41 protein-coding genes (1 of these 41 only partly in view) are annotated in these 45,815 nt (G+C 54.2%); 22 read left to right on the top strand and 19 right to left on the bottom strand.

Annotated elements, in window-relative coordinates:
- A partial coding sequence (locus AC6F7T_RS08920; protein WP_500717986.1) for a hypothetical protein occupies window positions 1–183 on the bottom strand: 183 nt, incomplete at its 3' end.
- 566 nt (window positions 184–749) lie between these two features.
- Here AC6F7T_RS08920 and AC6F7T_RS08915 point away from each other — a divergent pair.
- On the top strand, window positions 750–1,613 hold the full coding sequence (locus AC6F7T_RS08915) for a 4Fe-4S ferredoxin (RefSeq protein WP_500717985.1): 864 nt from the start codon (window positions 750–752) through the stop codon (window positions 1,611–1,613).
- On the opposite strand, the gene AC6F7T_RS08910 is transcribed toward AC6F7T_RS08915, so the two are convergent.
- The gene (locus AC6F7T_RS08910) at window positions 1,559–2,827 is read right to left on the bottom strand and encodes a nucleotidyltransferase (protein ID WP_500717984.1); all 1,269 of its coding nucleotides are present in this window, start codon (window positions 2,825–2,827) and stop codon (window positions 1,559–1,561) included. The genes AC6F7T_RS08915 and AC6F7T_RS08910 overlap by 55 nt on opposite strands.
- A gap of 349 nt (window positions 2,828–3,176) precedes the next feature.
- A complete protein-coding gene (gene sfsA / locus AC6F7T_RS08905) occupies window positions 3,177–3,869 on the bottom strand; it encodes a DNA/RNA nuclease SfsA (protein WP_500717982.1) in 693 nt (230 codons plus the stop codon).
- Between the two features lie 320 nt (window positions 3,870–4,189).
- Between sfsA and AC6F7T_RS08900 the strand changes: the two genes are divergently transcribed.
- Window positions 4,190–5,830, top strand: a complete 1,641-nt coding sequence (locus AC6F7T_RS08900) for a long-chain-fatty-acid--CoA ligase (protein ID WP_500717980.1) — start codon at window positions 4,190–4,192, stop codon at window positions 5,828–5,830.
- 195 nt (window positions 5,831–6,025) lie between these two features.
- Here the strand turns inward: AC6F7T_RS08900 and ald are convergent, their stop codons facing one another.
- Window positions 6,026–7,144 (bottom strand): alanine dehydrogenase, encoded by a 1,119-nt coding sequence (gene ald / locus AC6F7T_RS08895; protein WP_500717979.1) that lies wholly within the window; start codon window positions 7,142–7,144, stop codon window positions 6,026–6,028.
- Window positions 7,145–7,458: 314 nt separating this feature from the next.
- Between ald and AC6F7T_RS08890 the strand changes: the two genes are divergently transcribed.
- Together AC6F7T_RS08890 and AC6F7T_RS08885 are read left to right on the top strand one after the other, a co-directional pair.
- The gene (locus tag AC6F7T_RS08890) at window positions 7,459–8,658 is read left to right on the top strand and encodes an efflux RND transporter periplasmic adaptor subunit (RefSeq protein WP_500717977.1); all 1,200 of its coding nucleotides are present in this window, start codon (window positions 7,459–7,461) and stop codon (window positions 8,656–8,658) included.
- The gene (locus AC6F7T_RS08885; RefSeq protein WP_500717974.1) at window positions 8,655–11,786 is read left to right on the top strand and encodes an efflux RND transporter permease subunit; all 3,132 of its coding nucleotides are present in this window, start codon (window positions 8,655–8,657) and stop codon (window positions 11,784–11,786) included. The genes AC6F7T_RS08890 and AC6F7T_RS08885 overlap by 4 nt, the downstream gene beginning before the upstream one ends.
- 59 nt (window positions 11,787–11,845) lie before the next feature.
- On the opposite strand, the gene AC6F7T_RS08880 is transcribed toward AC6F7T_RS08885, so the two are convergent.
- Window positions 11,846–12,493 (bottom strand): deoxynucleotide monophosphate kinase family protein, encoded by a 648-nt coding sequence (locus AC6F7T_RS08880; protein WP_500717973.1) that lies wholly within the window; start codon window positions 12,491–12,493, stop codon window positions 11,846–11,848.
- A gap of 264 nt (window positions 12,494–12,757) precedes the next feature.
- Here AC6F7T_RS08880 and AC6F7T_RS08875 point away from each other — a divergent pair, with 264 nt between their 5' ends.
- Entirely contained in the window at window positions 12,758–13,177 is a 420-nt protein-coding gene (locus tag AC6F7T_RS08875) for a thioesterase, FlK family (protein ID WP_500717971.1), read from the top strand.
- Window positions 13,178–13,372: 195 nt separating this feature from the next.
- Here the strand turns inward: AC6F7T_RS08875 and AC6F7T_RS08870 are convergent, their stop codons facing one another.
- Both AC6F7T_RS08870 and AC6F7T_RS08865 read right to left on the bottom strand, forming a co-directional pair.
- Window positions 13,373–13,834: a methyltransferase gene (locus tag AC6F7T_RS08870; RefSeq protein WP_500717970.1), complete on the bottom strand. Its 462-nt coding sequence runs from the start codon at window positions 13,832–13,834 to the stop codon at window positions 13,373–13,375.
- 1 nt (window position 13,835) lies between these two features.
- Window positions 13,836–13,979, bottom strand: coding sequence for a hypothetical protein (locus AC6F7T_RS08865; RefSeq protein WP_500717968.1), 144 nt, complete (start codon window positions 13,977–13,979; stop codon window positions 13,836–13,838).
- Between the two features lie 217 nt (window positions 13,980–14,196).
- On the opposite strand from AC6F7T_RS08865, the gene AC6F7T_RS08860 reads away from it, so the two are divergent.
- Window positions 14,197–14,376 carry a hypothetical protein gene (locus tag AC6F7T_RS08860; RefSeq protein WP_500717966.1) on the top strand — a complete coding sequence of 60 codons (180 nt, stop codon included), beginning with the start codon at window positions 14,197–14,199 and terminating at the stop codon, window positions 14,374–14,376.
- Between the two features lie 55 nt (window positions 14,377–14,431).
- Here AC6F7T_RS08860 and AC6F7T_RS08855 read toward each other — a convergent pair whose 3' ends face one another.
- The 8 genes from AC6F7T_RS08855 to AC6F7T_RS08820 all read right to left on the bottom strand — a co-directional run bounded on the left by AC6F7T_RS08855 (window position 14,432) and on the right by AC6F7T_RS08820 (window position 26,067).
- Window positions 14,432–15,214: a transglutaminase domain-containing protein gene (locus AC6F7T_RS08855; protein ID WP_500717965.1), complete on the bottom strand. Its 783-nt coding sequence runs from the start codon at window positions 15,212–15,214 to the stop codon at window positions 14,432–14,434.
- Between the two features lie 77 nt (window positions 15,215–15,291).
- The gene (locus AC6F7T_RS08850; RefSeq protein ID WP_500717962.1) at window positions 15,292–16,242 is read right to left on the bottom strand and encodes an alpha-E domain-containing protein; all 951 of its coding nucleotides are present in this window, start codon (window positions 16,240–16,242) and stop codon (window positions 15,292–15,294) included.
- Complete coding sequence (locus tag AC6F7T_RS08845; RefSeq protein ID WP_500717960.1) at window positions 16,236–17,756, bottom strand: circularly permuted type 2 ATP-grasp protein; 1,521 nt, start codon at window positions 17,754–17,756, stop codon at window positions 16,236–16,238. The genes AC6F7T_RS08850 and AC6F7T_RS08845 overlap by 7 nt, the downstream gene beginning before the upstream one ends.
- Window positions 17,757–17,834: 78 nt before the next feature.
- The gene (locus AC6F7T_RS08840; RefSeq protein ID WP_500717957.1) at window positions 17,835–18,752 is read right to left on the bottom strand and encodes a transglutaminase N-terminal domain-containing protein; all 918 of its coding nucleotides are present in this window, start codon (window positions 18,750–18,752) and stop codon (window positions 17,835–17,837) included.
- Window positions 18,749–21,304 (bottom strand): circularly permuted type 2 ATP-grasp protein, encoded by a 2,556-nt coding sequence (locus AC6F7T_RS08835; protein ID WP_500717955.1) that lies wholly within the window; start codon window positions 21,302–21,304, stop codon window positions 18,749–18,751. The genes AC6F7T_RS08840 and AC6F7T_RS08835 overlap by 4 nt, the downstream gene beginning before the upstream one ends.
- Before the next feature lie 122 nt (window positions 21,305–21,426).
- Window positions 21,427–24,768, bottom strand: coding sequence for a transglutaminase family protein (locus AC6F7T_RS08830; protein WP_500717953.1), 3,342 nt, complete (start codon window positions 24,766–24,768; stop codon window positions 21,427–21,429).
- A 112-nt stretch (window positions 24,769–24,880) separates the two neighbouring features.
- Window positions 24,881–25,630, bottom strand: a complete 750-nt coding sequence (gene ppgK, locus AC6F7T_RS08825) for a polyphosphate--glucose phosphotransferase (RefSeq protein ID WP_500717950.1) — start codon at window positions 25,628–25,630, stop codon at window positions 24,881–24,883.
- Complete coding sequence (locus tag AC6F7T_RS08820) at window positions 25,630–26,067, bottom strand: DCC1-like thiol-disulfide oxidoreductase family protein (RefSeq protein WP_500717948.1); 438 nt, start codon at window positions 26,065–26,067, stop codon at window positions 25,630–25,632. Before AC6F7T_RS08820 ends, ppgK begins: the two co-directional genes overlap by 1 nt.
- A 160-nt stretch (window positions 26,068–26,227) precedes the next feature.
- Here AC6F7T_RS08820 and AC6F7T_RS08815 point away from each other — a divergent pair, with 160 nt between their 5' ends.
- The 16 genes from AC6F7T_RS08815 (at window position 26,228) to AC6F7T_RS08740 (ending at window position 42,775) form a co-directional block, all read left to right on the top strand.
- On the top strand, window positions 26,228–26,716 hold the full coding sequence (locus AC6F7T_RS08815; RefSeq protein WP_500717947.1) for an SHOCT domain-containing protein: 489 nt from the start codon (window positions 26,228–26,230) through the stop codon (window positions 26,714–26,716).
- A gap of 236 nt (window positions 26,717–26,952) precedes the next feature.
- Window positions 26,953–27,687, top strand: a complete 735-nt coding sequence (locus tag AC6F7T_RS08810) for a tetratricopeptide repeat protein (protein WP_500717945.1) — start codon at window positions 26,953–26,955, stop codon at window positions 27,685–27,687.
- Window positions 27,684–28,700, top strand: coding sequence for a LysM peptidoglycan-binding domain-containing protein (locus AC6F7T_RS08805; protein WP_500717943.1), 1,017 nt, complete (start codon window positions 27,684–27,686; stop codon window positions 28,698–28,700). The genes AC6F7T_RS08810 and AC6F7T_RS08805 overlap by 4 nt, the downstream gene beginning before the upstream one ends.
- A 114-nt stretch (window positions 28,701–28,814) precedes the next feature.
- Window positions 28,815–29,933 carry a DNA-processing protein DprA gene (dprA, locus tag AC6F7T_RS08800; protein WP_500717941.1) on the top strand — a complete coding sequence of 373 codons (1,119 nt, stop codon included), beginning with the start codon at window positions 28,815–28,817 and terminating at the stop codon, window positions 29,931–29,933.
- 30 nt (window positions 29,934–29,963) lie between these two features.
- The gene (locus AC6F7T_RS08795; RefSeq protein ID WP_500717938.1) at window positions 29,964–30,443 is read left to right on the top strand and encodes a DUF494 family protein; all 480 of its coding nucleotides are present in this window, start codon (window positions 29,964–29,966) and stop codon (window positions 30,441–30,443) included.
- 84 nt (window positions 30,444–30,527) lie between these two features.
- Window positions 30,528–32,897, top strand: a complete 2,370-nt coding sequence (gene topA / locus AC6F7T_RS08790; RefSeq protein ID WP_500717937.1) for a type I DNA topoisomerase — start codon at window positions 30,528–30,530, stop codon at window positions 32,895–32,897.
- Between the two features lie 20 nt (window positions 32,898–32,917).
- On the top strand, window positions 32,918–34,258 hold the full coding sequence (gene trmFO, locus AC6F7T_RS08785; RefSeq protein WP_500717934.1) for a methylenetetrahydrofolate--tRNA-(uracil(54)-C(5))-methyltransferase (FADH(2)-oxidizing) TrmFO: 1,341 nt from the start codon (window positions 32,918–32,920) through the stop codon (window positions 34,256–34,258).
- Window positions 34,251–34,838 carry a Maf family nucleotide pyrophosphatase gene (locus AC6F7T_RS08780; protein WP_500717931.1) on the top strand — a complete coding sequence of 196 codons (588 nt, stop codon included), beginning with the start codon at window positions 34,251–34,253 and terminating at the stop codon, window positions 34,836–34,838. Before trmFO ends, AC6F7T_RS08780 begins: the two co-directional genes overlap by 8 nt.
- 45 nt (window positions 34,839–34,883) lie before the next feature.
- Complete coding sequence (locus AC6F7T_RS08775; protein WP_500717928.1) at window positions 34,884–35,573, top strand: YggS family pyridoxal phosphate-dependent enzyme; 690 nt, start codon at window positions 34,884–34,886, stop codon at window positions 35,571–35,573.
- Window positions 35,566–36,225, top strand: a complete 660-nt coding sequence (locus AC6F7T_RS08770) for an HAD-IA family hydrolase (protein ID WP_500717927.1) — start codon at window positions 35,566–35,568, stop codon at window positions 36,223–36,225. The genes AC6F7T_RS08775 and AC6F7T_RS08770 overlap by 8 nt, the downstream gene beginning before the upstream one ends.
- Window positions 36,222–37,523 (top strand): hypothetical protein, encoded by a 1,302-nt coding sequence (locus AC6F7T_RS08765; protein ID WP_500717926.1) that lies wholly within the window; start codon window positions 36,222–36,224, stop codon window positions 37,521–37,523. The genes AC6F7T_RS08770 and AC6F7T_RS08765 overlap by 4 nt, the downstream gene beginning before the upstream one ends.
- A gap of 318 nt (window positions 37,524–37,841) precedes the next feature.
- Complete coding sequence (efp, locus tag AC6F7T_RS08760; RefSeq protein WP_500717924.1) at window positions 37,842–38,405, top strand: elongation factor P; 564 nt, start codon at window positions 37,842–37,844, stop codon at window positions 38,403–38,405.
- A 162-nt stretch (window positions 38,406–38,567) separates the two neighbouring features.
- The gene (epmA, locus tag AC6F7T_RS08755) at window positions 38,568–39,479 is read left to right on the top strand and encodes an EF-P lysine aminoacylase EpmA (RefSeq protein WP_500717923.1); all 912 of its coding nucleotides are present in this window, start codon (window positions 38,568–38,570) and stop codon (window positions 39,477–39,479) included.
- A 399-nt stretch (window positions 39,480–39,878) separates the two neighbouring features.
- Window positions 39,879–40,145 carry a DUF485 domain-containing protein gene (locus AC6F7T_RS08750; RefSeq protein ID WP_500717920.1) on the top strand — a complete coding sequence of 89 codons (267 nt, stop codon included), beginning with the start codon at window positions 39,879–39,881 and terminating at the stop codon, window positions 40,143–40,145.
- A gap of 14 nt (window positions 40,146–40,159) precedes the next feature.
- Entirely contained in the window at window positions 40,160–42,088 is a 1,929-nt protein-coding gene (locus AC6F7T_RS08745) for a sodium:solute symporter family transporter (RefSeq protein ID WP_500717918.1), read from the top strand.
- Between the two features lie 75 nt (window positions 42,089–42,163).
- Window positions 42,164–42,775: a hypothetical protein gene (locus tag AC6F7T_RS08740; RefSeq protein ID WP_500717916.1), complete on the top strand. Its 612-nt coding sequence runs from the start codon at window positions 42,164–42,166 to the stop codon at window positions 42,773–42,775.
- Between the two features lie 6 nt (window positions 42,776–42,781).
- Here AC6F7T_RS08740 and AC6F7T_RS08735 read toward each other — a convergent pair whose 3' ends face one another.
- From AC6F7T_RS08735 to AC6F7T_RS08720, 4 genes are all read right to left on the bottom strand, one after another.
- Complete coding sequence (locus tag AC6F7T_RS08735) at window positions 42,782–43,114, bottom strand: hypothetical protein (protein WP_500717915.1); 333 nt, start codon at window positions 43,112–43,114, stop codon at window positions 42,782–42,784.
- Window positions 43,107–43,301, bottom strand: coding sequence for a hypothetical protein (locus tag AC6F7T_RS08730; protein WP_500717913.1), 195 nt, complete (start codon window positions 43,299–43,301; stop codon window positions 43,107–43,109). Before AC6F7T_RS08730 ends, AC6F7T_RS08735 begins: the two co-directional genes overlap by 8 nt.
- Window positions 43,302–44,107: 806 nt before the next feature.
- Entirely contained in the window at window positions 44,108–45,679 is a 1,572-nt protein-coding gene (gene cimA / locus AC6F7T_RS08725) for a citramalate synthase (RefSeq protein ID WP_500717911.1), read from the bottom strand.
- Between the two features lie 33 nt (window positions 45,680–45,712).
- On the bottom strand, window positions 45,713–45,815 hold the 3' portion of the coding sequence (locus AC6F7T_RS08720) for an aspartate kinase (protein ID WP_500717909.1). Its footprint extends 1,127 nt past the window's final position; the window shows 103 of its 1,230 coding nt (coding positions 1,128–1,230); its start codon lies off the right edge, out of view; it ends in the stop codon at window positions 45,713–45,715.

Here is a 45,815-nt window from a genome sequence, read left to right as displayed (position 1 = left end):
TGTGCTGAGCGGTTTGATCGTCGCAGGGATGGAAACCGGTTCTTTTTTCTGGATTTGCATTTGGTTCGCAGATGGTTTCAGCGGCGTCTCCGCATGACTGGCGCCGAGGAACAAGAAACAAAATACCACCAACCCGAGAATGCCAACGACAGCGACAGTTCTTAACTTTGCTAATGATTCCATCGACAACTCCTCACGGTTTTTTGATTGTAAGCGAGAGCAACCGGGATAGTCCCGCCACCTTTTGGGCTCCAGCGCAACGCTAACCTTCTAGCGGGGTATCAGTTCCACGCGCCGTCGGCTTTGCCAACCAAGACATCAGTAGGCATTGTACGCGAAAACGTGATGACTTCCGGGGGTGTCGAAAAAACTAGTGTTACAACTCCTGAGACCCCAAAGCAAATCAATCCAAAAACAAAGTAAAAAGCCGCTGCCGAACCAGAGTCCGCAGCGGCTTCCCATTAAACAGGTCACGAAAATGATTTCATGCCTACCTCTTAATGACTATTTATTTATTGTTCACATTTGAGTGCAACAATATGTACCAGAAGTGTAGCAAACAATCCGGAAAAATCAATTCTCGACAAAATTATCGCGAAATACCATACAGGGTAAAAGTTCTGATTAAAATTAACCAGATATTGTCCGTAGCGATTGCGTTTAATTGACCTGAACATCACTTTTTGGTAGTCAAGGACATCACCCCGTTGAGAAGCCACATCACCATATAAAAAAATTAGGAAGCAAGGATGACCCCTTCCGAACATCTCACCTTCTGCACAAAACTGATCATCTCCCTGGTTAATGAAGCGCCGCAGAACCACCTCCATGGGTTTGATGAACAAGCCTGGGGCAGTCCGCTGATCGGCGTGGCGGCAGGCAATGATCCCCTGTTTACCCAGTACAAACAGATCATCGGTTCAGTGCACTGGACACCGGCAGAAGCTATGTCCATCGCTTATCCTGATGTGGCTTTTGACCCGCGAAACTTGCGTGTTATCTGCTGGATACTGCCGCAGACCATAGAAACTGTGCTGGAACAGCGCCAACAGGATAAACTGCCGGGAAAACGCTGGGTGCTGTCACGCTATTACGGAGAGAAATTCAACGAATGGCTGCGTCTGACACTGCGTGATGAATTCAAACAACAGGGGATTCACGCCAGCGCGCCGACCCTGCTATCCGACTGGGCCTATCGTCAGACTCCCCAGGCGGGGATCTGTTCCAACTGGTCGGAGCGCCACGCCGCCTATGCCGCCGGACTTGGAACCTTTGGTCTGTCGGACGGTTTTATCAGTGAAGCCGGAAAAGCCGTCCGCATCGGCTCAATCATCGTTGCGGCCGATATTGCGATCACCCCGCGCAGCGCTACCTCCCATACCGCCAACTGCCTCTTTTATGCCCGCGGCACCTGTGGTGCCTGCATCAAACGCTGCCCGGTGGCGGCCATTTCCAAGGACGGGCACGACAAAATCGCCTGTCATAACTACATCCGCCAGGTCACTGCCCCCTACGCCAAACAACTCAGCGGTCAGGAGGTGACACCTTGTGGGCTGTGTCAGGTTTGCATCCCCTGTGAACACCGCAACCCTCTGCGCAGCGATTCAAAATAATCGCGTTGGCGATGGCCGACAAAGTTTTTTTGTAGCAAGGAGTAGATCCTACTGGCCCTTACCTGCAGATCAAGCTGGATTTGGGCGCGCGGCAACACCTCAGGTTCAGCACCATAGCGGCGCTTGAGGATGGCCTGAATTCTGGAAAAGTTCTGGATCAGGGGAATGGTTCGCCGTTTGCGCCGAGAGGCCAGAAATGCCTCACCGCGCTCACTGACCGCGAGCAGATGCAAGTAGGATGGTGGAGAGGCCAATAACGATTGCGCCGTCTCCTTCACAATAGCGAGAAGAACCGCCACCAGAGCCCGTTGTACGCGAGTGCGGGTGAGATGCCTCGCTTTGACCGCACTGATGAGCTGTTCCAGACCAGCAGCTTCGTCTGCTGCTTCAATCAGGCGATGTTCGAGTCCCGCTTCAATCCACCAGTAACGGGTCAGATCATTTGCCTGCCACAATATTTGTGCAGACAGCATCCGAAAAAAAACGTCTTCGTCCAGCCCCATGCCCCTGGAAAATGTCTCTCGCAGAAGATTAGCGACCGGATCAGGAACCAGGCGGTCAATGTCGAGGCCCTCACGCAAACGCTGTCGGATGCCGGTAGCGCTGGCAATCCCCTCTTTTGCGTCGAGATCGTGGTAACCGGCACCAAGCCGGGTCAGGGTCAGTGGCACGACAGGACTGCCAACTTCACCCAAGGCGCGCAGATAGGCAAGGCCGAGGATATTATTCGGGTTGGCAAGCATCTCTTTGGTGTCAGCATCCGGGAAAAGATCCGCCAGCGCTTGGGCCCGCGCCTGGGGAAATGTGACCCCACGACGCAAGGCAGCTGAGGTGTGTTGCTCAACGCTTTCATGTGCTCCTGCAAGTAAATCAGCACAATGCTGCAAGGCATTCAGGTCGCCGCTTTCACTACCGAAACAGACAGCATTAACCCCCAGGTCGGTGAGAGCCTGGATTGCGCCCCGGGCAAAATCCGGAGCGCTGCTGCAAGCCCAGGGCAGCGGCAATTCAACCACGACATCAACCCCGGCGGCCAGGGCCATCTCTGCCCGCACCCACTTGTCGATCAGCGCCGGTTCCCCACGCTGGAGAAAATGACCGCTCATCACCGCCACCGCCACTTCAGCATCCGCCAGTTCAAGACTGCGGCGCAGGTGGTACAGGTGGCCGTTGTGGAACGGGTTATATTCGGTGATCAGACCAACAGCACGCATAAATCTTGCTCTCACAGGCACGGAGTGCACAAAAAAATCTTTATCTAAGTATCTGCTTCACTCCAGCTTTGCCAAGCAGAGCGATCGAGATCGTGCAACCAATCTGGATCCTGCAACTTCGCGCAGGATGACACAGACGCAAGTCTCAGGAAAAGCACTAAACTGTCACTCTGCGCGGAGCGAAGCGCAGTCGCAGAATCCATTTCCTGTTTCCTGTTTATCTTGGAGAACTTGGTGCATTGGTGGCTAGAAGGGTTGTGTTTTTGGTCGGCGTTGACAGTTCAATATCAACAAGCCACCAAGACTCCAAGAGCACCAAGAGAGGCGAAAAGCCCCTCCGTCTCTGTGGTCAAAGCTTCACCGCAATCCGCTCCGCCACCCGATTCTCCTCCAGGGTGGTGCGGGTGTTGTAGGCCAGCACCTCAACCCCCGCCGCTGCCGCCTGACGCAACAGGCGTCCGTATTCGGGGTCAACCTTGTCTGCCGGGGAAAAATATCGAGCCTCGCTGCGCTGCACGAGAAAGAAAATGACACTGCGATACCCCTGGCGCAACGCATCCTCCAATTCGAGCAGATGCTTCTGCCCACGTACCGTTACCGCATCGGGAAAGCAGGCGGTTTCAGCTTCGCAGCAGAGGGTGACATTTTTCACCTCGAGCAGCACCTTTTCTGCCCCTTTGGTTAACATAAAGTCGATGCGGCTGCCGCCATAAGGAACTTCAGCACGCACCTGATAATCACGAAACTCCGGGATCCATCCCTGCACCAGCGCTTCGGCCACCAACTGGTTACTACGCTGGGTATGGGTATCGACCCAGTCGTTACCAACCTGGATCAACTCCAGCGTCCAGGGGAGTTTACGCTTGGGATTATGCGCTGCGGAAAACAGTACCGGATAACCGGGAACCGCGCACTGTTTCATGCTGCCGGTGTTGGGGGTATGGGCGGTGATCATGGTACCGTCGGGGCGCTCGATTTCGGTCAGAAAGCGCTTGTAGCGTCGCAACAGGGTGCCGGCAAACAGGGGGGAAGGTAGTTTCATGGTGACTCCGAGGTTGAATTTCCTGTCATCTTAGCGGGCTAGCTCTTTATTTCACAAGGGACAGATGTTGCGACGGGGAATTGATCATCGTATATTAGCGCCTTCGATCAGCTTGATATTGCTTCGCTGGAAAAATAGTTTAAAATCGTCATTCCCGCGCAGGCGGAAACCCAGATTGTTTTCAAGCTGGAACAGTATGGATCCCCGACAAAAACACTTGGGGATGACGGACTGTTAATTCACGGATCCAATATGTTTTTTTGTCAAACTTGTACGGGATTACTATGCCGTACTCAATCTTGCTGCCGGCGAGGTAACCCATGACAGACAACCTGATACCACGTACCGAATCCGCCTATGACTATCCGCTACTGATTAAAAACCTGTTTGCTGCCCCCGCCGTCAGCAACCCCCGGCAGACCATCGTCTACCGCGATCTGCAGCGTTTCACCTATGCTGAATTCAAACAGCGGGTGTGCCGTCTGGCTAATGCCCTGACCGCCATCGGCGTCAAACCGGGCGACACGGTAGCAGTGATGGATTGGGACAGTCATCGCTACCTCGAATGTTTCTATGCCATTCCCATGCTCGGTGCAGTGCTGCATACGGTCAACATCCGCCTGTCGCCGGAACAGATTCTCTACACCATCGACCATGCCGAGGACGATTACATCCTCGTCAACGAGGAATTTCTCCCCCTGCTTGAACAGATCAAAGGGCGGATCGACACAGTCAAGGCTTATATCCTGCTGCAGGACGAGCAGCAGCAGCTGGAAACCAGCCTCCCCATCGCCGGGGAATACGAAGCCTTGTTAAGTCAGGCTGCTACCACCTTCGAGTTTGCCGATTTCAACGAAAACACCAGAGCAACCACATTTTATACCACCGGCACCACCGGCATGCCCAAGGGGGTGTATTTCAGCCACCGCCAACTGGTACTGCACACCATTGCCGGTATGGCAGCGCTGGGCAGCGTCGCCCGCCAGGGGCGTCTGCACCAGGAAGATGTCTATATGCCGATTACCCCCATGTTCCATGTCCACGCCTGGGGCGTTCCTTATATTGCCACGGCTTTAGGAATCAAACAGGTCTACCCCGGCAAATACCTGCCGGAGATGCTGCTCAAGCTGATCGACAGCGAGAAGGTCACTTTCTCCCACTGTGTGCCGACCATCCTCCACCTGCTCATGAGTCACCCACTGTTCAAGGAAATCGACCTGAGCAACTGGAAGGTATTGATCGGCGGCGCGGCTCTACCCAAGGCCATGTGCCGCGCGGCACGGGCGCGAGGAATCGATATTTACTCCGGTTACGGCATGTCGGAAACCTGCCCGGTACTGACCCTGGCCAATATTACCGAGGAGGCGTTAAGCGCCGATGAGGATGAAGAGTTCCGCTGCAAAACCGGTCGCCCCATCCCCCTGGTTGACCTGCGCATTGTCGATGAGCAGATGCAGGAGGTTCCCGCCGATGGTCACAGCGTCGGTGAAATTGTCGTACGGGCGCCCTGGCTGACCCAGGGCTATCTGAAGGATCAACGAAACTCAGAAACCCTGTGGCGTGGTGGTTACCTGCATAGCGGTGACGTCGCCAACCGCGATCCCCACAATTACATCAAGATCACCGACCGCATCAAGGATGTCATCAAGATTGGTGGTGAGTGGATTTCATCGCTGGAGGTGGAGGATTTTCTTGCTGCCCATCCAGAAGTAACTGAAGCAGCGGTTATCGGCTTGCCTGATCCTAAATGGGGGGAAAAGCCGCTGGCTCTGGTGGTCAGAAAAGGGTCAGCCGAGATCTCTGAAAAGGAATTGCTGAATTATATCCGCGGATTTGTCGACAAAGGGATGATCTCGAAACAGATCGTGCTGCTGAAAATCGCGTTTGTCAACAGCATTGAAAAAACCAGTGTCGGCAAAACCAACAAAAAACTGCTGCGGGAGAAGTATCAACAGCAATGAAGTCACCGACCGCCTTCGCGGGTGATCAGAAACCCGCGGAGGCCTCCATCATATTTTGGTAACTATTCACCACTATCCTTGCGCAGGGCCGGGGCCCCTGTGGCAGGGGTGTTTGTCGCCATGGATGGCGACAACAAGCGGTCATGGATGACGAAAAGCGTCCCTTACCATAGGGTCGGGGGTCCTGAACAGGTACTAAATCTTCAATACTTCATCCACCGGCACATAGTCGAGACCAAAAGCTTCCGCCACCCCTTTGCAGCAGACCAGCCCATTGACCACGTTGAAACCTTCAGCAATACCGGTATCCTGGCGTGCTACAGACTTCCACCCCTGATTGGCAATTTTAAGGGCATAGGGCAAGGTGGCGTTGGTCAACGCCATGGTTGAGGTTAGAGGAACAGCGCCGGGCATATTGGCAACGCAGTAATGAAGAATACCGTCAACCTCATAAGTGGGGTTGCCGTGGGTGGTCGGGCGCGAAGTTTCAAAACACCCCCCCTGGTCGATGGCAACATCCACCAGCACCGCACCCCGCTTCATCGTCGTGATCATCTCGCGCGTCACCAGGCGCGGGGCCTTGGCGCCATGGACCAGCACGGCACCGATAACGGCGTCGGCTTTGGTCACCAGCTCGCGGATGGTCGCCGGCGAAGACATCATCACAAAACAGTTGGCCGGCATGGTTTCATCCAGATAACGCAAACGGGTCAGATCCTTGTCGAGAAGATAAACCTTGGCGCCAAGCCCACAGGCCATGCGGGCTGCCTGACTGCCGACTATACCACCACCAATCACAACAACCGTTGCCGGTTCAACCCCGGGCACACCACCCATGAGAATGCCGCGGCCGCCCTGGGCGCGTTCCAGATACTTTGCCGCCTGCTGGGCCGCCATGCGCCCGGCGACCTCACTCATGGGTGTCAGCAGGGGCAAACCACCGCCGGCAGCGGTGATGGTCTCGTAGGCAATACATACGGCTTTACGCTCCAACATGGCCCGGGTCAGGTCTTCGCTGGCAGCAAAATGGAAATAGGTGAAGATGATCTGCCCTTCACGGATATGCAGATATTCCTGCGGCTGCGGTTCCTTGACATGCATCACCATGGCAACGCGGGCATAGATCTGCTCGGCCTCAGTCACCACCTCAGCGCCGGCGCGCTGATAATCTTCATCGGCAAAACCACTGCCGAGTCCGGCAGATTGCTCTACCAGCACCTGGTGCCCGGCAGCGGTCATGACCTCGACACCTGCCGGGGTCATGCTGACACGATTTTCTTCCGCCTTGATTTCTTTTAATATGCCAATGATCATCGTTTCCTCGCCCGTTCAGTGTTAATGTCACCACCTGTTCGCTTCGCTCACGTGAGCCACAGGGGCACAGAGAACACCTGGTTTTTAAAGAATTCCGCAGTGACTCAGGGTCTCAGTGGTAAGTGCTTGTATGGACCCGAATCAATAGTTTGAGTGAAGTGAATATCCAGGTAAAGAAAAAAATTCCCGATGATTCTGTCACCATAAATTCAGATGAACTGTGCGTAACACTGATTACTTCCATAGGCTTTTCTGCTAAATTCATCGGTTAATATACTGCTTTAGTTTTCAATCTCTTTGTTACAGGACTACCGATGAAACGCATCATCCGTTTTTTCTTGCCCCTGTTGATCCTCTCAGGTGGCATCGCCATCAGCGCGGTGCTGATTGTCAGTCGCCCGGAAGCGACCCGTCAGCGCCCGCAGACCCCGCCGCCAACGGTTGAAGTCATCACCCTTGAACCGCAATCCTATCAGGTTCAGGTTGCCAGCCGTGGCACCATCTCACCACGCACTGAAAGCACTCTGGTCGCTGAGACGACAGGGCGCATCGTTAATATTTCAGACAATTTCTACAATGGCGGTTTTTTTGAAAAAGGCGATCTGTTGCTGCAAGTGGATGACCGCGATTACCAGAATGCCATCATCATTGCCCGTGCCGAGGTGGCACAGCGTCAACTGGCCCTGACCGAAGAGCAGGCGCGCAGCGATCAGGCGCGGCGCGACTGGCAACAGTTTCAGCACCAGGCCCCGCCGCCGCCCCTGGTTGTCCGCACCCCTCAGCTCGAAAATGCCGTGGCGGCTCTGGCTGCGTCCCAAGCACGCTTACGCCAGGCCGAGTTGAATCTCGAGCGCACCGACATCCGCGCTCCCTATGCCGGACGCATCCTCACCAAAGAAGTAGACCTCGGGCAGTACATCACCACCGGCACCCGTCTGGCACGGATCTATGCCAGCGATGCGCTGGAGGTGCGCTTGCCCCTCTCCGATGAGCAACTGCGCTATCTCACCCTTCCCGAAGAATTTCGTGATCGTCCTGAAGTTCCCGCGACCCGACAGGCCGCCGTCACCTTCAGTGCCCGCATCGGTAGCGAAACCTTCACCTGGTCGGGACGCCTGGTACGCACCGAAGGAAGTATTGATATCAACAGTCGTCAGCTCTTTGTCATCGCCCGCATAGATGATCCCTATCAGCAGCTGGAAAACCGTCCACAACTGAAAATCGGCCAGTTCGTCGAAGCACGTATCTTGGGCAGCCGGCTCAAGGACGTTTACAGCATTCCGCGCCAGGCCATTCACGGTGAACGCACAGTCCATATCATCACTGCGGAAAACCGGCTGGAGCGACGCGAGCTGGATATCCTCTGGCGCGACACCGACTATCTGGTGACCAGCGGGCCCCTGCGCCCCGGCGAACAGATCGCGCTGACGCGCCTCCCCTTTGCCGCAGATGGTATTAGTGTGCGGATCAGCAACAACAATCATCAGGATGGGCGCAAGGGACAGGCACAATGAACGGAGCTATTTCCTGGTTTGCCCGCAATCACGTCGCAGCCAACCTGATGATGGCTTTGATTGTCGGCCTTGGCCTGTGGGCGGTCACAGACCGGATTCCGATGGAGGTCTTTCCCGAATTTGAGCGGGATACGGTCATCATCAAAACCACCTATCGCGGCGCAACCCCGGCCGAGGTTGAAGAAGCGGTTATTGTCCGCATCGAAGAAGCGATCGCCGCTATCAGTGGTATTGATACAATTATTTCCACCGCTAACGAAGGCAGCGGCCAAGTGCGGGTCGATGTCTTAAAAGGATACAAACCACGCGAGATCATGGATGACATCCGTAACAAGGTGGATGCCATCAGCACCTTTCCGGAAGAGGTCGAACGACCAACCTACGAAATCCTGGAATTTCGTCGGGAGGTTATTTCCGTTGTTATCGGCGCCAATCTGCCGGAAAGAGATCTGCGCAAAATCGGTGAAATGGTCCGCGACGACCTGACCGCACTGCCTGACATCAGTCTCGCCGATCTGGTCGCGGTCAGACCCTATGAAGTGTCGGTAGAGGTCAATCAGGCAACCCTCGAACAATACCAGTTAAGCCTTGAAGACCTGTCCCAGGCGATCCGCAGCCACTCCCTTGACCTGCCTGCCGGCTCCATCAATACCCTTGGTGGCGAAATCCTGCTGCGCACCATGGGACAAGCGCGCAGCGCAGCAGATTACGCCCGCATCCCCCTGCGCACCACACCGGCCGGTACTCAGCTGCTGCTCGGTGATATCGCGACCATCCGCGACGGTTTTGACGAAGAACCGCTGGAGGCCGTGCTCAATGGAAAATCTGCGGTGATGATTGAGGTTTACCGCACCGGCGATCAGAACGCCCTGGACGTCGGCCGCGCAGTACGCGACTATGTGGCGGAAAAACGCGAAATTCTGCCGCCGGGGGTTTCCATCGACTACTGGCGCGATCGTTCACGCATTGTGCAGTTGCGTTTAAACACCCTGACCAGCAGTGCGCTGCAGGGCGGCATTCTGATTTTTCTGGCCCTGGCGCTATTTCTGCGATTCTCTGTCGCCATCTGGGTCTGCATCGGCATTCCGATCAGTTTTCTAGGCGCATTGGCTCTGATGCCGATCCTCGGTGTGACCCTGAATTCCATGAGTCTCTTTGCTTTTATTCTGGTGCTGGGAATTGTCGTTGATGATGCCATTATTACCGGCGAGAACGTCTACCGACGACTCAAAGAAGACGGAGAATCTATCGAAGTAATCATTGCCGGAACCCAGGAGGTTGCAGTGCCGGTCACCTTCGGCCTGCTGACGACCATTGTCGCCTTCACCCCGCTACTCTTCATGGAAGGGGTGCGGGGGCCGATCTTTGCCCAGATCCCGCTGATTGTTATTCCCGCCCTGACCTTTTCCTGGATTGAATCGAAACTGATTCTCCCCGCCCACTTAAGCAGCGTCCAGATCACCAAACCGCCACGCGGAGTTTTGCTGATGCTGCAGAAGCTGCAGCAGAAAGTTGCCGGAGGACTGGAGCTGTTTACCCTGCGGATCTACCAGCCAGTGCTCGGGGTCGCGGTCAGACGGCGCCATTTGACCCTGTCAATTTTCACTGCGGCGATCATCATCATTGTCAGTTTTGTGGCCAGCGGCCGTTACGGCTACACCTTTTTCCCGCGCATTCAGAGTGAGATCGCGCGCGCAACCCTGATCATGCCCGCCGGGACATCAGTCGACCAGACCCGAACCCACATTGAACGAATGGCACAGCATGCCTATGCCCTGCAGGCCAAACATCTGGAGCCGGATGGCAAAAGTTCGGTCATCCGCAACATCCTGGTCAGCACCGGCTGGACCGGAACCGGCAGCCCCGGCGCAAGGGGAAAACCGGAACTGGGGCAGGTCACCATGGAAATGGTACCGCCGGAGGAGCGCCACAATCAGATCAGCACCAGCGAAGTTGTGCAGGAGTGGCGGCAACTCATCGGCACCATCCCCGGCGCTAAGGAACTGGCCTACCGCGCGGAAATCGGACGGGGCGGCAACCCGGTTGATGTCCAGTTGACCGGGGCTGACTTTAAAACATTGACCGAAGTTGCCGAGCTTTTGAAAAAACGCTACGCCGAATATCCCGGACTGTTCGACATCCAGGACAGCTTTGATCAGGGCAAGCAGGAGATCCAGTTGCGGCTACTACCGGAAGCCAAACTCCTCGGATTGACTACCAATGACCTAGGACGCCAGGTCAGAGCCGCTTTCTTTGGTAACGAAGCCCAGCGCATTCAACGCGGGCGCGATGATGTCCGGGTGATGGTCCGCTATCCGCAAGAGCAACGGCAGAACCTGGCCAGCCTGGAAAGCATGAAAATCCGTACCCTAAGCGGCGTTGAAGTCCCCTTTTATCAGGTTGCCGCCATCGATATGCAGGCCGGTTATTCGAGTATCCGCCGGGTCGACCGTAACCGTGCGGTGAATGTCTCAGCGGATGCCGAAAAAGGGGAGGTTGATACCAACGCGATTGCTGCCGATTTGAAGATTTACCTCGACGAACTGCTGCTTGAGTATCCCGGTATCCGCTATAGCTTCAAAGGGGAGCTCGAGGAGCAGCGCGAATCAATGGGGAGCTTGATCTACGGGGTTGTTTTTGTCCTGTTTGCCATCTATGCCTTGCTCGCCATCCCGTTTCGCTCCTACCTGCAACCCATACCGGTGATGCTGGTCATCCCTTTTAGTATCGGTGGCGCGATTGTCGGCCACATGATCATGGGGTACAACTTAAGCTTCATGAGTCTGCTCGGTATTCTGGCGTTGTGCGGGGTGGTGGTGAACAACAGCCTGGTGCTGGTCGATTTCATCAATCGCCGCCGCCGTGAAGGGATGCCGATGTTAGACGCGGTGATGCTCTCCGGGGTCAACCGCTTCCGGCCGATCCTGCTGACCTCCCTGACCACCTTTCTCGGACTGACGCCGCTGCTGTTTGACACCAGCACCCAGGCGCAGTTTCTGATCCCGATGGCGGTATCGTTGGGCTTCGGTATCCTGTTCAGTACTTTTCTCAGTCTGCTGCTGGTACCGGCCACCTATCTGATTCTCGAAGATATCATCGGATTTTTCAGGGCAGAAAAACGCGTGTAAAAGTTAGAGCCGGGTCCATCCATCAGGATTTGATGGATGGGCTGGTGGGGAAAATCTGATCAGCCTGCCAACAGCGCCAAGACCTTGTCTTCAACCTGACCCAGAAACTGCTCCAGACTGCCGTCATTGAGCAGGATCATGTTCCAGCCGTTGAAGTCATCGAGGGAGTTTTCACTGCTGTGGTCATTGGCGCCATTGAATCCCGGACGTACCACCCGGATCAAGACCCCGCCATTATGCTGAACAGCCTCGACCTCGTTGTGAAAACGCACATCATCAACCAGAATATGCACGTTGCAATCCGCTAATCCTACCAGCGCAGCCTCCCACGCCTTGGTCCAGTAATCAGGGTCCTGGGCGCGGCGATATTCGGTTCCCCACCATTGCAGGATGCGCCTGACACTCAGGGTCGTCATCCCCGGATGCTGCTGAATATCGCGATTTTCCGCAACAAAGCCGTCCCAGGCCGGACACTGCAGCCTGGCGCTGTTCTCATCAATCTCGAAATGGGCCAGTTTGTCCTGCTGGTCGCCGTACAGCAACGGCACCCTCTCCGCCGCCCCCACCTCGCGCAGAAAAGTCTCAACTTCGCGGCGCAACATACTCGCCATGGGCAGAACCTGCACCTTGTCACCCAGAAGCTGTTGCACATGTTTGGCCGCAGTGGTTTTCCCCGAGGCGGCTTTTCCGGCAAATCCGATAATCATGAGTTGAGTCCTTGAAAAAAGTGATGAATATGGATTTGTGGAGTCTAGCCATTTCGGGCAAAAAATCAACGGCGTTTATTGCGATGGGTGCCTTGAAGAATCATCGGCTTTCGTTATGTTACACTGTCTAAACATTTACCAGTCACAGAAGCACTTAGAAATTCATAAAAACCCTGTGTTCTAAGTTTCCTCTGTGTCTCAAGTGAACGCAGAGAACGGGTGGTGAAAAAGATTTATTAAAAAACCCAAGCGGAGGTCATTGCCATGAAAAACACCCTTAGTGCAGGAATCAGTCATCTACACAGCTATCAGGTTCCCACCGACAAAACCGTCCCCTACGTTTTTAAAGAATCCGATCTATTTACTGCCATGCCGCCGGTTTTTGCGACGGCATTCATGGTCGGTCTGATGGAATGGGCCTGTATGGAAGCCTTACGGCCGCACATGGAGGAAGGGGAAATCAGTCTCGGCACCAATATCTGTGTCAACCATCAGGCTGCTACGCCGGTGGGAATGGAGGTTCAGGTTGAGGTTGTCTGTACCAAGGTAGATGGTGCAAAAACCACCTGGCAGGTGACCGCCAGAGATGAAAAAGACCTGATCGGAACCGGGACTCACGAGCGGTTCACCATCAATGCGGAGAAGTTTGCGGGAATTTTGCGGAAGAAGTCGGGGGAGGGGTAGCGAGAGGGGGTACCCTTTGCCTTGCGTGAAAAAAGGCAGCGACCGATCGACGTCATCTGCCGGCGGAAACTGCACGGCCCTATGCGCTGCAGTCGCAGGGGCGAGGCATGACTCGCCCGATTTTCCGGTGTGCGGATGAGGACAGGCAACGGGCGGAGCCGCGACCTCGCATTTCAGGGCCTGCAAGCTTTAACCTCAAACCCACCGGCGCACCTCAGTCCTGTACTTGTTGTATGACTCACCGAACTTTTCTCGCATAAAGCGTTCCTCTGGAGCGATTTGAAAGCGGTTCATGTAAATGACGAATGCGGGAACGAACAGCAAAGCAGGGGGACTGCCCAGGAACAAGCCCCACGCACACAACACCAGCAACAATCCCAAATACATCGGATTTCGACTACGTCGATAGACACCACCAACCACGAGGCTTACAGATCGGGCCGGCAGCCGCGGATCCAACGTCGTTCCGGCTAATTTGAATTCCTTGACTGCAAGAATGACAATGCAAACACCGACCATTGCGCTAACGACAGCAAGCCATCCGGCCCAGGGAACCGCAAAATACCTATTGGGTGAGATACGCGCGACGGCCCACATGCAGGCAGCAAGAAGAATTACCAACGCAACGGGGGGAATTTTAAGCTCCAGCACTTTCACGCTATTTGCCCTGAATATTCAAGATAGTGACCTGGGGAATGCGCACCACGTCATAACCCTGCAACTGATAACCGATGATCGCCACAAAACCATTATCCACCTGATCCACTTCGTGGATGATGGTAACCGGATCAACCCCCGCCATCCTAACGGCATAGCACCTATTCAGCTGCTATCCTTCGCGCAGGGTCGGGGATCCTATGGCAAGGGTGTTTGTCGCCATGTAGACAGACCTCAAATTTTACGCCACAAACCGACGTGAAGAACGGTGGAACACAAGGATTTACCACTATTGCACAAAAATTTGCTAAGATAGTCGAAACACCCCCCCCCACATGATAGCTGATGGAAGGAGAGAACTCATGACTGAATGGAGCTGTGAAAACCCCGAGGAGCATTGTGATCTGCACGCCTGTCAACTGACAGCCAGTATACGCAACCCGGAAATCGACAAAATGTTTGAAAATCCCCGCTACGCCTGCACCAACTGTGGCGCCAAGGTACATAATGCGGCCAATGTCTGTCGGCCCAAAGAAATCTGACGCACATGCAGCGAGCATGCTCCGTGGTACCACAGGAGCTTGCCCGCTGCATGTATCAGTTGCGCCAGACCGCTACATGCTGAACTACCTGATACACCGCTGGACCAAACTGATTGTAGATAGCAACATCGGCAGCGTCACGCCCATAGCCAATGGTCACATAACCACCCTTGTGCGCCGCTTGAGTAGCATCAAAGGTGTACCAGCGCCCCCCCACATAAGCTTCAAACCAGGCATGTAAATCCATCGGCTCGAGCCGATGCAGATAGCCGACGACAAAGCGCGCCGGGATACTGATGCTGCGGCACAGGGCTACCCCAAGGTGGGCCAGATCACGACAGACGCCGGACTGGCGCTGGTTGACTTCAACTGCAGATATCGGAATATCACTGCTACCGGGCAGATAGCGAATGAAGTTGCGCACCCAGTTCTCAATAGCCGCCACCTGATCATAGCCGGGCTGGGCAGTGGCGGTAATCTCCGTTGCCATCTGACCAAAGCGGTCCGACTCGCAGTAACGACTCGGCAACAGGTATTCAAGCACACCATTGGGTAGATTCTGAACCTCAACAAAGGGAGCCCCCGCCGCCTGATCGGTAAAATCTGCGGTCTTCACCTGGGCAACGGTATGAATGGCAAAGTGTCCGGGCGGCGCAATCAGGCGCTGGCAGAGATTCCCATAGCCATCAGTGAACTCGAACACGGGCACCTCAGGAACAAGCCGATACTCTTCCTTGGCTATCCATTGCTGAGCACCGCTGCGTGGCCGCAACATCAGCACAAAGGGTGTCGCCACCTCAATGTCAAACTCAAGATCACAACTGACTGTTAACCACATGCCGGTCCCTTAATGCTCACCAACCTCTGATTTCAGCCAGCGGCAAACGACTGACAGAACCTGAAGACAACAAGCGGTTAATTTTCAAGTTTTACGCGGAAAAACACCTGGTAGATCTCCTCGCCAACCTGATTGATCCGGGTCTGGGTGACGTCGAGATATTCATGCAGACCGAAATCAAAAATCTCTTCCAACGACGTATACTGAAATTCAGCCAACAGCCGTCCTAAAGCCTGTTGTGCTTTGTTGGAATAGGAATCGCTCTGACCGCCACTGATTTCGTTGAGGGACTTCATTGCCGTCGCCAGGGAATAATGGACAGCGCGCGGGAAGTTGCGGTCAAGCAGTAAAAAGTGTGCGATATTGCGCGGGGCGATACGGCCATATTGCTTGCGGTACATTTCAAAGGCACTGGCGGAACGCAACAAGGCTCCCCAGAGGATATTGTCGTACGGACTGCCGACATAATCAACCGACGGCAACAGAATGAAATACTTCACATCGAGCAGGCGGGTAGTTTTGTCGGCACGCTCCAGCATCCGCCCCAAGCGCCCGAAATGCCAGCCCTCGCCATGATTCATCGTCGCATCGGTAATACCGATAAAAGCATGACTGGCATTCATCACCTCGATGGAAAACTGATGGGGCAGATCCATCACCGTCTCTTCCGAGGCGGCATTGATCATCAGGTAGAAGGTATTGAGTTGCTCCCACATTTCAGAACTGATGTACTCGCGGATCGATCGGGCATTTTCCCGAGCGGCGCGCACACAGGAATAAATTGAATTGGTGTTACGCCGGTCAAAAATCAAAAAACGGATGGCGTTATCACGCGTTGTTTCGCCGTAAAGTTCTTTGAACAATTCGTGATCACCGGTGGTATTGATCAGCGGCTGCCATTGATCGCTGGCATCTTCGGGCAGATCGAGGGTCATATTGTAATTGGCGGAAATAAACCGGGCGACATTTTCAGCCCGCTCAATATAGCGGTTCAGCCAGTAGATGGAATTCGCAACCCGACTCAGCATGGCGCATCCTCCTGATCCTGATTTTGTTCCTGGTCCTGTCTCTGCTCCTGTAACGGGGACTCGGGTGACGGCCCGTCCGTCGAATTGATAACCCAGGTATCCTTACTTCCCCCACCTTGCGACGAATTGACCACCAGCGATCCTTTCTTCAATGCCACCCGCGTTAACCCGCCCGGCATAACGTAAATATTATCCCTGCCACAAAGGATATAAGGGCGCAGATCGACATGCCGCCCCTCAAAGTGATTTCCCATCAACACCGGCACCCGCGACAACGCCAGGGTTGGCTGGGCAATATAGATGCGCGGTTTGGCGATAATGCGGCAACGGAATTCTTCGCGCTCGGCGGCGCTGGCGTGGGGTCCGATCAACATACCGTAACCGCCCGATTCGTTGACCGCCTTGACCACCAGCTTATCGAGATTTTCCAGAACGTATTTGCGCTCATCTTCGCGCCAGCAGGCGTAGGTTGGCACGTTGTTAATCAGCGGATCTTCCTGCAGATAGTAGTTGATAATCTCGGGAACATAGGCGTAGACCGCTTTATCATCGGCCACCCCGGATCCCGGGGCATTGGCGAGAGCGACCCGCCCCTTACTGTAGGCTTCCATCAGACCCGGTACGCCGAGCATGGAATCGGCACGGAAGACCTTGGGGTCGATAAAGTCATCGTCGATGCGGCGGTAGATCACATCAACCCGCTCCAGTCCTTTGGTGGTACGCATCATCACTTCGCCGCGGTGGACAACCAGATCGCTTCCTTCCACCAGTTGCACGCCCATCTGCTGGGCCAGAAAACTGTGCTCGAAATAGGCAGAGTTATAAATGCCCGGAGTCCAGACCACACACACCGGTGAACGCACCCCGGACGGTGCCATTTCCTGCAGCATATCGAGCAGGCGAATCGGATAATCGGTTACCGGCTGGATACTGCAGGCATCGAACACCAGCGGGAAGGTGCGCTTCATGATCTGACGATTTTCCAGCACATAAGAAACGCCGGAGGGACAGCGAAGGTTGTCTTCCAGGACATAATATTCGCCGTCGCCGCCGCGCACCAGGTCGGTTCCGGTGACATGGCACCAGACGCCGCAGGGGGGATTCAGACCAACACAGGGTTTGCGAAAACCCTCAGCCGAAAGCACCAGATCCATTGGCACGACACCATCCTTGAGAATCTTCTGGTCGTGGTAAACATCGTCAATAAACAGATTCAGGGCACGAATCCGCTGTTTCAGACCGATTTCAAGCTGTTGCCATTCCTGTGCCTGGATGATCCGCGGAACAATATCAAAGGGAAAGATTTTTTCCGTCTGATCTTCATCACTGTAAACATTAAAGGTGATTCCCAGATTCAGCAGCGCCTTTTCCGCAGCCTGCTGGCGGCGCTGCAACTCAGAATCAGGTAACGAATTGATCCGCTCTACCAACAGATCGGCCCCCGGACGCGGCTTTCCTTGAGCATCAAACAGCTCATCATAAAAACCTTCAGTGTCATACCCAGTAAAATTCATTGAGCCCTCCTTTGCTTACGGGACAAGAAGCACATGGTACACCTCAATCAGTTGTTGCAGATAGCGCGGCAATGCCGCTTAGCTCTGTTGCTGCTGTTGCTGTAACAACAGGGGGGGGGTGGGCTGACGGGCAACATCGACGGAAACCACCACCTGATGCTTGCCGCCCCCCAGAGCGATCCCCTTTAAGGGTGACACGTCGGAAAAATCCCGCCCCCAGGCAACCGTAATGTGCTGTTCCAGGGGTTGGTGATTATTGGTCGGATCAAAATCAAACCAGCCATTGCCGGGCAGATAAACAGCAAACCAGGCATGGGACGCATCCGCACCGATAAGCCGCTCCCGGCCAGGCGGCGGCAAGGTTTCGATATAGCCACTGACATAACGCCCCGCCAACCCCAGGGAGCGCAAGCAACCGATGGCAACATGGGCAAAATCCTGGCACACGCCGCGCCGTTTTTCGAGAACTTCCGCCAGCGGCGTCGCAATCGTCGTGGATGCCGGATCATAGGAAAAGTCACGATAAATCCGCTGCATCAGATCGATGGCGGCGGCCAGCAATGGACGGCCGGGAGTCATTGACAGCCGGGCATAGTCAGCCAGCGGTGGCAACAGTGGCACCAGCGGTGAGGCATAACGATACGGCATCACCGCGACAATGTCCGGGGTGCGCTGGGTACGTAACATCTCGACCACCGCCTCCCAGGGGTGCGACTGTTCCGGCTTCTGCAGGTACGCCCGCGGGAAAACCTCCACATCACTAACTGCCGTCACCGTCAGAGTGTCATGAGGCTGTTGTATGGCAAAATGGGTCCTGCGATTGCCGAAAAAGTCGCTACGCTCATGAATGTCTGTCGCCTCGGGGCTGATTTGCAGCACGCTGTTATGACAGCGTTGATGCTCGGTCTCGCGCACCAGCAAGCAGGTTTCGTTGCGGCACAGATTCACCGCTTCGCTGTAGTTATAACGCGTCACATGGCGAATGCGGTATTTCATAGGGCCATTTCCCGCAGCGGCGAACCGAACTGCTGTAATGCCAGGGTCGGACTGAAATAAAGCTGGGTCAGACTGTCCGAAAGCTGCTGCAGACGCAGCTTCTGATCCGCCAGCAGCGCTTCCAGCAGCGGATAGGTTCCAGTATCAGAAATCTGTCGGATCAGGGCTTTATGATCCGTCGCCAGCAATTGTTCCATGGCAGTGGAGATAATCGCTTCGTCCTGACCCACTGTCGGCACATTAGCTTCTTGGGGTAATTCACTGATATGTTTTTTCAACTGGCGCATCTGACAGGCCAGGGCTCTCGGGTAGTTTTCATCCAGCAACAAGAGTTCGAGAATTGGTGATAACTGCATAAAAGAACGATAACGCCGGCGGAAGACCACCAGACTGTTGCAACTTGCCAGCACCGTTTCCATAATCCGTGCCTCAGTCGCACTATCGTAACAGGGCACCAGGGTCTCATTGAGCAGATCAATCAGATTGAGGGCCCGCTCGAGACGGCGACCGATATTAAGGAGCAGCCAGGCCGTTTCCCGCGCCATGTTTTCATAAGCCAGCCCACTGAAGGCAGACAGCTGTAACACCAGCTGCTGAACGCTATCGTACATGCGGCCGCTGCCGATCAACGCCCTGCCGACGCGTGGATTCCATGATTGCATCTGATCCACCATGCGCCACGCATCTTCGGGAAGCAGATCGCGCACAGCTGCAGCCGAACGCCCGAGGCTGCGCAACGACGAGCGCAAACTTCCAGGGCGATCAATATCGCGAATCAGCGACAGCAACTCCGCGCGCGGATCGTCCAGTTTCTGCTGCGCGTCTTTGCCGACAAAGCCGGGATAGGTCAGGGTGACATGGGTCAACGCCTGGAGCAAGTGGTTGAGGCTGAGGTGGTCATCCGGGTCATTGAATTCCTTGACCTCGCGCAGCTTGACCAGAACAGAGCGCAGCAGGCGCGCCGTCTGCTCGGTGCGCTCAGCGTAGCGCCCGGCCCAGAACAGATTCTCTGCAGCACGGCTCGGTAGTGAAACAAAACGCGGCGCAAGAGCTACATCAGCGGCTGACCGCAGCCACAGATTGACCTGCTGATGAGGCTCCAGCGTCAACACCCAGGTATCCTTGATACTGCCGGCCCGCTGTCCGGAAACGAGCAGATTATCGCCGGCAGCGGCAACCCGACTCAACCCTCCCTGCATCACCAGGTAACTATCGTTGTGCGCTGTAAGATATAAGCTGACCAGACTCTGTCGGGTCGTCAATGTCTTTTTCTCATAAGCCGGGAAAGCAACGTAATCTACCTGCTCCTGACCAACAAAGAGGCGCGGGTTAGCGCTAATCAGTTCACCCCAGCGCTGCCGCTCTGCACTCGTCATCTGTCCCGGAGTTGTCTGCGGCAGATTAGACAAGGACTGAATCGGCTTGATAATCAAACGATCCAGATTCTCCAGCACATATTTGCACTCGCGCGGTTGACCGCACCACCAGGTGGCAATCGACGGCATATTCAGGTCGGTGCCAAGAAAATAACGGCAGATCCCCGGCAGAAAAGCCATCAGGGCCGGATTGGCCAGCACACTGCTACCAATCGGATTAATCATCGCCACATTTCCGCGCCGCACTGCCTGCAGCAAGCCAGGGACGCCACCGCCGGTATGACTGCGCAGCTCCAGGGGGTCGCAGTCGTCATCAGCCAGACGCGAAAAAATCACATCAACCTGACGCAGACCATCGACCGATTTCAGCCAGACACAGCTGTCGCGAACCACCAGATCACCACCCTGCACCAGCGGATAGCCGAGATAAGAAGCAAGGTAGGCATGCTCAAAATAATCGGGGTCGACTGGTCCTGTGGTCAACACGACAATCCGCGGGTCCTCCTGATTGTGTCGTGCCAACTGATTAAAACACTGACGTACAGCACGAAAAAACTGCGCCAGACTATGCACCCTTAAGCCCTCAAACAACTGCGGAAAACTCCGCGTCATGATCACTCTGGTTTCCATGGCGTAACCGGCACCGAAGGGTGGCCTGACATGATCATCGACGACCCAGAAATTGCCGTCGGTACCTTTAGCAACGGTTGCGGAATACAGATTAAGTTGCTGTGGTTGCACAAAACTGCGGTCCGCACAGGGGTAGAGAAAACCACTGTGGGGGAATACCAGCTCCGGTGGCAGCAGGCGGTTTTCGATCAGCTTGCGCGGCCCGTAAATATCCTGAAGAATCAGGTTAAACAGCTGGGCACGCTGGATCAGCGCCTGATCGAGATGGGCCCACTCGGCGACACTGAAAATCAACGGCAGCGGGTCAAACTGCCAGGCGCGCGTATTGTTGCCCTGCTCAAAAACATTGTGAATAGCGCCGTTTTCCCGTAACAGCCGTTGGGCTTCGCGAAAACGAGTGTGCACACGTGGCCCCATTTTCTCGAGGTTCTGCTGTAAACGCTGCCAATGTTCGGGGTACCCCCCTGTCCCCGCTGCTTTGACAATAGCACGATAGATATCGGCATCTGTTGCTGTTGAAATGGATGTTTCCGGTTCGCTTATCAAGATTTAATTCTCACCACATATGTATTGTTTTATTGTGTTGTATCTATTCTTGTAGCTATTCAGCTCCGAATCGGGGATCCTGCGCCGAGGGCTATAACTGAATAACTACATCGTGTTTATCATCAACCTTGAGTGTGACGGCGCAGATCAAGAGTCAAGGGAAATTCATCATCAATGTTAATCGGCGGCGGTGCCATTGGCCCCGGCACCGAACCGCTCGGGAAGAAGCGTCCGAGGCTGCCGAAATCGGCGTGGGGCGCCAGTCGTCCCGGTGTATGCTCGGTGACAGTAAACATGGAACGACGCCGTGATTCGGCAATCAGGGGATTCAAGGGGAAGACATCATAGCTGCGCCCACCAGGGTGGGAAACATGATAGGAGCAACCGCCGATGGAGCAGCCGTTCCAGGTATCGATAATATCAAATACCAGCGGCGCATGGGGCTTGATCGTCGGATGCAGCGCCGAAGGTGGCTGCCAGGCGCGATACCTTACCCCGGCAACAAATTCATCGCGGCGCCCGGTGCTGCGCAACGGCAAACGCTTGCCGTTACAGACCACGACATAGCGCTCTTCGGTCAGCCCGGTGACGTGCAACTGAAGTCGCTCGACCGATGAATCAACATAGCGCGATGTTCCCTGACTGGTAACTTCTTCACCCAGCACATGCCAGGGTTCGATGGCGAAGCGCAGTTCCATCTCGATATGATCGATCTGCACCGTGCCGTAACGGGGGAATCTGAACTCAAAGAAAGGGTCGAACCAGTCAAACTGGAACGGATAACCGGCGCGCTTCAAATCGGCCATCACCTCTTTGATGTCCTGGGCAACAAACCAGGGCAGTAAAAAGCGATCGTGCAACGAGGTGCCCCAGCGCACCAGTTTATGGGCATAGGGTTCGCGCCAGAACCAGGCGACCAGGGTGCGCAGCAAGAGATTCTGCACCAGGCTCATGCGCGCGTGGGGCGGCATCTCAAAGGCGCGCAATTCGAGGAGGCCGAGGCGACCGGCCGGCCCATCGGGCGAATAGAGTTTGTCAATACAGAATTCGGCGCGGTGGGTATTCCCGGTAACATCGATCAGCAGGTTACGCAGCAAGCGGTCAACCAACCAGGGCGCAGCTACCTCGCCTTCCGGCATCTGGGCGAAAGCGATTTCCAACTCGTAGAGGGAATCGTCCCTGGCTTCATCAATACGCGGGGCCTGACTGGTCGGCCCCATAAACATACCTGAGAATAGATAGGACAGTCCCGGATGATGCTGCCAGTAGGTGATCAGACTGCGCAGCAGATCCGGCCGCCGCAACATGGGACTGTCTGCCGGGGTAGACCCACCCAGGGTAATATGGTTGCCGCCGCCGGTGCCGGTATGACGACCGTCAAGCATGAACTTTTCCGTCCCCAGTCGACACTGACGTGCCTCTTCGTAAAGGCGCGTGGTATTTTCAACAATTTCCTGCCAGCTGTTGGCGGGGTGGATGTTGACCTCAATGACGCCGGGGTCGGGGGTGACACTCAACCGTTCAATGCGCCAGTCACGCGGCGGTTCGTAGCCTTCGATCACCACCGGCAATTCCTGTTCTGCCGCCGTCGCTTCAATAACGGCAATCAGATCAAGATACTGCTCAAGAGCCGACAGGGGTGGCATAAACAGATACAGGCGACCATCGCGTACTTCAAAACAGATGGCGGTATGGGGAATTTCTTCGAGCTTGAGCTGCTCTTCGCTTTCCACAACCTGTCCGGGAGCCTCCTGCGGCCAGGACGACTGAGGGAAATGTCCCAATGGCGGCAATGACGCAAACTGGCTTTGCTCCATGAACGGCTGGCGTTTTTCCGGCGCAACCCAGGGCAGGGAATCCAGCGGCAGGCGCATACCCATCGCCGAATCGCCGGGAATCAGGTACATCTGCTCGCGGCGAAAATCCCAGTCAGCACTGATCCAGCGTTCCTCAAGGGGTTCCCAACGTAGCGGCAAGGCGTAGCCGACCGGCTGATCAAGCCCGTGGGTCAACACCTTTGCCAGGGCGCGACGCTCCATGCTGTCTTTTAAATTGGCCACTTCCGGGTCGAGATTAATCGGCGTTGTGCCTTCTTTCCAGAGCCAGTAGAGGGGATCTTCGTAACCGGGGACAAGATAATGGTCCTTGATACCCATACGCTCGGCAACCCGCACGGCGAAGCGCTGAACCGCATCATGGGGCGCTGTCCCCGGTTTGCGGATATCGGCAAGCAAATCAGGGTTGTTCCAGATCGGCTGTTTGTCCTTGCGCCAGAAGCAGTTATACGCCCAGCGCGGCAACGGCTCGCCGGGGTACCATTTGCCCTGGCCATAATGCAACAGACCACCGCTGGTAAAAGCGTCACGCAGGCGCAGCACCAGGTCGTGGGCGAGCTTGCGCTTGTGTTCGCCATCGGCATGGGTGTTCCATTGGTCGCTTTCCATATCATCGATGGAGACAAAGGTCGGCTCACCGCCCATGGTCAAACGCACATCGCCGGCCGCCAGATCTTCTTCTACTTTTGCTCCCAGGGCGTTAATCAATTGCCATTGATCGTCACTGTAGGGTTTGGTCACGCGCGGATCTTCATGCAGGCGCTGGACGGTATTGCTGTATTCAAAAGTGACTTCACAAGGGCCAGTGGCGCCGCTCAGGGGCGCCGCACTTGCCGGATGGGGGGTGCAGGCCAGGGGGATATGTCCCTCGCCGGCCAGCAACCCGGAGGTGGGATCAAGACCGACCCAACCGGCACCAGGGATATAAACCTCGGTCCAGGCATGAAGATCGGTAAAATCAGCTTCCGGTCCTGAAGGTCCATCAAGAGATTTTTCATCAGCGCTTAATTGCACCAGGTAACCACTGACAAAACGCGCTGCCAGCCCCAGATGACGTAAAATCTGCACCAGTAGCCAGGCGGTGTCACGACAGGACCCAAGGGCCAGGCGCAGGGTGGTTTCACAGGTCTGGACTCCCGGCTCCATGCGTACCGAGTAGGCAATGTCCTGATTGAGGCGACGGTTAACTTCAACCAGGAAATCGACGGTGATTGTCGGTTTTCGATCGATTGTTTCCAGCCAGCGCGACAACCGCGGCCCGGCACTGATCTTCTGCAGGTAAGGAATCAACTCCGTCCGCTCCTGACGGGTGTACTCGAACGGATATTTTTCCGCATACTCTTCGATAAAGAAATCGAAGGGATTATAGGCGATCATATCAGCGACCACCTCAACCTCAATCGACAGTTCCTTACTCGGTTCAGGAAATACCAGGCGGGCGAGATAATTGCCGAAGGCATCCTGTTGCCAGTTAATAAAATGCCCTTCCGGCAGAACCTTGAGAGAATAGGCACGGATCGGTGTGCGACAGTGAGGAGCCGGCCGCAAACGCAAAACGTGAGGGTAAATCTGGGTCGGCTGATCAAAGAGATAACGGGTCACATGGTGGCAGGCGATACGAATCGGCATAAATAGGTCCTTACATCTGCAAGTCGCTAACCGACCAGCACGATCAATAGAAGAAAAAACCAGAATTGGGTTTTATATTAGTTGAACCGATAGCTAAAAGCGATTGAAAACCTCAAAGGTCAAGTTTTCCCGCTTGACAGGCTGCACCGACAATCCCGGCCTGATTCAGCAACCGCGCTGGCGCCAGCTGGGCCCGGGTCCGCAGGTAGGGAAAAAACTGATCACTGCGCTGACTGACGCCGCCACCGATGATGATCAGATCCGGTGACAACAAACGTTCAATCTGGCCGAAAAACTGATTCAGGCGACCGCCCCACTCCTGCCAGCTGAGATTTTCCTGCGTCCGTACCGATGCCGCTGCGTACTCCTCGGCTGAACCGCCTCTTAACGGCAAAGACCCCAACTCAAGATTAGGAAACAACTGCTGACGATAAAAAAGGGCCGAACCAATACCCGTACCCAGAGTCAAAACCAGTACCGTTTCATCATGACCCGCTCCGGCGCCGAAACGCATTTCCGCCAGGCCGGCGGCGTCAGCATCGTTCAGCACCACACACGTGCCGGCGATGGCGCGGCCAAATAGTTCCGTCGCATCAACACCGATCCAGCTGGTATCAATATTGGCGGCGGTAGCGACCACCCCGGCACGGATCACCGCTGGAAAACCGATGCCGACAGGCCCCTGCCATTCCAGCGTTGACACGATTTTTGCCACTTCGTCAGCGACCGCCTGTGGACTTGCCGGGTATGGCGTTGCGACCTCCAGGGGTGCAGTCAGAACAGCGCCTTCATCGGCATCAACAAGTGCCGCCCTGATGCCACTGCCACCAATGTCGATACCCAGCACCGGCAGCACCGGCATTAATCCGCCTCTTTGGCGCGTTTAGTTTTCTCATGGTTGAGCAAACAGGTGTCGGTTTCACAGTCCTGCCGGCGCCGCGGCAACAGGTGCCGATAGCGCGCAAAAACCCGATAACCACCACGACTTAAGGTATGAATTCCGGGCAAACCGAAAGTCGCCGCGGCCAGTCGCCAGACAGAACCACTGGGGAAAGACTGCCAGATGGCAATAAAAGCGTCGATGCCGGTGGTAAAGTTGCCGTTGGCATCGCGCACATGCAGTTCAGCCATAAAGTCACCCAGCGACTTACCATAGGTGTCTGAGCGGAAAAGATCGTCACTGATATCGATAAATTCAAGACGATTGTTGGGGTTTTTGCGCCGGTAGCTTTCCATTTCAGCACTACAGACGCGGCAGGAGCCGTCAAAAAAAATTTGCAGCGGAAAGGCAATTGCCATATCTTGCCCCCATCATCAAGGAAAGGTTAGGATGAAAATTCAGCGTCGGCACACCGACAAGCAGCGCCACGGTGAAACCTGATCATAGCACACAATCCACTTCTTACGCAGCGTTAGATTGATCATCTAGCTCGTCAGGGATTATTGTTAGGCTTTCAACATGCAGAGCAAAGAGGAACCGAACCGGTCGATGTTCAGTAGTGTGGTGGTCATCGCCCTGATTCTACTATTTCATGTTGTACTGATCGTTGGCCTGATCAGTTCCGTTATTTTATTTAAAGGAATCTACGATCTGCGCTGGTGGCTTCTGGCGGTCGGACTGCTGCTGATCGGTGCATCCTGTTATTTTTTTTACCGCCGCGCCAAGGCCGGCAAACGCCGCTTGCGCGACATCCTGAACGACCCGAACTTTCAAAACCGCATTGTCGAAATCAGCCTGCTGGGGGGGATGGCGACCCTGCGCGTCGGCCACCAGGACAATCACCATCAGCAACCACGTATGATCGATGTCAGCCCCAACGGTGATATCAAGCAACTCCCCTCCCCTTCATCTCACCAGATTGCTGAACTGACCGAACTCAACCGGATGTTCGAACAGGGGCTGATCACCAAGGAGGAGTTTATGCGCCTGAAACAGGATATTCTCTGACAACATCCGTCCGCTGGCACCAGTATTTCAGTCCACAACCCTCAACCATCACCAAAAATCACCTGTGATGCAGCCACTTTCCCGGTCAATCGCAACGGTCCCGAACCCCGGTCGCAGCTGAATTTTTGGAAGCCTCTCATTTTTCCAGCTTGACAACCTGCCCTTAAGCCTATAATTTTTACAAATTAGTATTCATTCCCTATTAACATTATGTGTTTATGGAGAAGTCTGGTTTCATGAGTTTTTCGCTGGTCCGTCATCTGTTGCGCTCAGCCGCCCTGATCCTGCCGGTAGCGCTACTGAGCTCCTGTGCCCCGACACCCACCGGGGCGCCTTCTGTCGCCTTAAGCGAACAGCTCCAGCAGATTCGCCAACAGCAGCAACAACAATCAGAACAACTGCAACTGCTGACCCGTCAGATGGTTCTTTTGCAGCAGGTGATAGGCATTGAGGAAATAACGTTGAGCGAACCAGACCCCGTCAAAGCGCTCATTTTTGCGGCAACACCACCCGCAGACGACCCCACTCCTCTGCCGCGCACAACGACACAGATCGAAATCAACCCGGCAGTCAATGCCTATCTTGATGCTTTTTCGCACCTTGCCAGCGGACGTCCCGACAGCGCTGAACGTGGGTTTGAACTTTTCTTGCGGGAATTTCCCGACCATCAGCATTCAGCCAACGCCCTCTACTGGCTGGCACAAGCGCAGTCAACCCAGGGCAAAAATGATCTGGCGACAACAACGCTGCGGCAGATTATTACCGACCCCAGGGCTCAATTCAAAGCTCCGGCAGCACTGATGCAACTGGCAGCTATCTACCGCCAGCAGGGGCTCAACCACCAGGCCGACGATATTGTTGACCAGTTGCGCATCAACTATCCCAATAGCCCTGAAGCGCAACTACTGATCCGGAATGATGCGTCGCAAACCGACAGCGACCTGACCTCCCGGCAGCGAGGGAACCGATGACACGGACAATCACCTGCAGATTATTCACCCTGATTCTGTTACTGACTTTTTCTGTGGTCGCCACCTCGGCATTTGCCCAGCGCGGCGAAATCTACACCATCAAAAAAGGGGACACCCTCTGGGATCTGTCCCAGCGCTTCATTGAGGACCCTTTCTACTGGCCCAACATCTGGGCTGACAACCCGGAACTTATCACCAACCCACATCTGATTTTTCCGGGACAGCAGATTCGCATTCTTGATGGGCGACTCGAAATCATCCCCGCGTACGCCCAGGCAGATACTCGAACTACTGCCGAAGTCCCGACAGCAAAACCGACAGATGAAGCCTTTTCAATGATTGTTGCAACCCGCGGCAATGGCTTCATCCTGACTGATGAGCAGTCCCAGGGGCGCCTCGTTGATGCAACCGACAATCGGGTTCTGCTGACCGAAGCCGACATGATTTTTGTTGCTATGGATGCCGGCAGCGTCGCCCGCGTGGGAGATTCGTTCGGACTCTACCAGCGCGGTAACGCCGTGGTTCACCCCAAGAACAAAAAACAACGTCTTGGTACCATGATGTACAATCTTGGTTCAGTGACAGTTGATGAAGTCAGAGGTAACACCGTTGTCGGCCGGATTGACCGGGCGTTTCGTGAAATCACCCGCGGGGCAGAGCTGTTTTACTACGATCCACCCCGGCGCGACATCGCGCTGCAGCGTGGCACAACTCTGGACACCGGCTACATTGTTGCCACCCACGAAGAAAAGGGAACTATCTCAACCGGTGACATCATCTTTGTCGATCTTGGGCGCAATAACGATCTGGCGGTCGGTAACCTGCTGTATATCTCCCGCCCGCGTCAACTCACCGATGAAGCCCTTAAAAATGCCGGCAATCTGGATCTGCCCGAGGAGGTTGTTGGTGCCGCCATTGTAACGGAGACCCGCGATGCCACGTCAACGGCGCTGGTCATCAAGAGTGTGGACTCAGCCGCGATCGGCAACAGCATCACGGTCGTGACCGACTAATCGCCCTGGCAACCAGAAAACCATCATCAAAGAGGATTGAATTTTTTCAATCCTCTTTTTTTCATCTTACGTACACCAGAGATCAACATTCTCATCAGCGCTGGAGGGGGACAGATGAGACAGACTCAGTTGGACTTACTGCGACTACACATGAATCCGGGCATTGGGCGCGCCACCCTGTTCAAGCTCTATCGCCATTTTGGCTGTTTCAGCACAGCAGCAAACGCCTCTAGCCGCGCCTGGCAGCAAGCAGGCATTTCTACTGATCTGCACACCACACTGCTCAGCCCAACAGCAGCAGCCTTTCGCGCCATGCAACGAAAAATCGCCTCTCAGGGCATTCGGATGATCAGCTATTGGGACGACGATTATCCGCCCTTGCTGAAAACCATCTACGACCCTCCGGCGCTACTCTATCTCCGTGGCACCCTGCCCACAAGGGACACTTTTGCTATTGTCGGCTCGCGCAAAGCCACAGCTGGCGGTCTCAAATTGGCACGAGACCTGGCCGGCAAACTGGCCACCCAAGGTATCTGCATTGCCAGCGGCATGGCCCGGGGCGTCGACAGTGCCGCCCATCAAGGTGCCGTGGACGTTCAGGGCACAACCATTGCGGTTCTCGGTTGCGGTGTCGACCGCATCTACCCGCAAGAAAATACCCGCCTCTATCATCAGATCATCGAGCAGGGTGCGGTCATCAGTGAGCACCCGCCCGGTACCGGCCCGATCGCCAGACATTTCCCCGGCCGCAACCGCATTATCAGCGGTTTGGCGCGCGGGGTGCTGATTGTGGAAGCCGCCGCCGGCAGTGGTTCGCTGATCACCGCTGACTTTGCGCTGGAACAGGGGCGCGAACTCTTTGCCACCCCCGGTGCGATCCATCACCCCAACAGTCAGGGCCCCCATCAGCTGCTCAAGGACGGTGCCCACCTGGTTACCGACAGTAACGATATTCTTCAGGCCCTCTGGCCGGAGCGGCTTACTGCGCGCAAACCTAACCGTCCGTCGTTGCCGCCACCTTCAGCGGCTCAACCGCCGCTCAATCTGGATCCGCCAAACCTGGCAGTCTATCAGTTGCTCGGTGAGAATCCTCTTCATCACGACGAAATCGCGCGGAAATGCGCCTTGACTCCCATGCACCTTTCCGCTATTTTACTCGACTTGGAGCTCCGGGGCGTGGCAAAACAGCTTCCCGGAGGCCACTACATCCGTGGCTCCCTGTCTGCGTTTTAACCGTTCCGTGCTTAACCACTTGGAGGTCTTTTGAGTGAGCGCGTCCTGGCGATTGTCAATCTGATCGCCCACTATGTCATGGGAACAGAAGACACCCCCGTCTGCGAAAAAGAACTGGTCACCGAACTGATATCTGCCGGCTATGGTGCGGACGAAATCAACGCTGCTTTTCAATGGATGGAATCGGCCGCGTTCAATTCTACGGATTCTCCGGAACCCGCCTTCAAAGTACTAAATGCCCCGAGTTACCGGATTTTCAGCGACCGCGAACAACAGTTGCTCTCCCTGGCTGCCCGGGGATTTCTGATCCGTGTCAGGGCAATGGGTCTGCTCCCCGACCCGGTGCAGGAAGAAATTATTGAACGAGCGATCCGCACCGCTGTGAATCCTGTTACGGAGCAGGAAATCAAACTGATCACCGGCATCACCCTACTGCTACGCGCCGACGACATCTGGTCACGAGAAATCGGTGGTCTGCTCGAGAGGAACTGGGAGCGTAGTTACCACTAGGTTTCAAAGGGTTGCGCTATAGCTGCAACCCTTTTTTCTTTCATCCCTGACTCTGCCGCTGGCGGTAACCCATAGAGGACATAAATGGCTCAATCACTGGTCATTGTCGAATCACCGGCTAAAGCTAAAACCATCGAAAAATTTCTCGGCAAGGGCTATAAGGTTCTTGCCTCCTATGGGCACGTCCGCGCCCTGCCCAGCAAACAGGGATCGGTGGACACAGAGGATGATTTTAAACCCAAGTACCGGATTCTGCCCGAGAGCAGTAAACATATCACTGCGCTGAAAAAAGAAGTTGCAAAAAGCTCTGAACTGATCCTCGCGACCGACCTTGACCGTGAGGGGGAAGCCATCGCCTGGCACTTGCTGGAAGCCCTCGGCATTGATGAAAACGGCAAAAACCCAGTAGTCAGGCGCGTAACATTTAACGAGATCACCCAATCCGCCATCACCGAGGCGATGGCCGCACCACGCACCATTTCACGCAACATGGTTGATGCCCAGCAGGCACGCTCGATTCTCGACTATCTGGTCGGCTTTAATTTGTCGCCCTTTTTGTGGAAAAAGATCCGTTACGGGCTCTCTGCCGGTCGCGTGCAGTCTGTCGCCCTACGCCTGATCTGCGAACGTGAAGATGAGATTGAAGCCTTTGAGTCGCGTGAGTACTGGAGCATTGAGGCAACCCTTGCCAATGCGCAAAAAGCCACGCTCAAGGCCAAACTCCACGCCCACAACGGCAAGAAACTCGACAAGTTTGCCCTCGCCGACAAACAGCAGACCGACGCCATTCTCAGTGAGCTTGAGCAGGTGCGCTTTGTGGTTGACACGCTGGAGCAGAAGGAGCGCAAACGCAACCCTGCGCCCCCCTTCACTACCAGTACCCTGCAACAGGAAGCCAGTCGCAAGCTCGGCTTTTCTGCACGTAAAACCATGAGTGTCGCGCAGAAACTTTACGAGGGGATTACTGTCAATGACGGTACCCACGGCTTAATCACCTACATGCGAACCGATTCGGTCGCCCTGTCCGAGACAGCGACCAGCGAAGCGCGCTTGCTGATTCAGCAACAATATGGCGCAGAATATGCTCTGGTAAAACCCCGGGTATTCCGCAACAAAAGCAAAAATGCGCAGGAGGCCCACGAAGCGGTCCGCCCCACCGGCCTGATGCGCGTTCCGGCAACCCTCAAGCCCTTTCTTAATTCCGATCAATTCCGCCTGTATGAGCTGATCTGGAAGCGTACCGTCGCATCACAGATGGCACAGGCGATTTTTGATGCCACCACCGTTGATATCAATGCCGGCGACAGCTACAGCTTTCGTGCCACCGGTCAGGTGATCCGCTTTCCCGGCTTTATGACCCTCTATATTGAAGGAACCGATCATCAGGATGACGAACAACAGGAAGGATTGCTGCCACCCTTGAGCGTGGGAGAAGAATTGCACAAGGAACAACTGCTTGCCCAGCAGCATTTCACCCAGCCACCGCCGCGCTTTACCGAAGCCAGTCTGGTCAAAAGCCTCGAAGAATACGGCATCGGTCGCCCCTCCACCTACGCCAGTATCATGAACACCCTGGTGACGCGCAAATACGTGCGCCTTGAAAAGCGCACCTTTTTTCCTGAGGACACCGGTCGGGTGGTAACCAGACTGCTGACCGAGCACTTCACTCAGTATGTCGACTATGACTTTACCGCTGCCCTGGAAGAAGAACTGGACGCCATATCACGTGGTGAAAAAACCTGGATTCCGGCCATCCGTCAATTCTGGGAACCCTTTATTGAGCTTCTCAAGCGCAAGGAAAAAGAGGTCAGTAAGGCCGATGTCACCACTGAAAAAACCGATAAAATCTGCCCCGAGTGTAGCAAGGAACTGGTGATCAAACTGGGGCGCGCAGGACGATTTCTGGCTTGTTCGGGTTTTCCCGACTGTCGCCACACCGAGCCCCTTGCCGGGCAGGCAGAAGAGATGGATGAACCGGTTTTTTCCGACGAAAAATGTGACAAGTGTGGCAGTCAGATGCTCATCAAGTCAGGGCGTTTTGGCAAGTTTCTGGCGTGCAGCAGCTATCCTGCATGTAAGAATATTCAGCCTCTGGAAAAACCCAAATCCCTGGGGATCGTTTGCCCAACTTGCGCTGACGGCGAAATGATGGAGAAAAAAAGCCGCTACGGCAAAATATTTTATTCCTGCAATCGCTACCCCAAATGCAAATACGCCTTATGGAATCCGCCAACAAACGAACCCTGCCCCAAATGCGCCTGGCCCCTTACCGAGATCAAAACCACCAAGCGCTTCGGCACCGTCCAGCGTTGTCCACAACCTGAATGCGGCTGGGAGAAGGTGATAACCCCAGCGGAAAAAAAGACGACAGCGCCAAAGACTGCAACGAAAAAGGCACCGACGAAAAAAGCGCCTGCTAAAAAGCCTGCCAGCGCCAAAAAAACCACAGAATAACGGCTGTCTGGACAAAACAGATGAACATTACCATTATCGGCGCCGGCCTTGCCGGCTGTGAAGCCGCCTGGCAAGCCGCTGCGCTGGGTATTCGCGTTGTGCTGCTCGAAATGAAACCACTCAACTTTTCTGCTGCCCACGAAAGTGCCGACCTGGCCGAACTGGTCTGTTCCAACAGTCTGCGCGGCAGTGGCATGAACAATGCCGTCGGCTGTTTAAAAGAAGAAATGCGCCGCTGTGGCTCCCTGATCCTTGCCGCCGCTGACGCGACGTCCGTGCCCGCAGGGGGAGCCCTGGCCGTCGACCGCGATGCCTTTTCGCGCTATATCACTGAAAAGATCAGTTCCCATCCGCTGATTGAGCTGACGAGAACCGAAGTAACCGAACTACCAACGCAAGGGGCAACCATCCTGGCCAGCGGCCCCCTGACCTCAGAGCGTTTATCACAGGCATTGGCTGAACTGACCGGCAACGAGCATCTCTACTTCTACGATGCCATCGCACCGATCATCGAGGCTGATTCTATCGATACCAGCGTTGCCTGGCGCGCATCGCGTTACGGGCACGGTAGTGACGACTACCTTAACTGTCCCTTGAGTAAAGAGGACTACGACAGTTTTGTTGCTGCACTGCTCACTGCCGACAAGGTTGCCGGACGTGAGTTCGAAAAGCTGATCCATTTTGAGGGGTGCATGCCGATTGAAGAGATGGCAGCGCGGGGGCAGCAAACCCTTTGTTTTGGTCCAATGAAACCGGTTGGCTTGCCCGACCCACGCACTGGGCGCCCGCCCTATGCCGTCATTCAGTTGCGCCAGGACAACCGTCACGCCACCCTGTACAACATGGTTGGCTTTCAGACACGCTTGACCTATCCGGAACAGAAACGCATTTTTGCCATGATCCCCGGGTTGGAACAAGCGCGCTTTGCGCGGCTGGGGAGCATGCATCGCAACACCTTCATCAATGCCCCGACCTGCCTGAACCAGACCCTGCAGTTTCAGCGCGCCCCACATCTCTATGCGGCCGGGCAGATTACCGGTGTTGAGGGGTACGTTGAGTCCGCCGCCTGCGGCTTTCTCGCGGGTCTGTTTGCCGCTTGTCATCTGCGTGGCAACCGCCCTCCCATGCCCCCGGCTGAAACCGCCTTCGGCGCTCTGCTGGGCCATCTGGTGAACGCCGACCCGGAAAATTTCCAGCCAATGAATGTCAATTACGGTCTTTTCCCAGCGCTGGAGGGTGGGCGAAAAAAGCGCACTGAGCGCCGCCTGGCCTTGGCGGAACGAGCCCTTGCGGTGCTACCCACCTGGTGGCAACAGATCCTGACGCTACAATCTGCCGTGGTAGAGAGTGACAATGGATGAAACGCTGATCCTCGCCTCCGCTTCCCCACGGCGCAAAGAACTGCTGGAACAGATCGGCCTGAAATTCAGCGTGATGCCAAGCAGCGTCGAAGAGACCATCCTGCCCGATGAAACTCCGGACGACCTGGTGATCCGCTTGAGCCTGGACAAGGCCTGCAACATTGCCCGACGCTCTGACATCAGTGCCCGCTGGGTCATCGGCAGCGATACCGTCGTCGTCTCTAACAAGCAGATCCTTGGTAAACCCTCCAGCGCTCAGGACGCGACCACCATGCTGCGTCAGCTCTCCGGTACCAGCCACCTGGTCGTCAGCGGCTATGCCATCATCGATCGCCGACAACAAACCCAACGCAGTGAAGCCGTCACCACCAGAGTCCACTTTCGGCAATTGACAGAGGAAGAAATCGCGCGTTACATTGCCACTGGGGAACCGGCTGACAAAGCCGGTGCCTATGCCATTCAGGGAATCGGTGCCTGCTTTGTCAGTGGTATCGAAGGCAGTTACACCAATGTTGTCGGCCTGCCACTTTGCCGCCTGACCCTGGCATTGAAGGAGCTGGGCGTCCCCCTGGTAATCTAAGGCAGCCGGCAAAAAGACGACTCTCTTATTTTCCGGAGACCAGCCATGACATCTATCCGTGATAACCTCGATCAGATTCGCTCCCGCATCGCTGATGCTTGCGCCATCAGTGGGCGCAACCCCAACCATGTCCGTCTGGTTGCCGTTTCCAAGGTCAAACCGGCAGAACTGATTGATGAAGCTTTTGCTGCCGGTCAGCAGCTCTTTGGCGAAAGCTACGTGCAGGAATTCCGGGACAAAGAAACTACTGTTAAAAGTCCGGTTGAATGGCACTTTATCGGCGCGCTGCAGAGCAACAAGGTGAAATATCTGTGCGGCAAGGTCACACTGATTCACTCGGTGGATCGTCTCTCCCTGGCCCAAGAAATCAACCGGCAATGGGGAAAAATCAACGCCGTTGCGCCGATCCTGCTGCAGGTCAATGTCGGTGACGAAAACAGCAAGGCCGGCTGTGCCAGCGCTGAATTACCGGAGCTGACCAGAAAAATTGCAGCCTTGCCGCACCTTTCGATTCGCGGCCTGATGTGCCTTCCCCCTTATGCTGATGACCCGGAACAGGTGCGCCCGTATTTCCGACAACTACGTGAACTTGCAGCACATATTGAAGTCGAGCAGATCCCAGGTGTCATCATGAAGGAATTATCCATGGGGATGAGCGGCGATTTTGAGGTGGCGATCGAAGAGGGAGCAACCCTGGTGCGGGTTGGCACGGCCATTTTTGGAGAGCGTGATTAACTTGCTACCTGACTCTCAACCGCAATTTTTGTTATTTGATCTCGATGGCACCCTGATTAACTCTCTTCCCGATCTGCTGACCGCGCTTAATCTGTTGCGCCATGAGCTGGAACTGGAACCTTTGTCCGCCGCCCAGGTGACCCAAATGGTTGGCGATGGGGCGACCCTACTGGTCAAACGTGCCCTCGGTGCTGACCTCTACGAACACCGCCATTTACAACGCTTTCTTGAATTTTATGGCGAGCATCTGCTCGATCACACCCGCTGCTACCCCGGCATCGAAGAGCTGTTGATGCGTCACGACCCGCGGCACATGGCGCTGATTACCAACAAGCCGATTCTTTATACCCGCAAGATTCTCGAGGGACTTAATCTCTCACGCTTTTTTAGCGCAGTCATTGGCGGTGACTCTTTTCCCCATAAAAAACCTCACCCCTATCCACTTCAACAGGCCCTCGATCAACTTGGTGGCCCACCGCAACAGGCGCTGATGATCGGCGATCACCATACCGACCTCCTTGCCGCTCAGAATGCCGGCATCGCTACCTGTTTCTGTGCCTACGGGTTCGGACACTGCGGCGATTGCATCCCTGACTACCAGGTCACCAATGCCGGGGAACTGCTGGCCTTGTTGCCGGGGAAAAATCATTGACCGCTCCTGGTTTGAGTTATCGTGAAATTGCCTGGTTTTTCTTTCCGCTGTTGCTCAACGTGCAGTTGATGAGCATTTCCCACACCATTATCAACGGCGCTCTGGCGCGCATGGACAACTATGTAACAGCCCTGGCCGGCATCTCTGTTGCCATGATTGTCCATTTGTTTATTTCTTCACCATCCTACCAGAACCATACCGTCACCATTGCCATGGTGCGTGGGCGTAATTCGTTAAAGGGAGTACTGCTATTTATCGTGCTGGTAGCGCTGTATGTCACCCTGATGCTCGGGCTGATCGCTTTCACTCCTCTGGGAGATCTGGTGCTCATCACCCTGCTCGGCACTCCTGCCGACGTTGCTGTGGAAGCGCAAAAAGCCTTGATGATCATGACACTGCTGCCTTTTTTCACCGGCATGCGTGGTTTCAGTCAGGGCATGTTGATCCGCGCACGGCGCACCGGCCTGGTCTCGTTGGCAACGGGGGTCCGGGTTGGCGGATTGTTTCTTTTTCTACTGATCGGTCGCTTCTGGTTTGATGGCGCCCAACTCGGCGCCTTTGCCCTGGTCAGTTGTGTTATTACCGAAACCCTGGTGATCTCGTGGATTGCCTGGAAGATCAGGCCACCCCTGTTGCGCGATGGTGGTGAAAAAAGTACTGCCGATATCCTGCGTTATGCTTTCCCTCTGGCCTACTCATCGTGCCTGCAACAGACCATCCCCCTGCTGATCAGCGCCATTGTCGGTCGCCTGCACGATGGTGCCCTGGCCCTTGCCGCCTTTGGTATCATCCGCGGATTTCTGTTTCTGCTGGCCGGCCCGATGCGCAACCTGCAACAGACCTACATGACCCTGGTTAAATCGGTAAATGATTACCGCACCCTGGTCTATTTCAGTTGCAGCCTATCTGCCGGTATGGGGGGGATTATTCTTCTTGCCGCAGGGCCTCTTCATCAATTGATTCTTGGTCAATTGCTCGGAATTGAAACCGATCTGCGGAACTATCTGCGCCTGGCATTCGCGGCCTGTGCCCTGTTTCCTTTCATGTATGCTGCCAGTAATCTGCTGCGTGGCTGGTTTTCCGGAGCGGAACAAACCCGTCAACTGGGACGCTCCACTCTTTTGAAGAGTGGCTTTCTGCTGCTGTTGTGGTGGCCGCTGGTCACCTGGCCACCTCCCATCCCCGGCATCATGCTTGCCATTCTACTACTGCTCGGCGCAGAAGTTCTCGAGGCCGGTTATCTCTATCGCCAGCGCAATAAGCAACCATTGGCCATTCGCGCCCTTGCCCCCTATTAAAGCTTCGCAGTAAAATGGTCAACATGAGTAAAACCATAAAAAAACATCCCTGTCAGGACTGCAGCCAGTGTCAATGGTGCAATAACGAACGCTGCCAATTGTGCCTGAAACCTACCACGCCACCACGCTTGTCGATACCTGAACAAATTGCCCTCTATGAACGGCTGAATAACGCCGGCGGGTACGGACAAAGGCATGACAACTCCTCCGAATAGACATCATAGGACAGTGTTAACCGACCTGCGCTTTTTTCATGACAACAGTTGTTTGACTGTGCTTAAATGCGCCCTTCAAAAAAAGAGCTGAAGGAGCCAGACCATGTATAGCTGTTCCGATCTGAAAAAAGGGTTGAAATTGATGATTGACGGTGACCCGCATGTCATCGTCCAGTATGACTTCACCAAGCCGGGCAAAGGACAGGCCCTATATAAATGCAAGCTGCGCAACATGATTACCGGCAGCCTCTTTGACCGCACCTACCGCAGCGGCGAGTCGTTTGAACCTGCTCACCTGGAAGAACGTGAAATGCAGTATCTCTATCAGGATGACAACGGCTATGTGTTCATGGACAAAAAATCCTACGAACAGATCACCCTGATTGAAGAGACCCTGGGCGACGATAAGTACTTTCTTGTCGATAACATGGATGTGGAAATCCTCATGCATGGCGACCGCGGCATCGGTATCAGCCTGCCGAACTTCGTCAACCTGCGCGTCATCCAAACTGACCCCTGGGTCAAGGGAGATACCGCCGCCGGCAACAACAAGCCGGCCACCGTGGAAACCGGCTACATCCTCCAGGTTCCCTCTTTTGTTGAAGAAGGCACCCTGATCCAGATCGATACCCGCACCGGAGATTATGCTACCCGCGTCAAGGAGTGATGCTTTCGCAAAAAGTATCCGGTTAGCCGGCTAAGCAAAAAGCGCCAAATGCATGGCGCGCGTTTGTTGAGCAATGAGGCGTACTTACGTACGTCGAAACAGCGAAATAAACGCAGCAACGCGGCAGTTGGTGAGTTTTTGCGACGCCATCAAGGAATAATTGTGGAACCAAACTGGCAATTGGCCCGCAAACGTAAAACCATCGAACAAAGAGCCCGAATTCTTCACAAGATTCGGGCATTCTTTATTGAACAGGGTTTTATCGAGGTCGAAACCCCACACCGGATTCCCGTCAATGCCCCGGAATTTAATATTGACGCGATCCCGAGTGGTAGCTGGTTCCTGCAAACATCGCCGGAACTCTGTATGAAGCGCCTGCTGGCTGCCGGCTACGACAACATCTTTCAGATCTGTCGTTGCTGGCGAGCCGAAGAACGTGGCCCACACCATCTGCCGGAATACACCATGCTCGAATGGTACCGGCGCGATTGTGACTATCAACAGTTGATGGTTGATTGCGAAGAGCTGCTCGCACATCTGGTTGGAAAACAGACTTTGTGCTGGCGGGGTCAAGACATTGATCTCACTACGCCGTGGCCACGCCTGACCGTCGCGCAGGCCTTTTTGCAACACAGTTCTACTTCATTATCACAAGTTCCCGACGCAAATTTTTTTTCGGAACTGATCAGCACTGAAATCGAGCCGGAACTTGCACAGAATAAACCACTGTTTCTTATCGACTACCCGACACTGCAAGGCTCCCTGGCACGTCCGAAAACGAACGATCCCGGCTGCGTCGAGCGGGTTGAACTCTATATTGCCGGGCTTGAACTGGCCAACGGTTTTTCTGAGTTAACTGACCCGATTGAGCAGCGCCGGCGCTTTGAAATGGAAGAAAAACAACGTCGACAGTCCGGCAAAACGCCTTGCCCGCTACCAGAAAAATATCTTGACGAGTTGGAAACCCTCTCAAACGCTGCAGGAATTGCTTTCGGCATTGATCGTCTGATTATGTTGCTCTGCGATCAGCCGACAATAGACGAAGTCGTTTGCTTTTCCCCCGAGCAATTATAAAATTACAACAGACCCTGTCTCCGACTCCACCCCTTGCATCAAACTACTATCCGTAGTTACCACCGACATCTCTCCCACGGAAACCAATCCAGCACTGCTGCTGATTTTTCCACTCCCCCAGGAGGTTCCAATCAACGCCACAAAACTGTTAAAGCAAAACGGTATTTTGATAGACAAAACGCTGGTTTTGCCAATTTTTTCTGTTGACACTATTATATAACAACGTATTATGTCGCCACACTGCTAGCCCATTATTTCGCATTTTTTAACCCACTGAAACACAACCGTTAAATTTCAATCAAATAGGGTTTCTGGACAACTGTACTTGCTTGCCCGAGACGATCCTTTGCACCGTGGTTAAGCCATCCACGCTTTTATCTAAATGAGAGGAGATTTTTCATGGGACACGGACCAGCCGTCAAACTCGGCAAAGACGATGCAGCGGGCTTTAAAACCAGCCTCGGTGTCAAAATGTTTTTGGGCTACACTTTCTTTTACGCTTTATTTGTCCTGCTCAATGTCTACTATCCAAAGAGCATGGAAGCCATTGTTTTTGGACAGACGGCAGCGGTTGTCTGGGGTTTCTCCCTGATTATTCTCGCATTTATTATGGCCATTATCTACAACCACTTCTGCACCCAGGCAGAAAAGCGCTATAACAGCTAGGGGAGAGTCAAGCCATGATTTATACACAATCACCACTGGCCATTGGCCTGTTTATCTTTTTTGTTCTCTTTGTTCTAGGATTATCTTTTTATCTGGCTCGGCGTACCAGTTCTGCTGAGGGCTACTACGCTGCCGGCGGCAACATCCACTGGATGACCAACGGCATCGCCTTTGCCGGCGACTATCTTTCAGCTGCTTCCTTCCTGGGTATCTGCGGCATGATCGCCACTTCCGGTTACGACGGCTGGATGTATTCCATCGGCTACCTCGGTGGTTGGGTTGTTGCTCTGTTTCTGGTCGCCGAACCGATGAAGCGCTTAGGTAAATTCACCTTCACCGACGCCCTCGACGCAAAGTTCAACTCCAAGTCGATCCAGCTGATGGCGGCTATTTCTACCCTGCTGGTGTCGATTTTCTACCTGATCCCGCAGATGGTTGGTGCCGGCGTTCTGGTTCAGCCACTGATGGGTCTACCCCACTGGGTTGGTGTTTGTATCGTCGGTGTTGTTGTTACCCTGATTGTTGCGACTGCCGGTATGGCTTCGACAACCTATGTGCAGTTCTTTAAGGGTGCCATGCTGCTCATCGTTTCCACGATCCTGGTGGTCATGGTGCTGTTCCGCGGCCTCTCAACCAGCCCGGAAAACGATGGTAAACCCTACCACGACTTCACAACCCTTTATGCCGACAGCGCTCTTGTTCTTGAAGATAGCAGCTACCGGGTTATTGCCGGCCTTGACTCCAATTTTGGCAAAGAAGGCTTTGTCAAACTGGAAAGAAACGGCCGCGAAACTATTTGGCAGCTCCATGCCAGCGACAACGGTTACCGCCTCGAAGAGACCCTCTATACGACGCGCCTGAATGACGGTACCCGACTCTACAATGGCTCCCCTGCAGAAGAAGGTCATTTTTTCCCGATTGGCCACATCAAGGAGCTACGTGTAGGTGGTGAAGAAGTTACAGCTACCGGCCCTCTTGGTCCTTTTTCCTTCCTGTCAACATTGACCGAATCAACCATCGTCCTGTGGGGCACCAAATATGTTCCTGATGCCTATGGCATCACCACCATCTACTATCAGAAACCGACACCAGGCTCGCAGATTCTGCGTCCGGGACTGCGCTTCAAGGTTGACAACTCGACGCCAATGGAAAAGTTTAACTTCATTTCATTGATGCTGGCCCTCTTCTGTGGTACCGCAGCGCTACCGCATATTTTGATCCGCTACTACACAGTTCCGAGCCAGGCGGCAGCACGCAAATCCACCATTGTTGCTATCGCCGGCATCGGCTTCTTTTACCTGTTGACCCTCTTTATGGGTATGGGTGCCATGACCAATGGTGTTATCAACCTGATGGACAATAATATGTCGGCGCCCTTGCTGGCGCTGTCGTTTGGTGTCTTTCTCTTTGCCATCATTTCTTCCCTGGCTTTTGCCACAGTGCTTGGTACCGTATCCGGCCTGATTGTCGCTTCATCCGGTGCCATTGCCCATGACCTTTTGGATAACTTCCTTGGTCTGAAAATGAACGACCGGGTCAAGGTCCGTGCCGGAAAGATTTCGGCGATTGTCGTCGGAGCTATCGCTATCTATCTGGGAATTGTGTTCGAAGGAATGAACGTCTCTTTCCTCGTCGGCTGGGCCTTTGCAGTAGCAGCATCAGCTAACCTGCCGGCCATCCTGATGTTGCTGTTCTGGAGCAAGACAACAGCTAGAGGAGTTGCTGCATCGATCACGGTTGGACTGTTCAGCTCCCTCGGGCTGATCCTGCTGTCCCCCGACATGTGGTTGCGCTACGGTAAGCTGCCGGCTGATGCGCCGATTCAGTTCAACAGTCCGGCGCTGATCTCCATCCCCCTGGCTTTTCTTGCCCTGGTTGTGATATCACTGCTGACACAAAAAGATGTCAATATTGGTCACGCTACCGAGCCGTCCAGCAACTGATCCAAGCAACTACCAGCTGAAACTTTCGAACGGGCCGTCCACCATGTGGCGGCCCGTTCGCTATGGAGCTTGTCTATGAATCGTTTTCGCGCAACCTTTATTGCCATCTGCCTGGTACTTGTCTGGCTGGCCTACAATGATATCAGCCTGCTGCTGCGCAACCCGGAACCCCTGGTTATCACCATCAACGAACTGGAATCATTGGAAAAAGCCCCGCGCGAATGGATGACGGTTACCGGCGGCTATCCTGATTTTCTTCAGGCCATCAATATGACCGGCAGTATGGATTTTGAAGCCTTTCTGGTTCCCCTATCCAGCTCCCCGGACAGCGTAAGCTACAAGATCTGGTTTGAAACCAGAGACCCTCAGATTCTTGAAGCATTAACGACCTATCATTTCCTTCTCGACACGGAGCAACAGCGGCAGGATTTTCTTGAAGAAAATTCCCATCTGATGTTTGGCCAACGTCACCTGACTGGAATGACAGCGGCCGAATTGGTAGCCAATTCCAATCAAAAAAAACTCGTCAGTCTGCTTGATGAGTTAGGGATTGAAACACCAGACACTCCGATATTTATCAGTGAAGCAAAAGAACCGGCGATCTGGCGCGGGGTCCTTTTTGCCCTGATCGCCCTTGTCGGTTTGATGAAGCTGGCCCGGGATCTGCGGACAAAAAAGAAACCCTAAAAATCCCTATGCGCAGCGACATGATTGCGTTTCAAAACTAGTCAACTGTTGCCCAGTCACACATTTTTCCACAGCAACAAGGACTTTTTCACAATGCTGCCGTAAAAAAACTTCATCCAGTTCAACCTCGGTACTGATCTGCTCTGCGCCGGTCAGCGCCTTGGCACCGTCAAAATCTACACAGGCGATACGGGCGGTCAATTCATTGGCCGGGCGGCCAAAACTGCTACCCGGCAAAATGGCAACACCGGTATCCGTCAGCAATCGCTGACATAAGGTGGCACTGTCCCTGATACCTCTTGCTTGTAGTGTCTCACGTAACAGATCAAAATCAGGCAATAGATAAAAAGCGCCATCCGGTTTGGCAACAGGTACCCTTGCCGGGCGATTGCCCCAACCCTAACTTGTAGACGGTTATTCCCTCTGCTATCAGACGGTTGCTCTGCTCATTGATGCCCAGGGTTGCTGAAACCGGTAGCCCACGAACGTTGAGATTCAGATGGACCTCATGCTTTGTAATGTGCATGAGCATACTCCTTTATCAGGTTAAGGTGAGTTTCCCATGTCGGTACAGACGACTGTAGATTGTCGACATTTTATGGGCGGCACAGCGTGATTTCAACATAATTACGGTTGCGGTTTATTAATTTTCCGTCGACCAAAAAAAACGCCGAACACAGAGTACGGCGTTTTTTTGGTCGACATTTCAACAGTCTACACATCCCTATGAGTTCGTTCGCGATTGACCAGGATCGTCTGATCGATAACTTCCCCGCAGGAAGTACACTTCCAGGCATCGTAGGACCTTACAAAATTATAGTAAGTTTCTGCATGCATTCTCCCCTTACATTTCGGACACTTCATCATCAGGCCCTCCCATGTTGTGAATCACGCTGTAAAATCACATAAAAAACAGCAAAAACAACCTGCTACAAATACTCGCATGAGTCGTGCCAACCCACAACCGTCACCACTTTAGCCCGCTGTATCTTTTTTGTCATTATTTTTCAACATGTTGTGACAGTTTTTTTTAAATCCTTTGTGTTTTTTTAACGATACATGCCTATAAGTTCCAGGGCTAAGCGTCATTTATTTGGCGCCACACTGAAAGAAGACAGCACCTGGATTGATCCAGTGTCGACCAAATATCGGAGATCAAAGCTCTACATCCCCGAATGCCTGCGATAAAACATCGGGGGCGACCGCCATTTTTTTGACGATCACAGGCCAGGATGTTCATTTTTTGACGGTTGCAGTCAAAAGGCCACGACAAGTGACATATTCAGAAGGGTGAAACGACCCCTTGCCGCTGCAGCGATGGGTCGGTAGCGATCATTGCTGGTCTTTGTACAGTTTATAGGTGAAGGCATCAGCCAGTGCTTGATAGGACGCCTCAACGACATTACTGCTGACACCGACGGTTCCCCAGCGACCGTCCTTATCGCCCGTTTCAACCAAAACGCGGATCATCGCGTCAGTGCCCTGGCTCGAAGGAAGGACCCTGACCTTGTAGTCGAGCAATTTAATCTCAGAGAGCTGCGGATAAAAACTGATCAATGCTTTACGCATTGCCCGATCAAGGGCATTGACCGGGCCATTGCCGTCAGCAGCCATGTGTTCAATGCGCCCACCAACCTTAACCTTGATGGTCGCTTCCGAAACCGGACATTGGTCGCTTTCGCGTAAGGTATCGATCACCCGGAATGCAGTAATATGGAAATACTGCTTGAGCTTCCCCATCGCCTTAAGCATCAACAGTTCAAATGAAGCTTCAGCCCCTTCAAATTGATAGCCCTGGTTCTCCAGTTCCTTGATCTGTTCAAGGATCTCCAGAGTCACCGGGTCTTTATCATCGATTTTGATGCCCCATTCTATCGCCTTGGCGAGGATATTTGAGCGACCCGACAAATCTGAAACAAGGATCCTGGTTTTATTGCCGACCAATTCCGGCCGGATATGTTCATAGGTTTCCGGATGACGCTGGATGGCCGAAACATGAACCCCTCCCTTGTGAGCAAATGCCGAGTTACCGACAAAAGCCTGGTGCTTCTGGGGAGTCAGGTTGGCCAGCTCGTAGATGGCCCGGGATGTTTTGCGCAGGTTCTCCAGCTTGCCGTTTTCGAGGCATTCCTTGTTCATTTTGAGGATCAAGGAAGGAATAATAGAACAAAGATTGGCGTTACCGCAGCGTTCGCCGAAGCCGTTCATCGTCCCCTGAATATGGACAGCTCCTCCAACAACTGCCATGAGGGAATTGGCAACAGCGCACTCACTGTCGTTATGAGCATGAATCCCCAGAGGCACATCAATCTCGCGGCGTACATGCTCTATAATTAGAGGGATTTCGTGGGACAAAGTGCCACCGTTGGTATCACACAACACCAGGCAATCAGCGCCGGCCTGTGCCGCTGCCTGTAGGGTTTTCAACGCATATTCAGGGTTGGCCTTGTACCCATCAAAGAAGTGTTCGGCATCATATATCACTTCGCCTACCCGCTCCTTCAGGTAGGCGAGGGAATCATTGATCATATCAAGGTTTTCTTCGAGGGAAACACGCAGCGCCTCGCGCACGTGAAAATCCCAGGTTTTCCCAAAAATTGTCACCACGTCAGGGCGCGCTTCGATCAGCATCTTGATGTTGTTGTCCTGATCCGGGGTAATCCGAGCCCGCCGGGTAGAGCCGAATGCGGCAATCTTGCTATGAGAAAGGGTTTCCTTCTGGATGGCCTCAAAAAAACCAATATCCTTGGGGTTGGAACCGGGCCAACCACCTTCAATATAATCGATCCCCAACGCATCCAGATGCTTGGCAATACGCACCTTATCCTGAACCTGAAACGAGATATCCTCAGCCTGGGTTCCATCCCTTAAGGTTGTATCATAAAGATAAATTCTGTTACTCATGAACAATGACCCTTTCATCCAAAAAACACTAGATCATGACTCTTCAGTCTGGCGATCAAGGCCGAACGCTTCGTGCAGGATACGTACTGCCAGCTCGGTATATTTATCGGAGATAACGCAGGACACCTTGATTTCA

This window comes from Pelovirga sp., from assembly GCF_059864205.1.
The sequence above is the reverse complement of the archived record's forward strand: the minus strand, read 5'-3'. Positions and strand labels throughout refer to the sequence as shown.

Coding starts and splice junctions, on each gene's coding strand:
- AC6F7T_RS08775 (WP_500717928.1), top strand. CDS start 34,884: ATGACATCTATCCGTGATAACCTCGATCAGATTCGCTCCCGCATCGCT.
- AC6F7T_RS08745 (WP_500717918.1), top strand. CDS start 40,160: ATGATTTATACACAATCACCACTGGCCATTGGCCTGTTTATCTTTTTT.
- ppgK (WP_500717950.1), bottom strand. CDS start 25,630: ATGCCGGTGCTGCCGGTGCTGGGTATCGACATTGGTGGCAGTGGCATC.
- AC6F7T_RS08855 (WP_500717965.1), bottom strand. CDS start 15,214: ATGTGGTTAACAGTCAGTTGTGATCTTGAGTTTGACATTGAGGTGGCG.
- trmFO (WP_500717934.1), top strand. CDS start 32,918: ATGAACATTACCATTATCGGCGCCGGCCTTGCCGGCTGTGAAGCCGCC.
- AC6F7T_RS08900 (WP_500717980.1), top strand. CDS start 4,190: ATGACAGACAACCTGATACCACGTACCGAATCCGCCTATGACTATCCG.
- AC6F7T_RS08860 (WP_500717966.1), top strand. CDS start 14,197: ATGACTGAATGGAGCTGTGAAAACCCCGAGGAGCATTGTGATCTGCAC.
- AC6F7T_RS08830 (WP_500717953.1), bottom strand. CDS start 24,768: ATGCCGATTCGTATCGCCTGCCACCATGTGACCCGTTATCTCTTTGAT.
- topA (WP_500717937.1), top strand. CDS start 30,528: ATGGCTCAATCACTGGTCATTGTCGAATCACCGGCTAAAGCTAAAACC.
- AC6F7T_RS08840 (WP_500717957.1), bottom strand. CDS start 18,752: ATGAAATACCGCATTCGCCATGTGACGCGTTATAACTACAGCGAAGCG.
- sfsA (WP_500717982.1), bottom strand. CDS start 3,869: ATGAAACTACCTTCCCCCCTGTTTGCCGGCACCCTGTTGCGACGCTAC.
- AC6F7T_RS08815 (WP_500717947.1), top strand. CDS start 26,228: ATGCAGAGCAAAGAGGAACCGAACCGGTCGATGTTCAGTAGTGTGGTG.
- AC6F7T_RS08780 (WP_500717931.1), top strand. CDS start 34,251: ATGGATGAAACGCTGATCCTCGCCTCCGCTTCCCCACGGCGCAAAGAA.
- AC6F7T_RS08845 (WP_500717960.1), bottom strand. CDS start 17,756: ATGAATTTTACTGGGTATGACACTGAAGGTTTTTATGATGAGCTGTTT.
- AC6F7T_RS08805 (WP_500717943.1), top strand. CDS start 27,684: ATGACACGGACAATCACCTGCAGATTATTCACCCTGATTCTGTTACTG.
- AC6F7T_RS08880 (WP_500717973.1), bottom strand. CDS start 12,493: ATGATTATCGGATTTGCCGGAAAAGCCGCCTCGGGGAAAACCACTGCG.
- AC6F7T_RS08850 (WP_500717962.1), bottom strand. CDS start 16,242: ATGCTGAGTCGGGTTGCGAATTCCATCTACTGGCTGAACCGCTATATT.
- AC6F7T_RS08820 (WP_500717948.1), bottom strand. CDS start 26,067: ATGGCAATTGCCTTTCCGCTGCAAATTTTTTTTGACGGCTCCTGCCGC.
- dprA (WP_500717941.1), top strand. CDS start 28,815: ATGAGACAGACTCAGTTGGACTTACTGCGACTACACATGAATCCGGGC.
- AC6F7T_RS08810 (WP_500717945.1), top strand. CDS start 26,953: ATGAGTTTTTCGCTGGTCCGTCATCTGTTGCGCTCAGCCGCCCTGATC.
- AC6F7T_RS08750 (WP_500717920.1), top strand. CDS start 39,879: ATGGGACACGGACCAGCCGTCAAACTCGGCAAAGACGATGCAGCGGGC.
- AC6F7T_RS08875 (WP_500717971.1), top strand. CDS start 12,758: ATGAAAAACACCCTTAGTGCAGGAATCAGTCATCTACACAGCTATCAG.
- AC6F7T_RS08890 (WP_500717977.1), top strand. CDS start 7,459: ATGAAACGCATCATCCGTTTTTTCTTGCCCCTGTTGATCCTCTCAGGT.
- AC6F7T_RS08730 (WP_500717913.1), bottom strand. CDS start 43,301: ATGCACATTACAAAGCATGAGGTCCATCTGAATCTCAACGTTCGTGGG.
- AC6F7T_RS08740 (WP_500717916.1), top strand. CDS start 42,164: ATGAATCGTTTTCGCGCAACCTTTATTGCCATCTGCCTGGTACTTGTC.
- AC6F7T_RS08910 (WP_500717984.1), bottom strand. CDS start 2,827: ATGCGTGCTGTTGGTCTGATCACCGAATATAACCCGTTCCACAACGGC.
- ald (WP_500717979.1), bottom strand. CDS start 7,144: ATGATCATTGGCATATTAAAAGAAATCAAGGCGGAAGAAAATCGTGTC.
- cimA (WP_500717911.1), bottom strand. CDS start 45,679: ATGAGTAACAGAATTTATCTTTATGATACAACCTTAAGGGATGGAACC.
- AC6F7T_RS08885 (WP_500717974.1), top strand. CDS start 8,655: ATGAACGGAGCTATTTCCTGGTTTGCCCGCAATCACGTCGCAGCCAAC.
- AC6F7T_RS08915 (WP_500717985.1), top strand. CDS start 750: ATGACCCCTTCCGAACATCTCACCTTCTGCACAAAACTGATCATCTCC.
- AC6F7T_RS08865 (WP_500717968.1), bottom strand. CDS start 13,979: ATGGCGGGGGTTGATCCGGTTACCATCATCCACGAAGTGGATCAGGTG.
- efp (WP_500717924.1), top strand. CDS start 37,842: ATGTATAGCTGTTCCGATCTGAAAAAAGGGTTGAAATTGATGATTGAC.